The organism is Ensifer sp. R1-3 (genome assembly GCF_056739175.1).
On record NZ_CP096515.1, the window covers coordinates 3,138,990 to 3,190,000 of the forward strand.

Genomic DNA, 51,011 nt, shown 5'->3' on the forward strand with positions numbered 1-51,011 from the left:
TCGCCGCGCGAATAGATCGGCTTCGGCGAGCGGCCGGCAAAGACATTCTCCAGTTCGGCATAGCTGTCGAACAGAAAAAGGGATGACTGATAGATCGGCGGCACGGCTGCGGCATAGGGGTCCTGCCGCCTGAAGCCGATTTCCATGGGTATCTCACTATGAACATTATCGGGGTTTGGTCGTTCGTTCATGTTCGTTCCTGACTAACCGGGTTGTGTTGGGATCAGCGCAAGGGCAGGTTGCGGCAAATGGGAGAGTGCCGCCCATTCCCGCCGCAAGACGAAGAGCCCCAATAGAGCGGCTAGAGCCGTGGCGAGCGCCGGGGCTAACACCACGCCTGCGAAACCCAGCCAGAGAGGCATGAGAAGCACCGCGGGCATGAGCATGTATCCCTGGGGCGCGAGGCCGACGAAGGCAGAAAGCTTCGCCTTGCCCCGGGACTGAAGAAGCACCAGAACCACCGTCTGAAAGGCCGAGCAGGGGAAGACGGGCGCGAAGGCACGGAGGCACGCGCCGGCCTGACGCTGGACGGCCTCGTCGGCCGTGAACAGCTGCGCGATCGGTTCCGCCGCGATGAGCAGAAGTGCCGAGTAAACCGTCGCCGTGCCCATGGCTGCTGCAAGCATCACGCGGATCACGGACTGCACCCGCTGGTGATTGCTGGCGCCGCAGGCATGGCTGACGACGCTTTGCGCGCCGAGGCAGAACCCGATGATCGGGAGTTGTCCGAGCGCCGCCAGCCGCACGGCGATGCCCATGGCCGCCGCACCCTGATCTCCGCCTTCGACACTCGCCTGCCTGAGCAGCATCAGCAGACCGAGACTCGCGACCATGTTGGTTGCGGCAGCTGGAAGGGCGATCTTGACGACTGCCGGCATTTCCGGCCAGCGAATGAGCCGCAAGCCCAGGCGCACACGGCCCCACCGCCGGCGGAAATAGAAGACATAGGCGATGAGTGCTGCGATCGAGGAGACGATCGTCGCCAGGGCCGCGCCGGCTTCGCGCAGCCCGAACCCGAATATGAAAATCGGGTCGAGCAGGATGTTGAGCCCGAAACAGGCGATCAGCACCGTCATCGAGAAACGGCTGTTGCCCTCGGCGATAGCGACGAAATCGCAAAGCGCCTGCATCAGACCGAACGTGGTGCCGAATGCGAGAAGCCCGCCGTAGGAGAGGCTGGCAGCGCGTAGTTCCGCGCTTGCGCCGATCCTTTCGAGGAAAAGCGGCAAGGCGATATGGAGCACCACCGAAAGGGTAATGCCCAGCGGCAGCGCCAAGGCGAAAGTCGTGCTTACGGCGGACGACGCGGCAGACCTCCGTCCGGCGCCGAGATGGCGGGCAAGCAGGGTGGCAAGGCCCACTCCGAGTCCCTGTCCCACGGCGGCAACCGCGAGAAAGAGCGGCATGACGATGCTGACGCCCGCTATCGCCTCGGGCCCGAGAGAACCGACGAAGAGGCCGTTTATCGTGTGGTGGCCCGCACTTGCGGTCAGGCCGGCGACCGCGGGCAGGGCAATTCTCATGACGAGCCGCAAGAGCCGCGGATCGTTCATGTCGATTGCCTGCGGCATCAGGTCACTTCCCGTGGAAGCGAGCCTATGACCGCCGGCTCCGAGGCACCGGAAAGGTCGGGGAAGAGGAGCCGGTCGCCAAAGAAGCGTTCCCGCAGCAGCATTACCAGGAGGGCTCGCTTGTGCGAAAACTGCACATGCTTGATCTTGGCGAATCCGGAGCGATCCAGGTTGCGGATCTGCTGCTGATGATCATGCACCGGTTCGCCGACGATCCGCCGTGTGCGCGGATCGGCGAGAAACATGTAATGCATCAGCGACGGCAGCCAGGCACCCAAGAAACGCTTTCCCCGGAAGGCTTCCTCTCCGATCGCCACGTGCCAGCCGCGGTCATGGGTATCCGCATCGTAGTGGGGCCCGAGACGGTCCTCCTTTGCCCAATAGAGCTCGAAATAGCCGAAGGGCGTTCCGCCGAAACTGCCGATCAGCGGCAGGGTCCGGGGATCGGAAAGCCGCTCGGACAGAAATTTACGATGATAGTCAAGGTCACCCTGATCCTGCCAGATGGCCGACACGCGGGGATCGTTCATCCACTTGTGAAAGACGGGGAGGTCTCTTTCCGGATCGGCCACGTGGAGCGAAAGCGCAGTGGCGAGCCAGGGAATGGTCCGCTGATAGACAATACCGGAAGGCTTCGGCGGGCGCTGCGGATAGTGCACGCCGCTTTTGAAAGAGGCGATTTCAGGATAGGCCGGCGACATCTTTCCGAAAAAGGGGGCGGCGATCTGAAACAGGAGTTCAGGGCGCGAAATCAGCGCACTTGCCTGCCGCTCGACTGCACCATGGGCGAGAAGTTCGTCAAGCAGTTCTCCCTCTTGAAGAACGACGTCGAGATGGGGAAGAGAAGGATTGCAGGCGAAGAGGGCTTCGAGAACGGCCGCGACAACCAAGCCTCGCACCGGCCCATCCGCTTCGAAGGTGAACGAAAGCCGCTCCGCATGCAAGGCCCGGGCCACAGGCCGTCCTTCGCTCTCGACGGCGATGCCACCGCGGTCGCTCCGCACCATCAGCGGGCCGATACTCGAAAGTGCGTGACTGGCAAAACCTGCCTCAGGCAAGTGGAGGGCGTGTTTGGCGTCTACGGCCGGTACGACAAGGTTCATTTGCAAGCTCCATTGCGTCTCGCTCTTTCGAGCGCGCGTCTGGGGCTAGACGACTGTCAACGAAGAAATTCAGGCGTTCAGCATAAAAAATTTTTCCTGAATTTTTTTGAATAGTTGCCTTCCGGAATCGTCTTAACGGAGCAAACTCTCCGCGAAAACAGATGTTTAGCGGAGAATATCTTGATGTAGAGGCCACAATAGACTTCGAGCTATGCTACGCGTTGGCAGCGGCCAAGTGCGGATATGCCGGTGTTGTATTGTGAATGCATTGTAACGGAGCCGCCGTCCGATGATGATTCACGAGAAATTTGCACCCTCGGCTGAAGTCCATGGCGGTGGCCACGCCGCATGGCCTCTGTCGAGCAGTCAGGCGCGAATCTGGCGCCTGTCGGAAACGGGCAATGAGGATGTATACGGCCGACAGATCCTCGCCATTGGCTTTCATCCGGCATCGCTTTGCGTAGCGCGGGACGCGCTCGAGACGCTGCTCGCCCTTTATCCTGAACTTTCGCGGCGTTTCCAGGCCCAGCCCGGAGGGCTCGTTCACCAGAGCATCAGCCACCCTCCTTCAGTCGACAGGCTGGAGCTTAGCCTTGCGAACGACGACGCCGTAGACCATGTCGTGGCGACGGCAGCGGAAGAGGAGCGCCTGAGGCCGATCGATCCGGGCAGGGACAGTGCGGCTCGCTTCATTCTCTTCGTCCGGCAGGGCCAAGCGGTCGCCGCTCTTTTTTCTCTTCACCCGCTGATTGGCGACTTCGCTGCGCTCGATCGCGTCGCGAGCAATTTCGTTCTCGCCATTCACGCTCCGGACCAGTGGAACCGGGAAGCGGCCACGATGTCGGCGCCGGCGCCGGTCGAGCGTGTTTTCTCCGCCAAGCTCTTGGATGGTTGGTACGAACGGCTGTCGGCTCGGGAAAGCGTCGCGATGCTGCCGCAGGAGGCACAAACGGCCGTGCCGGACGGCGAGGCGCGTTGGACGGAGCATGCCGTCGAGATAGCCCACGAAGATGCCTTCACCATCGGCGATCCGGCGGATGGGGCGGCCGATATGGCTCCCAACCGGCTGCTGACCGCGCTCGCTATTACGCTTCGTCGCTATTCCGGCTACGGAACGCAACGGCTGGGGCTGGTCAGGCGTGGCCTGGAACGCGATACCGTCTCGCGCAGCGAGGACCTCCTCGTCATCCAGGCTGCCGTTGACGGCAACATGCCGCTTCGGATCGTGCAGGAGACATTCGCCCGCGAGACGAGCGTGGCCGAAGAGCAGTTCATGCCGTTCGAAATGCTCGCAGAAGCGATGCTGCGCCGGGATGAGCTCTTCGACACTACGAGTCTCGCCCGGACCGTTCTGGACGTCAGGCCAGCTTTCTTTGCAGCTCTCCCTCCCTATTGCCGCAGGGGTATTCGCGTGATCGCAACGCCGCAGGCGCGCCGTGACGCCGAGTTCGTCGTGACCGTTTCTCCCTCGGTCACCGGATCGTTCCACGTTCGATTCGGCTATGACGCAGCCAGGCACGCCCCGATGCTCGTGCAGCGCTTCGCGCGCGACTTCCAGACCGCGTTTCTCGACTGCGCCGAAGCACCCGAGCGGCTCGTCAAGGACATTCCGTTTATGTCCAGGGCCGAACTCGACCGGCTTTCCGAACCTTATCCCGACGAACCAGAAGCCGACGACGGAACGCCCGTCCATAAGGTCATTTCCGTGCAGGCGAGACGTCGGCCGACCGCCTTCGCGGTCGCCCAGGGCGCGCGCACGATCACCCATGGCGATCTGGAAGCCCGGGCCAACCGGCTCGCGCACCATCTGGTAAGGCTCGGTGTGAGGGCCGAGAAGCGGGTCGCCATCGCGCTCGACAAGTCCATCGAGGCGATCATCGCCATTCTAGCGGTAATGAAGGCAGGGGGCGCCTTTACGCCGGTGGAGCCGGACCATCCGGAGGCGCGCAACCGGCACATTCTGACGTCTTCCGGCCTTGCTCTCATCATCACCAGCAAACGTTTCATCGACAAGCTCCCGATGGACATAGGGTCGCCGCTCATCGAGCTCGACGCGCTCGACCTTTCACAGGAGAGCGCCACACCGCCCGAGGTCGCGATAGCACCGGATCAGCTGGCCTACGTCATCTACACGTCAGGTTCGACCGGCGTGCCGAAAGGCGTGGCCATCGAGCACGGGCCACTTGCGCATCATTGCAAGTCCACGCTGCGCATCTACGAAATGAGCGAAGCGTCCCGGGAATATCCGGTTCTGCCCTTCACCTCCGATGGCGGCCACGAGCGCTGGATGGTGCCCCTGATGGCGGGCGGCGGTGTCGTGCTCGCGGAAGACAAGCTGGCAACGCCGGAGGAGGCCTTCGCGCTCATGCGCCGGCATGGGGTGAACAATGCGAGCCTGCCGACGAGCTATGTCCGCAGCCTCGCCGAATATGCCGGCGAAAACCCGGCCGTGCCGCATCTGAGGCTCTATTCCTTCGGCGGTGAAGCGCTGCCGAAGGCCGTCTTCGACATGATCAACGACAATCTCCAGGCGCGCCTGTTGATCAACGGCTACGGTCCGACCGAGACTATCATGACGCCGATGATCTGGAAGATCCTGCCCGGAACCCGCTTCGAGGGGACGGTCGCGCCGATCGGCCGGGGCGTCGGCGACCGGCGCATCTATGTGCTCGATGCTGACGGCGCCCCCGTGCCGGTGGGCGTGATAGGCGAGATCTATATCGGCGGCAGCGGTCTGGCTCGCGGCTATCTCGATCGGCCCGACCTCACCGCCGAGCGGTTCGTTCCGGATCCGTTTTCCGACAAGGGTGGCCGCCTCTACAGGAGCGGCGATCTCGGCCGCTGGCGCGAGGACGGCATCGTCGAATTCGCCGGCCGCGTCGACCACCAGATCAAGCTGCGCGGGTATCGCATCGAACCGGGAGAAATCGAGGCCGTTCTGAGGGCGAATGCGGAGATCGCCGACGTCGTCGTCACTCTGCACGAGGATGGGGGCCGAAGTTTCCTAGTGGCTTATGTTGTGCCGAAGGCGGACGCGGGGGTCGATGCACCCGAACTGAAGCGGGCGGCGGCGCGCCTGCTGCCTGACTACATGGTGCCGCAGGCAATCATGGTTCTCGATGCGCTGCCGATGGGACCGAACAGCAAGCTCGACCGTGCCGCCCTGCCGGCGCCGCGCATGGAATGGCAGGCGGTCGAGCCGGGCAACGAGCGGGAGCGCGAGATCCTCGACGTCTGGCAGGACATTCTCGAGATCGGCGACATCGGCGTAACCGAGAACTTCTTCGAAATCGGCGGGCAGTCGCTTGCGGCCGTCCGGATCGTTTCGCGCCTGAAGACCCGCCATCCCGAATGGCCGCTGACGATCGCGGACATGTTCAATCATCCGACGGTTCGTGAGCTCGCTGCCGCCGTCGAGGAGCGCCGCGACGAGGGCAGTGTCGATGTCGTATATCTCCGGCGCAGCGGCGATCGCCCGGTTCTCTATTGCTTCCCGGGGCTCCTGGTCAGCACGCGGGAATATCTGCGCCTCGTCGACCATCTTGGCCCGCAGCAACCTGCAACCGGCTTCATCTGCTACTCGCTCACCGAAATGAAAACACTGAGCACGACCGTTCAGGATATCACCGCACGTTATGCCGAGGCGGTACGGAGAGAGGCGAAGGGCCGGCCTTGCGCCTTTCTCGGCTGGTCGTGGGGCGGGCTGCTCGCCTACGAGGCGGCACGGCAGCTCGGCAGCGATGTCGATCTCAAGATGATCGGCATGGTCGACGTCTGCGACATGGACGAGGAATTTACCATTGGCGTTCGCCCCCGCTTTGCGGCGGGTGTGCGCGAGCGCACGCAGCAGGCCGTGAGGCAATGGCTCGAAAGCACACCGATGCGAGAGGAATGGCGGACGCTCTTCGATGCGATGGACGACGAGGTCTACGAGCAGTTCCTCTATCATGTCGTTAAGCACAACGTCGCCCTCCCGACGGACGGGCCCGACATAGGCTCGGAAGAACATACATTCTGGGTTCTCGTCGACAATGCGATGATCTTCAGAAGCTACCGGCTGAAGGCGTCCGACTACCGCATCCATTCCTTCGTAGCCGAGGATTCGCTGACGCGGGCACTGAACATCATCGACTGGCGGCGCCACTCGCCGAATGCCACGGCATCGGAGATCGTCACCGGCACCAACCACCTGACGATCATAGGCAAGACACCTTTTCACCAGCGCTTCGCCAAGCGCCTGGAGGAAGCGTTTCGCACGTCCTGAACGCGGCAAGCCGCTCACCCACCCCGATCCTCCTGGAGCAAAAAATGACTGCTGATGCACTCGATCTCGCCGGCATCGGAATCGGCCCCTTCAACCTCAGCCTTGCCGCCCAGCTCGATTCGGCACCCGCCGTTTCAGCCCGGTTCTTCGACCGGAGAATGGAGTTCGCATGGCACCCTGGCATGATGCTTTTCGGCGTGGAAATGCAGACCTCCATTCTGAAGGACCTGGTGACGGCAACCAATCCGACGAGCCCATGGAGCTTTATCTCCTATCTGGTGGCGCATAGACGATTCTATCAGTTCCTGAACGCCGAATATGAGGCTGTGCCGCGACGGGAATTCGCAGATTATCTCGGATGGGTCGCGCGCGGCCTGCCTTCGCTGACCTTCGGGGCTGCCGTCGAGGAAGTCCGTGCCATGGACAGGGGCTTCAGCCTCAGGGTCGGCGAGGAGACGGTTCCGGCCCGCAATCTTTCGATCGGGGTCGGCAAGGTCCCGGGCCTGCCGGGCTGGGCGGAAGCACTGCCAGAGACCATGGCATTCCACAGCAGCGACGCCGTCCGCCGGCTTCGGGATCTCCGGTCGGGACGAGTCGCCGTGATCGGCGGTGGCCAAAGCGGCGCCGAGATCGTCGATGCCTTGCTGGACAGGCCGGATATGGCGGTCGAGTGGGTCAGCCGGCGGCCAAACTTCGAACCGCTCGATGCCACGCCCTTCACCAACGAAATTTTCACGCCGGCCTATGTCCGGGACTTCCATCGTTTGCCCGAAGGCCTGCGTATCGCGCACACACGGCGGCAATTGCTGGCGAGCGACGGGATTTCCGCAACGACGTTGAGGAAGCTATACCGGAGACTTTACGAGGAGAAGCTGTCGTCGCCGAGCCCGAACAGCCGCGAGGTCTCGCTCCGGCCTCACCGCAACGTCATCGCCGCAGAGAGGAACGGTTCGAGCATTCGGCTCACCATGCAAAACGGCTTCGACGGCGCCGTGGAACAGGTCGCGGTCGATGCGGTGATTCTTGCTACCGGCTACCGTTTCGTGCTGCCCTCCTTCGCGGACTCGCTCAAGCCGCGCATCGCCGTCAATTCGCTGGGCGAGCCGGTCCTCGCCGAAGATTTTTCTCTCGTCTGGGACGGTCCCGCCGACAACCGCATCTTCGTGCTCAATGCCGGGCGGCACAGCCACGGCATCGCGGAGCCGCAATTGAGCCTCGCTGCATGGCGGAGCGCCGTCATCGCGAATGCCTTGCTCGGGCGCGAGCAATTCAATGTCGGGCAGCCGCAGCCAATCGTGCGCTGGGCCTCGGGCAGGGCGGATCTCCCCAACGCCTCCTATCTCGGGGAAGCCGCCGAGTAGGCCTGGATGATAGTCGTGTCACTGGAGCATAGGCCGACCGGAGCAGAACGAGGGTTATGCAGCGGACATAGCACGTTGGAGCGCCGAACCGATTCACTTGGATCGGACCGCGCTGCAACAGAGTTGCGCGCCGCAACGGAGTTGATTGAAGTGCACCGCCTCCATCTCCGTCCGGGAGCAACGCTGCCGGAGGACGGTCTCAGTCGGGCCGAAAGGGACCGTGCTGCGCTGTTCAGGCGCGCTCAGGATCGGCGCCGATATGTCGCCGCCCGGCATTTCTGTCGCTGGATTCTTGCCCGTGCCGTCCGCGAGTCGGCGGATCGTCTCGTGATCGGCCTTGCCGGGAACGGTAAGCCCTGGCTGCCCGAACACCCCGGCACCGAATTCAGCCTTTCGCATAGCGAGGACTCGGTCATGCTCGCGATCAGCCGGGCAGGCCCGGTCGGGGCGGATATCGAAGAGCTCGGGCGTGCAAGGCTCGAAGGCGATCCGCATCTCGCTGCGCTCGTGCTTTCGGCGGAGGAGAGGGACTGGTTCGAGACGCTGCCGGCTGCGGAGCGGTCGCGGTCGCTCCTCGGTTACTGGGTCAAGAAGGAGGCGGTGCTGAAATGTCTCGGCACCGGACTTCTCACCTGCCCGAGCGAGGTAAGGGTGGCGCCGCCCACTTCGGAAGGGGAGACGGTTTGTCTCCCGTCCGGGGCGATTTTCCTTCGATCCGGTGCTTGTCCGGGCAACGAACGCGATTTTCTGTGGGCGGTTGCGACAGGAAGCAAGCTAGCTGGACTCTCCTGGCATGACTACGAAAGCCTGCAGCCGGAGAGTCGCAAATAACATAGTTGCGCATCTGTTTTTTGTTGACTCTGATACTCATGTTTTCTAGTTTGCACGCGGGAATGGGACGGTGGGTGGACAATCTTAGGTTTACATCGGGTCAGAACATGTTCAATGTTTCAGAAACCTTCCCGGACGAGGCCCTCGAGGCAGCTCTGGTCCTTCGGCCCAAGCTTCTGGCGATAGCACGGCGCATCACGAAGAACACGGTGGCGGCGGAAGACGTCGTTCAGGATGTGCTGTTGCAGCTGGTTTCCTCGCCGCTCAAATCGGATGTGATCGCGCCGGCGCACTACCTGTTACGCATGGTAAAAAACCAGGCGATGGACCATGTCCGACGGACGAAACGAGAGCAAGGGATTTTCGTGGAAGATAAAGCCGTGGGTTGCTCTTCGGGTTACGGGAACCCTGAAGAATGCATGCGGCAGTGCCAAGCCTATTCGGCCATTCAAAAGGCCATCGGCGCGATGTCCCCAAGAACCAGAATGTTCTATGAGCGACATTACTTCGACGAGGTTCCGCAGAAGGTGATCGCACGGGAGGCAGGCGTCTCTCCCGCTCTCGTCTGTGGCCTCCTGCGAGAGGCGCATACGAGCTGCCTCGATGCGGTTGGCGCCGAAGATCATCAGCTGCCCGCATGCGCGAGAGCCGCAGCGAAGCGGAACGAGGAGAAGTACCAGTGACGCGGGAGCCCGACGCACCCGCCTCCGGCCGCACGGTCGCCGAACACCTGGACGTCAGCCACGGCAAAGCAACGATTTGCCGCGAAATTATGACGGAATTGTCGGACTGGTTTACTGAGCCGGCCGTGATTGAAGCCTGTGCTGAGGCCGCTGAGGCCTTGCCGATGTTCGCCTGCATGGACGAAGGAAAGGTGGCCGGCTTCGTCGTGCTTAAGGAGCACCCGCCGGCTGCGACCGAAATCCTGGTCATCGCGTCGCGTCTGCAATATCACAGCAGGGGCGTCGGGAAGGTGCTGTTGGGGGCGGCCGAACGGTTCGCGCGCAGTCACGATTGCCGGCTTCTGACAGTCAAGACCTTGGCGCCGCGCGGGCGCGACGAGCCGCAATTCGAGGCGACGCGTGCATTTTACCTGCGCAACGGCTTCATACCGGCGGAGATTTTCCCCACACTCTGGCACGAAGAACACCCCTGCCTGTTCCTGGTCAAGCCACTCTGATTGGTCTGCTTTGAAGTGGTGCTGACTGCTCTGCCCTGGGGCATCTCACCCGCAAAAGAGTAGAATCCACGGGAGGCGGGCTACCCGCCTTCCCTCCTTCAAAGTCGAAACTTGAGACCGGCGGCGCCGCATGCGCATCCGATTGATCCATCTGATCAGCCCGGACATGAGCATGTCCTTGGTTCGGTCCGAATCAGAACGCAAACAATCATTGGGCTTCGGCCACGTACCATGTCCGGTACGTGGCCGTCGAAATTTCCTACCAGCGATATTTGAGTGAAGCCGTGACGTTGCGTCCCTGGCTCAGATAGCAATAGCCTTGGTTGCAGATGAGCGGCTTCTCATTGCCGATGTTGCGGAGGCTGACCTGAGCGGTTAGCCCGTCGAATTTCTTGTCCATCGCGCCGAAATCATAGCTTGCCGAGGCATCGAAATAGACGTTGTCCTTATTCTTCCCGGTATTGGCCGTGTCCTTGTAGGTCTCGCCGACATACCGCAGGCCGGCACCGAGCGACAGGCCGGCTGCAGCGGTGTCCTCGGCGAAGGTGTAGTTGGCCCAAAGGCTCGCCACATGCTCCGGAGTGACTGCCGGCGTGTTGCCGACATCGGCTGTCCCTCCGGTGATTTCGGCATGGTTGTAGTTGTAAGCGGCAACGAGGTCGAGTTGGTCGGTGACGGCCGCCCTCGCTTCCAGCTCCAGACCTCGGCTCGTCACCTCACCCAGAGAGCGGTAGGTTAACACCTGCGGATCCACGAGAACCGGCTTATTCGACTCGACGATCCGATAGGCCACTGCCGAGAGCAGGATGTCCGTGCCGGGCGGCTGGTACTTGACACCCAGCTCGACCTGCTCGCCTTTCATCGGATCGAGGATCGAGCCGCTTTCCGAGCGGCTGGTGACCGGTTGGAAAGAGGTGGCATAGCTGGCGAACGGCGCTATTCCGTTATCAAAGAGGTAAAGCGCTCCAGCCTGAACCGAGAAGGCGTCGTCCTTCTTCCGCTCGTAAGTGTCTGTACCGAATAGCACGAGCCGTCTGGCCCTGTCCTGCTCGGCCCACGTCTGGCGCGCGCCGACGGTGAAGCGCCACCGATCCAGTTCGATCTGGTCGAGCGCATAGACGCCGAGTTGGCGCAAGTCGGCCGTGTCGTCCCACCAGTTATAGGCGGGCGTCGGCCCCGAAACGCCATAGGTCGGATTTGCGATGTCGAAATCGTATGCCGGGTTCGCGGCGAAATCGAACCCATAGGCGAAGGCCGAGTTGATGTTCGTATAATCCAGGCCGAAGAGCATGGTGTGTTCGGCCGGTCCCGTATCGAACTTGGCTTCGAGCTGGTTGTCGACCTGGAAGACGTTCATCTCGTCGCGAACGGCGGTCGCGCTCCGGTGGGCTACCGTGCCGGTCCAGCCGGCGACACCGAGATAACGCGACCGCAGATCCAGATGCGAATAGCGGAGGTTCTGCCGGAAGGTGATGCCGCCGTCGAACTCGTGTTCGAACAAATAGCCGATCTGCTGCTGCCGGACCTTTTGGTAGTCGTAATCCGGGTCGCTGCCACGCAACTTGTGAACTTTACCGGAGAGGTCTGTGATTCCGACGGGACTGGCATCAGTCTCGTCGGCCTGGGCCAACCCGTAAATCGTGAAGGATGTGGTATCGGCCGGCTTCCAGGTCAGCGCCGGCTGAATGAGATACCGGTCGTCCCCCATGTCGAAATTGGTCTCGCCGTTACGCGCCAGGCCGACGAGGCGATAGAAGAACTGGTCGTTGCCTTCGCTGACAGGGCCGCCGAAATCGAACATCGCCTGCGCCCTGTCCTCGGTACCGTAGAGCGCCCCCACTTCACGGATCGGCTCTTCGGTCGGCATCTTCGAAATCTTATTGATGATGCCCGCCGGGGAGCCGGCGCCGTAGAGGACCGACATCGGTCCTTTGATCACCTCGACGCGCTCCAGCGTGTAAGGCTCGGTGCGGAATGTGCCGTAATTCATATAGGGCTGCCGAAGCCCATCCTTGTAGTCGCCGATGGTCGTGGTGTCGTAGCCGCGGATATAGATCTGGTCAAAGCGCGGATCGAAGCCGTAGGCGCCGGTCGTCACACCGGCCGAATAGCGGCCCGCCTCGATGATGTCCTGTGCACCGCGTTCGTCCAGTTCCTTGCGTGTGATCACTGAAATCGAACGCGGCGTTTCGATGAGTGGCGTCTTGATCTTGGTCGCACCGGCGCTGCTCTTGGCCGTTACGGTCTCGCTGTCCTTCTTCTCGTCCGTTCCCTGATCTCCCGAGATTGTCAGCCGATCCAGTACGGTCGGGTTGTTCTGATCCTGAGCATGTGCGCCCGACGCCATCGTGATGATGGTGACGAGCGCGGTAGCGCCTCGGGCCACGACTCTCTGGACAGGAGAACTCTTGTTGAAATCATGGAATAAACTGCGTGGCATGGGCCCTCTCTCCGGCGTGTAATTCGCGGTGCGCCGCAATCTATTCTGGTTATGGCCGGTGGGTCAATAATTTCTTGAGTCAAAGACTCATCTTTAAAGTTCGGCAACGTGATGCCGTTTGAATCGGCGAAGGGTGCCTTGTCACCAAGGCCCTGGAGTAGCAGTCCAGGGCCCGCAACCGGCAGCGCGATCAAAATCAGATTTCTCACAGTCCAATGACTTGGTCTGGCTGAACCCCTGTGACGAGCTCATGTGACGAAATCAAACAAGCGGCGGCGGGTATCCTGAATCTCAACAGGTCTAGAAGCGCGTGAAGCCCGCAAGTGGGTTCATGATCTGTCCGCGGCCGTCGCTGAGGAATTGGGACAGGCCGGCTGCGACCTCGTCGCTCGGATTGCCGTAAACCTCGAACTTCTCGACGCTGCAATGTTTCGATACCGCCCGGATGTGGGGGTCCGATATTTCCCAATGGCGCAGAACGTCTTCGCAATTCCGGTAGAGCTGAAAGCTGACCGCACGCATCTCCTGCTCGTCGATGAAAGTCCGGACCATGATTTGAGGTCCGTTTCGCTCGACGAATTCGATCGCCTGCCTCACCGCTTCGCGAAAGGGTTCCAAGCTGCCCTCGGTGATCTTCATCACGTTCCGGAAGAGTATCTGCTCGGTCATGTCGTACCTCCGTGTCCGTTACACGGAGTGATTTCTGCGACCTCAACCGTACTTGAGGTCAAGACTCCGGCTCAAAAATAACGGAACGGCCGAGACGATGAACCGCCCGCCGAGATCGGCGGGCGGGCGGCATCGTCAGGGATCAATATTCCCTCTCGAAGAAGATGCCTCCGGCGGCCGAACCGTCGCCGGCCGCTTCGCCCTTCAGCTTGACGCCGCGGCCGATGTCGAGGTTGATGACCGCCTTGCTGGAAGCGGAGTCCGAGCCCTGTTGCAGTTCGAGATAGGTGCGGTCGTTGAGATATTTGCCGGCGCGGACCTGGGCGCCGCCGCTCTCGTCGGTCGTGATGTCGAGATCGTCGACGCCGAGCTTGTTGCGCAGGCCGTCGAGGAGCGAGGTCGACCCGCCGCCGGCAAGCTGGCCCACGGCCGAGGCGAGCTGGGCGATCTGGAAGGCGGAAAGATTGTTCAGCGACCGGTTGAAGATGAGCTGCGCCAGGATCTCGTCCTGCGGCAGGGCCGGCGACGAGGAGAAGGTCACCGTCGGGTTGTTGGCCGGGCCGGCGACGTTGACGGTGATCGTCGTCGAACCGGCGCTCGAGGTCGCGTCGAGATCGAGCGTCGGAATGAGGTCGCCGCCGAAACCGATATGACCGTCGGTGAAGGTCAGCCGCTTGCCGAGGATCTCCAGGCGCCCGCGGCGCATGTCGAACCCACCGGAAACGATCGGCTGGACGGCGGTGCCGCGGATGGTCAGATCGCCGCCGAGTTCGGCATCGATTCCGCGTCCGCGCACGAAGAACTGGCCCGGTGAACTGACGGCGAGATCGAAGGCGATCGCGCCGCTTGCCTCGGTGCCGGCGGACGTATCCCGGCGCAGGTCCCTGGTCATCTGCCGCACCCGGGGTGGGGCGTTGCGGTGTTTGATGTCGATCTGCGAGAGCGAAGCCGGCAGCCTCTCCGGTATGGTGATCGCGGCCCTGCGGATCGTCAGCCTTCCGCCAAGCACGGGGGTCGAGACGAGGGGGCCGTTGAGCGTCAGGTCGCCTGCAAGGTTGGCGGTGAACAGCGTGCCGTCGACATAGGTCGCATTGTTGAGCCGGATTCTGAGATTCGCCGGGAAACCGGAGCCGGGGACGATGCCCACGGTTCCGCTCGCCTCGATCGATCCGCCGCTGGCGAGATTGGCCGAGAGGCGAGAGATCGTCGCCTGCCTGCCGTCGAGTGCGACATTGGCGGTGAGGTCGTTGAGGGCGAGATTGCGGCGAACGTCCACGAGCCGGGCTCCGGCGGTCGAGACCGTGCCGGCAATCTGCGGCGCCTTTGCCGGGCCGGAGAGCGAAAGGTCGACCTTGGCCGATCCGGTCAGGGTGAAGCCCTGTTGCGCCATGATATTTGCGAGCAGCGCGAAGGGTACGTCGCCGGCGAATTTCATCGAGATCGGCATGTTGCCGCCAAGCTCGACATTGCCGCCACCCCGGAAAGAAAGGTTTCCCGGCCCGGAGACCGTGGCATCGACGGTCACCCGGTTGTCGGCGAAGCGCCCCTTTGCAGCAATCTCCAGCGACGATACGCCGGCGCCGCGCGCTGCTGCGACCGAGGCGCCGCTCCATCTGAGGTCGTAGACGACCACCGGAGCCGCTGCCGTTCCGCCCACGTCCACCGTCCCGGCGATCGTGCCTTCCGCCCCGAGCGTCGGGGCGAAGGTGTTGATCAGTGCGGCAGGCAGCGCATTGAGTCTTGCCGTAATGTCGAGCGTCGGTCCGGCAGAGCCGGCGACCGTGATGGTGCCCTTGGAAGCCTCGATGGTCAGGGCATCGAGGAGCACCGTGCCGTTCTCGATCGCGACGACGGTCGGGCGTGCAAGCTTCAGCGGTATCCGCTTGGGCGTTGCCGCGAAAGAGGCGAGGCGGACTTCGGTGCGGCCGCCGCTTGCGACCATGTCGCCTTTTGCCGAAAGCGGACCGCCGTCATATCTGCCATCGACGGTAAAGCCGGTCCTGCCGCCCTGCTGATCGAAGGTGAGATTGAGGCCGGTGACACGGTTTTGACCCTGAGCGACGTTTTCCGCCCTGACGCTTCCCCTGACCGCGAGTGCCGCCACATCGGCGATGCTGATATCGGCGACCGGCTTTGCGATCGTCAGATCGCCGCGCTTGATGCCGCTGCCGTTCGCTTTCAGCGAAAGGGAGGTCACACCGTTCGCCGTTCTGATCGCTGCCGAACCGGAGAGGTCTCCCGAGACCTTCTCGCCGGCCATGGCGGCAAGAAGGCCGAGATCGGGGAGATTGAAGTCGATCGTGCCCTCGGGCTTGAAGTCTGCCGTCAGGTCGATCGCACCGGTCAATCTGTTGTCGCCGACCTTCGCCTCCAGGGTCGGGATCAAGGTGCGGCCGTCCTTCGAGACCACCTCGGCCTTCACGTCGATCGCCTGGCCGTCCAGAGCCCCCGTCGCCGTCAGCTTCGCCTGCGGACTGCCGGGTTTCGCCGTTGCATCGGCGGTGATCACGAAATCCGAAAGCGTGCGTCCCGCAAGGACCGCGCCGCTGGAGGTCACTTCCGCCTTGACGCCAAGCGCGTCGAGCGGCCCGGACAGGTCGGCGCTGAAGGCGGCCTTGCCTTCGGCTTCAGCGAGCAGCTTGCCGAGATCCGGCAATGCGCCCGCTATCTCGGCCGTCAACGCGCCCTCGGCAAGTGCGGCCGAACCGGTGGCGTTGACGGTACCGGATTTGACTTCGAGCGCGCTCAGTTCGACGGTGCCGCCGGCGCCTGTCTCGACCTTGCCGGAGACGGTGATCGGCGCATCGAATTTTGCGCCGATGCCGGGCGGCAGCACGGCGGGTTCGGCAACGAACTGGAAATTCGCCTCGGCCGTGTTGTCGGCGCGGTCGAGACTGGCCGTCACGTCCCCGCGAAAGCCCGCGCGTTCGATGGCCAAGGGGTCGAGGCGGATGCTGTCCTCAGCGACGGTCACGGTTCCCTTTGCCGACAGGTCCTCTGCCGTTATGCCGGCCGACCGCACGGAGGCGATCGAGGCGCCGCTCCAGGTGAGATCGTAGCGGACGACGGGTGCCGCACCATTCCCGGCAATGTCCACCTTGCCTGTAATCTTGCCCTCGGCCCCGAGCGTCGGCGCGACGGTATGGATCAAGGTGGCGGGCAGGTCGCTGATATCCGCCGAAATATCGAGGGTCTCGCCTGCCGTACCGGTGATGGCGACCGTGCCCGTCGATGCCTGGATCGTCAGCCCATCGATATGCACGACGCCGTTTTCGATGGCGATGACACTCGGCCGGGCAAGCTGCAGGGGGATGCGCCTGGCTGTCGCCGAGGCCGATGCAAGGCTTATCTCGGTCCGGCCGTCGCGGCTCGCGAGATCGCCGGTCGCCGCAAGCGGAGCGCCTTCAAATTCGGCACCGACCGAGAAACCCGTTCTTTCCGCCTCTTGCTCGAAGGCGATATCGATGTCCGTCAGGCGGTTTTCGCCTTGAACGACGCTTTCGGCCCGGACACCGCCCTTGATCGCCAGCCGGGCAAGATCGGCGACGGTAACGTCGACCACGGGCTTGGCAACGGTCAATGCGTCACGCCTGATGCTTTCGCCGCGGGCCGTCAGCGCGAGCGACGTGACGCCGTCGGCGGTCCGGATCGTCGCGGAGCCGGCAAGATCGCCGGATGCCTGCTGCCCGGCCATGGCGGCAAGGAGGCCGAGATCGGGCAGGTTGAAGTCGATCGTCCCGTTCGGCTTGAAGTCGGCTGTAAGCTCCATCGCACCGGTGAGGCGGTTGTCGCCGATCTTTGCCTCGAGGGTGGGGATCGAGGTGCGGCCGTCCCGGGTGACGACGTCGGCGCGGACGTCGATCGCCTGACCGTCGAGGGTGCCGGTTGCCGTCAGTTTCGCTTCGGGGCTCCCCGGCGTCACGGTGGCATCGGCATTGACGACGAGATCGTCCAATGTGCGACCGGCGAGCGTCGCTCCGCTTGAGGTTATCTCTGCTTCGATGCCGAGCTTGTTCAGTGGGCCGGAGGCGACCGCGTGGAAGGCGGCCGAGCCCTTCGCATCGGCGAGCAGCCGTCCGAGTTCGGGCAGCGTTCCCTGGATGTCCGCACTCAAAGTGCTTCCGGCAAGCGCAACCGAGCCGGAGGCGTCGACCGCACCGGACTCGATGTCGAGTTCGCTCAGCCGGACGCTGCCGTCCTGTTCCACGACTGCGTTGCCCGCAAGGGCGATGGTTCTGTCGAACTTGTCGGCGAGCCCCGGCGGGAGGACCTCTCGCACGGCAAAGACCTTGAATGCCGCCTCGAGCGTCGTTTCGATGCGATCGAAGCTGCCGGTGACCGTGCCGCCGATGCTTGCGCTTTCGATCTCCAGCGGGTCGAAACGGATGTCTTCCGGGGTGACGGCGATGGTGCCGTCGAGCTTAAGGGGCGCCTGCACCGCCCGATCGAGCTCGGCATTTGCAAAGCGGCTCTCGCCGACTTCGACGGTCGTCTTCAGGGGACCCGACCGGCTCTCCAGGTTGAACGCGTCGCTCCGTGCCGACAGCCGGATGCCGCCGAGCCGTCCCTGCGGCAGGTTCACGGACGGGACATTGGCGGCGATATCGAGGATTGCCGACTGCCCGTCGCCGATCAGCGACAGGTTTGCGGTGTCGACAAGCGCCTGCAACTCGCCGTCTTTCAGCGGCCAGCGGAAATCGAAAGGCCCGCTCGTACCGGCGAGCCTTGCCTGGAGGTTGTTCTCGCCGCGGCTGTCGACCGTGCCGGAGACATCGAGCGTCATGGCGCCGGTCGAAACCTTGCCTGCATCGATCCGGACCTTGCTCGTGCCGTCGAAGGCGGCCGTCAGGTCGATCCTGCTCTCCCCTTCGAAGAGAGGCCTGAAGGCCGGTGGCATCAGCGTGGCGAAAGCGCCGCCGCCGGATACGGTAAGCATGTGCATTCCCTCGGCCGCGAGCACGTGCTGCCCGTCGAGCCGAAGGATCTCGCTTCCGTCGAGCGTAACCGTACCCGAGCCCGCCCAGTCGGAAAGCGGTCCCTGTCCGGTCACGGTCATGTTGACGGCAGGTTCTCCCGGCAGGCGGAGCAGTCTCGCCAGAAGGCCGGCCTTCGGCTCCGCGAGCTCGGCTTCAAGCTTCAGCTGGTTGCCGGCCGGGTTGAAGACGAGATCGGCGGTCGCGCGCGCATCCGGGCGGTCCCGTTCGGCGGCATCGAGCACGAGAGCGATGCTGGAATTCGTCGCGTCGACCTTGCCTCTGGCAGTCAGGAAATGATCCTCGCCGGCAATCTGTTTGCCGAGCACGATTTCCTTGAGATCGAACGCATCGATCTTCACGTCAACCGGAAGGGCAAACGTCGAGCGCACTTCCCGGGTTTCGGTCGAGGGGACCGGCAGCCGCTCGACGCGGACCGAGCCGGCCGAAATCCTGCTCGAGTCGAAGCGAAGCGAGAATAGTTCGGCCGGCGACCAGTCGACCGAAAGGTCGCGGACCTCGGCATAAATGCCTTCGCCATCGAAGAGCGTAATCGTGCCGGCCGTGAAGTCGCCGGTCAGAAGCGCGCCCGGGTCGGCGATGCGTACGATCTGGTCGGGGGTCGCCGCATATTTCTCGATCGCCCAGGCGACAACGCGGGCGCCGGGCACCGTGAAGCCCAGAAAGCCGACGAGCAGGAGGAGCACGACCACGAGAGTGCCGAGAGCGGCGAAGAAGTACCGCAGCGCAGATCGAAGGAAAAGGGTGACCTGATTCATGTCCTATCCATAGTCCATGTTGCGCCGCTCTGGAATCGGTAGAGTGCCGGCACATTGCCCGGCAGGCGGGACTTCGCTTATCTTACCACGGTGTAGCGCGCATGCAGCAAATAGTCCGGGCATCAGAAGGACTGGCCGATACCGGCATAGATTCCGTAATCGGTGCCCCCCGGATACTTGTTGAGCGGCACGGCGAAGTCGAGCCGGATCGGCCCGAATGGCGTCGCATAGCGCAGACCGATGCCCGCGCCGGCCCGGATGTCGGAGAAATCGGGCGCTGTGCTATCCGAAACCGTACCGGCATCGATGAAGGGCACGACGCCGATCGTATCGGTGACGGCGATGCGGGCTTCGAGGGAGCCGCTCACATAGGAGCGGCCGCCGGTCAGTTCGTCATCGGCGTCGCGGGGGCTGATCTCCTGGTAGGAATAGCCGCGCACCGACCCGCCGCCGCCGAGGAAGAACCGCCGGGTCGCTGGAATATCGGAGAGTTCGTCGCCACCGACGAGCACGCCCGCGCCGAGCTTGCCGGCCAGCACGAAGCGCTTTTCGGTCCCAAACGCGTAATAGCCGGACGCGGAAGCTTCGAAGGAGCTGAAAAAGGTCTTTCCCTCGATCTCGTAGCTCGGCTTGGCATTGATCAGCGCCCTGTAGCCCTCCGTCGGGTTCAGCTTGTCATCGCGTGCGTCGCGGAGATATTCGAACGGGAGGGCGGCGGTGATATAGGAATTCGAGCCGAAAGCGTCGTCGACATCCGCCCAGCCCACTTCCGCGCCGACGGAGAACGTGTCTTCGGGCGAAAGCTCGAAGGCGGCGCCGGCCGCGGCGGTAACCGTTTTGGCACTATAGGCATCCGGATCGACGATCGCCGCCTTGACGCTTGCGGTAAAGGTCGAGGCCGGTCCGAAGGCGCCGGGTTTCGCGAAGAGAATGCCGGCCGAATAATCGAGGCCGGCGACATCGGTGGTCTCGCCGAGGCGATCGACCGAGCCTTCGATCCGAAGCGATTCGGCACGTCCGAAGAGATTGCGATGGCCCCAATAGCCCTGGAGGCCAAGGCCGTCCGTGGTCGAGACCTGTCCGCCGAAACCGAAATAGCGGTGCTTGCCTTCCGATACCTGGATGTTCATCGGGATCGTGCCGTCGGGCGCGAGCCCGTCGGCTTCGTTGATGGTGACGCTGGAAAAGACATTCAACTGCCGCAGCCGCTCGGCGGCCTTGCGAATATTCTCCGGCGAATATGGGCGACCGTGGTTCAGGCGGGAATAATCCTTGACGAAATCCGGATCGACCGTTCTGGCGCCGCTGACCGTCAGGTTGCCGACGGGCGCGACCGGGCCGCCATCGGCGCGGATCGTCACGTCGACCGTGGAAGTCGCGTGATCCGCAACGACGCTGCGCTCGGCGAGCTTGGCCAGGGGCCTGCTCTGTTCCTTGAGATCGTTCACGATCTGCTCGCCCGCTTTGATGATCAAGGTCGAGTCGGCGCGGGCGCCGCGCTTAAGGTCGTAGGCGGCGGGATCGAGCCGCGCCGCGTCTCCCTCGAGCCTGACCGTGCCCAGCGTGAATGCCGGCCCGGGAGCAACGCGAACCACGACCGGCACGGGCTGGCCGTCGGGGAAAGCCGGGTCCGGGGGTAGGCTGTCAATGTCCTGGCCGTTGACCAGGATGCTGACCGTGCCGCCGTAACGCGCCTTTTCGTAGAGGACGGCGAGGAGCCGATCGCGGTCGTCGCGCGCCTTGATCGCCAGGCCAAGATCGCCCGAGACCGGTTCTTCCTGATCCTGAACGAGCTGCGAGCCGTTTTCCAGCGCCTCCCGGAGCTCCTCGTCATCCGTTCCCGGCTCGAAAGTCAGCGTATAGCGAACCGGGTCTATGACCTGCACTTCTTCTTCCGCGCTTTCGAAGAAGCGCATTCCGAAGATCTTGAACGCGTGGGCCTGCTCGACGGAAACCGGGCCGAGCACGGCCGAGGCCACGATTGTGAGCGCGGTCGCTGTCTTCCAGTGCGCAATACTCGATCGTGGTGGAGACATTCCTCTCCGCATCCCGTTTCAGGCGACTCTGTACCAACTGCCTGCATACGCGGCGTCGGCCACCGTAGCAGGACATAGTTTTCCATCTGTTAACGATGACCGCCCGCCGCATCCACCCCGAAGCGGCGATTCGACGACGATTTTTTGGCAGAAAGGACTCGGCCTGTGGTGCTTCAGGCACAACGTATATGCGTTCACTTATACGGCGTAAGCGGCTTCTGCCACAAAGCGGGCCCGCATCGACGGTCAGCTCAAGTAGCGACCGCTGGAAGCGAGGGTCTCATTTCGCCGACGCGCGCGAGAGGAAATTTCGGCAGAGGGAGACGACCTCGGACAGGTTGGTCTCCAGCAACCAATGGCCTCCATCGATGAGATGCAGTTCGGCATCCGGCAGGTCGCGGAGATAGGCTCGGGCGGAGCCTTCGGGCATGTAGCCGTCCTGCGGACCCCAGACAATCAGCGCCGGCGGCCGATGTTCGCGCAGGTAACTCTGGTAGCGATCGAACCAGGCGAGATTCTCCCGCAGCCCCGCGATCACGTCTATGGCGATCTCACGCCGCTTGGCCGTTGTCAGCGACCAATGGAGCTTCCAGAGGTCGGGAGAAATCCGCTCGGCAAGCTCGGGCCGGACGTCATTGAGGAACTCGTCGCGGTATCCTTCCTCGCTTACGGCTTCGCCGAGTTTGGTCCGGCCCTCCGGCGTGGGATTGCGGAAATACTCCTGCAACGGCGCGTATTTAGGTCCGAGCTCATCCTCGTAGATGTCGCCATTTTGGATGATCAGTGCGGAAATCCGCTCCGGCCGGCGAATGGCCAGCCGAAGGCCGATCTGAGAGCCGAAGTCATGTAGATAAAGTGCGAAACGATCCAGGCCCAGGCGCCGGGCGAAGGCCTCCAGAAAATCTGCGAAGCCGTCGAAGCCATAGGCGAAGTCGTCCGGCGTGTCGCTGTATCCGGATCCAGGGAAATCCGGAGCGACAAGCCTCCACCGGTCGGCCAGCAGCGGCATGAAATTGCGAAACTCGTAGGACGAGCACGGGTAGCCGTGGGGAAGGAGCACGACCGGCGCGTCCGGCGGTCCGGCTTCCCGATAGAAGACCCGGATGCCGTCCAGATCGAGGAAGCGGTGTTTCACGGAATCTGGCGAATTGGTCATAGGAGCACCTCGCATGCGCTGACCGGTGCCGAACAATGAGCGCATGCGATGGTTCCATGCCTGTCGGCTGGCCGCTCGGCAGCTTCTTTTCAAGTTTATGCTAATTTAGATAGGCGATCACATCGGGGTGCGATAGAGTCGCCCTGGACCGCTTGAACCCGGGAGTCCGGAAGAAGGTGCTCCCGCCAAACGTTTGTTGGCAAACCGATGGAACAGAGACTAGCCGCAGTGCTGGCAGCCGATATGGCAGGCTATAGCCGCCTGATGGAGGCCGATGAAGCGGGCACGATCGCCCGCCTCAGGACTCACCGGATAGAACTGATCGATCCGGCCATAGCAAAGAACAAGGGCCACCTCATCAAGACCACGGGCGACGGCATGCTGGTCGAATTCCAGAGCGTGACCGACGCGGTAAAATGCGCCGTCGAAATCCAGAGCCGCATGAAGCGGCGCAATGCCGACGTGGCGCAGGACCGGCGGATCGAATTCAGGATCGGCATCAATCTCGGCGACATCATCTTCGAGGAGGACGACATCTTCGGCGACGGCGTGAATATCGCCGCCCGTATCGAGCAACTGGCCGATGTGGGCGGCATCTGCGTGACGGCTGCGGTGGCGACGCAAGTCGCCGACCGGATCGATGTCCCCATTGAGGATCTGGGCGAGAAGATGCTGAAGAATATCAGCCGCCCGATCCATCTCTTCCGAGTCGGGATCGAGGGGCCTGTCCTGCCGCCCTTCCCGGAGGCCACGGATGCGCCGCGCGCCATTTCCAAACCCTCGATAGTGGTGCTGCCGTTCGACAATATGAGCGGCGATCCCGACCAGGAGTTTTTCGCAGACGGCCTGACGGAGGACATCATCACCGAGCTGTCCCGCCGGCACGAGCTGTTCGTGATCTCGCGCAACTCCAGCTTCGTCTACAAGAACCAGCCGGTAAACGTGCGTGAGGTGGCCGAGAAGCTCGGAGCGCAATACCTGGTGGAGGGCAGCGTCCGCAAGATCGGCGACCGCGTGCGCGTGACGGTCCAGCTCATCGATGCGGTCAACGACGCTCATATCTGGGCCGACAAATACGACCGGAGACTGGACGACATCTTCGCCATCCAGGACGAGGTGACGGCGGCGATAGCGGCAACGCTCCCGGGGCGCGTCGAGGCCGCGCAGCGGGACCTGCTCGCCCGGACGAAGCCGGCGAATATGGCCGCATACGAATGCGCCCTTGCCGCCAAGGTGCTGCATCACCGGAGCACGGTCGCGGATAACGAGCAGGCCCAGGCCCTCATCGACAGGGCGGTCGCGCTCGATCCCGGCTATGCGCATGCCCATGCCTGGCGGGCCTGCATCCTCGGGCAAGCGTGGGTCCACGGCTGGTGCGAAGACAAGGATGCGGTCTGGGCCGAGATCGTTGCCGAGCTTGACCGGGCGCTGGCGCTCGACGACAACGACGCCGACGTCCATCGCATCCTCGCCGCGGTGAACGTAAACAACAATGCGCTGACGACGGCGCGCTACCACCAGGAGCGTGCCCTTTCCCTCAATCCCAATTACGACCTGGTGGTGGTCCAGCAGGGCGAATTGCTGACCTGGCTGGGGCGACCGGAAGAGGGGGTGGAGTGGATCCGCAAGGCCATGCAGCTCAACCCCCATCATCCGGAACGCTTCTGGAGCCATCTCGGCAAGGCTCACTTCGCCGCCCGGCAGTATGGAGAGGCGATCGAGGCCTTCATGCACCTCTCGGTGCTGGACCACGCCCAGCATGCATTCGTCGCGGCCTGCTACGGCTGGCTCGGGGATGACATTGCGGCTCATGCGCATATGGAGAAGGTCCGGACGCTCGCCTCGGATTTCGACCTCGACGCCTTTCTCGCCACGCAGCATTACGTCCAGGAATCGGACCTGCAACACCTCAGCGAAGGGCTTGTCAAAGCGGGAGCGAAGGGCGGATCGGCGGCGGCGAACGGAATTGCAGCGCAATAGCGGCCCTTCGGGACATTCTGACGGACATGAAGGCCCCGGATCGTTCCGGGGCCGTCGATCCGGCCGTTGCGGCAATCAGCAGCGGTCGATGTAGCGGCGGCCGTAGCGGTCGCGGTAGTAGCACTGGCCCGGCTGGTCGGTGACGTGGCCGATTACGGCGCCGGATACGCCGCCGATCGCCGCGCCGACTGCCGCGCCGCGGACGTCACCGGTGACCGCGCCCCCGATGATTGCCCCCGATACGGCGCCGATGCCGGCACCCTTTTCGGTTTGCGTGCAGCTCGCGACCGACAGGGCGACCAACACAAGCGCGATGGCTTTCTTCATGATGTCCTCTCCGATTTCGACGGATTCAGCGTGCCGCCTCGTCCGCCCCATAGTGATGGGAGGGTGCGAACCGCGGCCCTCCACTTGAACTTGCATTCGGAACATAACCCGCCGCCGAGGAAAATGCACGGATACGGCGAGATCGTTCTTATGCAACATAATGCGATCTTTCCTGAACGGAACATGAAGGCGCTGTTTCCGGCGTTACATACGCGCTCGCATTTTTTTGCCCCTTGTGGCGCGAAACGGTTGCGGCAGCCCGAAAAAAAGACAAATGTTACAACGTCGCCATGCGGGCTCGGGAGGAGCGGACCGCTGGCGGAAGGGCAATCGATATCGGTCGGCGCGTACTTCGAGTCGCGTGAACGCATCTCACCCGATTTGAAGCCGCGCTCGACTCTGGACCGACCCGGAGGAGCGAAATGGCGAAAATAACGATGACGGTCAACGGCCGCCAGGTAAGTAGTACCTGCGACGACCGAACGCTGCTGGTGCACTTTATCCGCGAAAATCTCGGCCTGACCGGGACGCATGTCGGCTGCGACACGACGCAGTGCGGCGCATGCGTCGTTCACATGGACGGGCAATCGGTGAAAAGCTGTTCCGTCCTTGCCGCCCAGGCGGCCGGCTCGGCGATCACGACGATCGAGGGCTTGGCGTCCAACGGCGAGCTTCACCCGGTCCAGGCGGCTTTCAAGACGTATCACGGACTGCAATGCGGCTTCTGCACGCCGGGAATGGTCATGACCGCCGTCGACATGATCCGGCGACATGGCGGCAATCTTGACGAGGCGACGGTACGGGCCGAGTTGGAAGGCAACATCTGTCGCTGCACCGGCTATCACAACATCGTCCAGGCGATCCTCGCCGCCGCGGCCGAGACGGGCGGCGCTCGCCAGGCGGCAGAATGAGGAAACCCAAAGGGAGCGCGATGCTGACGGAGCATCGCACTCGATTTTCGTCATTCCGCTCAAGCGGAAATTCGTTGCAGGACTTCGGGAGGAGATAAGCAATGGGCGTTGAAGGCATCGGCGCGCGGGTGGCGCGCAAGGAAGACAAGCGCTTCCTGACCGGCAAGGGGCGCTATACGGACGACATGGTCGTGCCCGGCATGAAATATGCGGTTTTCGTGCGCAGCCCGCATGCGCATGCGACCATCAGGAGCATCGACGCAACGTCGGCCAAGTCCATGCCCGGCGTGATCGACGTACTCGACGGCAAGCAGTTGCTGGCGGATGGGATCGGCAATCTCATCTGTGGCTGGATGATCCACTCGAAGGACGGCTCGCCGATGCGCATGGGCGCCTGGCGGCCGCTTGCCCACGAGACCGTGCGCTATGTCGGCGATGCGGTGGCGATCGTGGTCGCCGACAGTGTTGCGCAAGCGCGCGACGCGGCGGAGGCTGTGGTCGTGGATTACGAAACCCTGCCGGTCGTCACCGAAACGCTCCAGGCACTTGGCGAGGGCGAGCCGCAGATCCATCCGGAAGCGCCGGGCAATCTGATCTTCGATTGGGAGCTTGGCGACGCGGGCGCGGCCGATCAGGCGATCGCTGCGGCGGCGCACGTCACGGAACTGAAGATCATCAACAACCGCCTGTCGCCGAATGCGATGGAGCCGCGCGCGACGCTCGGAATCTATGATGCCGGCGACGACCATTTCACCTGCTACACCACCAGCCAGAACCCGCATCTTGCCCGGCTGGTGATGAGCGCCTTCTACAATGTCGCGCCGGAGAACAAGCTCCGGGTGATCGCTCCCGACGTCGGTGGCGGCTTCGGGTCCAAGATTTTCATCTATCCGGAAGAGATCGTCTGTCTGTGGGCCTCGAAGCGCACCGGCGTGCCGGTGAAATGGACCGCGGACCGCACCGAGGCCTTCCTGACGGACGCACACGGCCGCGACCATGTGTCGACGGTGAAGATGGCTTTCGACAGCAGCAACCGGATCACCGCGCTCAAGGTCGACACTATAGCCAATCTCGGCGCCTATATGTCTCTCTTCTCCTCCTGCGTGCCGACCTACCTCTATGCGACGCTCCTCTCCGGACAATATGCAATCCCGGCGATCCATGCCAATGTCCGCACCGTCTATACCAATACCGCGCCGGTCGACGCCTATCGCGGCGCCGGGCGGCCGGAGGCCACATACCTCCTGGAGCGCACTATCGAGACGGCCGCGCGCGAACTCGGCATTTCCCCCGCGGAACTCCGGCGCATCAACTTCATCCGCACCTTCCCCCACCAGACGCCGGTGATCATGAACTATGACGCGGGCGATTACGAAGCGTCGCTCAGGGGGGCGATGGAGGCGGCCGACTGGGACGGTTTCGCCGCGCGCAAGGCGGAAGCCGAGCGGCGGGGAATGAAGCGCGGCATCGGCATGAGCTGCTATATCGAAGCCTGCGGACTGGCGCCTTCCGCCGCCGTCGGTTCGCTCGGCGCCGGCGTCGGCCTGTGGGAATCGGCCGAGGTCAGGGTCAACGCGGTCGGCACCATCGAGGTGATGACCGGCTCGCACAGCCACGGCCAGGGGCACGAAACGACCTTCGCCCAGGTGGTTGCGGAGCGTTTCGGCGTGCCGATCGACAGCGTCAACATCGTCCATGGCGATACGGACAAGGTGCAGATGGGCATGGGAACCTATGGTTCCCGCTCCGGCGCCGTCGGCATGTCGGCCGTCTTCAAGGCGCTCGACAAGGTCGAGGCCAAGGCGAAAAGGATTGCGGCCCACATGATGGAGGCGGACGAGAGCGACATCGTCATCGAAGACGGCGCGCTCAAGGTGGCCGGTACCGACAGGTCAGTCCCCTGGTCGCAGGTGGCGCTTGCTTCCTATACGGCCCATAACCTGCCGCCCGGAATGGAGCCCGGCCTCAAGGAGGGCGCCTTCTACGATCCGAGCAACTTCACCTTCCCGGCGGGTTGCTACATCTGCGAAGTGGAGGTGGATCCGGAAACCGGCCGGACGAAGATCGTGCAGTTCGTCGCGGCGGACGATTTCGGCAATATCATCAACCCGCTGATCGTCGAGGGCCAGGTGCATGGCGGGCTGGCGCAGGGCATCGGCCAGGCGCTGCTCGAAGGGGTGCATTACGACCAGAGCGGTCAGCTGCTGACGGCGAGCTACATGGACTACGCGATGCCGCGCGCCGACGACCTGCCTTCGTTCACTGTGACAACCTCGAATACACCCTGCCCGAGCAACCCGCTCGGCGTCAAGGGCTGCGGCGAGGCGGGCGCGATCGGCTCGCCGCCGGCGCTGATCAACGCCATCACGGACGCGATCGGCACCAACGAGCTCACCATGCCGGCGACCCCGCAGAAGGTCTGGGTCGCGGTGCATAGCGCGCATTGATCGGGAGGACTTGAGATGTATGAGACCAACTATCATCGGGCCTCCTCGGTCGAAGAGGCAGCGAACCTGATGGGGACCGCCGCGGAGGGAAAATATCTCTCCGGCGGCATGACGCTCATCCCGACGATGAAGCAGCGGCTGGCCGCCCCGAGCGACCTTGTCGATCTCAGGCACATTGCCGAGATGAAGGGCATCACCGTCGACGGCCGGTCGGTCAGGATCGGCGCGGCGACGACGCATGAGGAGGTCGCGACCTCCGCCGCGCTCGCCGCGGCCTGTCCGGCAATTTGCGGGCTTGCCAGCCACATAGGCGATCCGCATGTCCGCCACATGGGTACGATCGGCGGCTCCATCGCCAACAACGATCCGGCTGCGGACTATCCGGCCGCGATGCTGGCGCTCGATGCGGTGATCGTCACCGACAGGCGCGAGGTCAAGGCCGAAGACTTCTTCACCGGTCTCTTCGAAACGGCGCTCGAAGATGGTGAGATCGTGACCGCAGTCCGCTTCGAAGCGCCGGCGAAAGCGGCCTATCAGAAGTTCCCCAATCCGGCCTCGCGCTATGCGATGACCGGCGTCTTCGTCGTCCGCCGTGACGATGGCGGCGTGCGCGTTGCCGTGACCGGAGCCGGGTCGGACGGCGTCTTCCGCCACCGGGACCTCGAGGCGGCGCTTGCCGCCAACTGGTCTCCCGGTGCGGTCGCCAATGTGCAGGTGGACGATTCGGACCTGCTTTCCGATATTCATGCAAGCGCCGCCTATCGCGCCAATCTCGTCAAGGTGATGACGAAACGCGCCGTGGCGGCCGCCTGACAGGCCAACTTTGGTATCGAAAAAGGGCGGCAGCGGCCGTCCTTTTTCCGCAATTGCTTGACTTCGATCGATGTTCGGGAGAATGAAGTTTTGCCAGCCATTTTGGAATGGTTCAAAACTGGGCACTCGGACTCGGTGTGATGCCGCGCCTGATTACGGCGGAAAGGTTTGAAAATGTGTCGTCATTTTCCATCGCCTTTCCTGCTTGCCAGGCACGACACGCGCCGCGCAGAATGACCGAGGTCTGGGGCCGAGAGGCCTTTTGCCGCAGCCCGCGCGTCGGAGCCTGTCCGGGGTTGACCACTGATCGCTTTGAAGGAAGAAAGGCGACAGGGCACTGGAGATGATGATGGATTTCGAGAGTTTCTTCAAAAACGAGCTGGATGGGCTGCATCAGGAAGGCCGTTACCGGGTTTTCGCCGATCTCGCCCGCCATCGCGGCAGCTTCCCCAAGGCCACGCGCTACACGGCCGATGGCGCCCAGGAAGTGACCGTTTGGTGCTCGAACGACTATCTCGGCATGGGCCAGTGTCCCATCGTCACCGAGGCGATGAAGAACGCGATCGACGAATGCGGCGCCGGCGCCGGCGGGACCCGCAACATCTCCGGCACCAACCATTATCATGTGCTGCTCGAGCGCGAACTCGCCGACCTGCACGGCAAGGAATCGGCTCTTCTGTTCACCTCCGGTTACGTTTCGAACTGGGCCGCACTCGGGACGCTCTGTTCCAAGATTCCCGGCGTCATCGTCTTTTCGGATGCCGGCAACCACGCTTCGATGATCGAGGGCATCCGCCACTCGAAATGCGAGCGGGTCATCTTCAAGCACAATTCGGTGGGGGACCTCGAGGCCAAGCTTGCGGCCGCCGATCCGCGCGCGCCAAAGATCATCGCCTTTGAATCCGTCTATTCGATGGATGGCGACATCGCGCCGATCAGGGAATTCTGCGACCTCGCCGACAAATACGGCGCAATGACCTATCTGGACGAAGTGCACGCGGTCGGCATGTACGGCCCGCGCGGCGGCGGCATCGCCGAGCGCGAGGGGCTGATGCACCGGCTGACGGTCATCGAAGGCACGCTCGGCAAGGCCTTCGGCGTCATGGGCGGCTACATCACCGGATCGGCGGCGCTCTGCGACTTCATCCGCTCCTTCGCTTCCGGCTTTATCTTCACGACGGCGCTGCCGCCGGCGCTCGCCGCCGGCGCGCTCGCCTCCATTCGCCACCTGAAGGAAAGCCAGGTCGAACGTTTCGCGCACCAGGAGCGCGTGCGCCGGCTTCGTTCGCTGCTCGACCAGCGCGGTATTCCGCATATGGTCAATCCGAGCCATATCGTACCGGTCATCGTCGGCGACGCCGCCAAGTGCAAGTGGATCTCCGACCTGCTGCTCGACAATTTCGGCATCTACGTCCAGCCGATCAACTATCCGACGGTGCCGAAGAAGACCGAACGACTGCGCATTACCCCGACGCCCATGCATTCGGATGCCGATATCGACCATCTGGTGGGCGCGCTGCATTCGCTCTGGTCGCGCTGCGCGCTGGCGAGGGCGGTCGCGTAAGCTCCGGCGAGCTCTGACGGGGAGAGGGACTTTCTCGCCCGAACCTCTGTTTCGTAGCAGCGCTCGTATGGTGCAAGGCGCTGCCACTTGTCCTTTCGCCCCGCCTGCGGGGGAGAAGGTGGCCGGCAGGCCGGATGAGGAGCGGATTCGCCCGAACAACTAACTCTTTACCGGATCATCTCGGCAGCCGCCCGCCGGGCTCTTTCATCCGCTGCAAAGACGTCGTCCATGCTCGTGGCGGCCGGCAGGCCGGCAAGCCCGTCCATCACCTTTTCGACGATTTCCGCCATGGCGAGGAAGCCGATGCGGCCCTTGATGAAGGCGTCGAGGGCGGTCTCCTTGGCGCCGTTCAGCACCGCGCCCTGCACGCCGCCTTCCTCCATTGCCCGGCGCGCGAGTTTGATCGCCGGGAAGCGGACCTCGTCCGGCGCCTCGAAATCAAGCCGGGCGAGCCTGGCGAAGTCGAGGCGCTCGACCGGCAGGTCGCAGCGTTTCGGGTAGGACAGGGCATAGCCGATTGCGGTGCGCATGTCGGGGCAGCCGAGCTGTGCGAGTACGGAGCCGTCCGTATAGCCGACCATGGAGTGAACCACCGATTGCGGGTGGACGATCACCTCGATCTGCTCCGGCCTGAGACGGAAGAGGTGGCGCGCCTCGATCATCTCGAGCGCCTTGTTGAACATCGAGGCGCTGTCGATCGATATCTTGAGGCCCATCGACCAGTTCGGATGGGCGCGGGCCACATCCGCGGTCACGTGGCGCATTTCGTCGAGCGTCTTGGTGCGGAAAGGGCCGCCGGAAGCGGTGAGGACAATGCGTTCCACGGCGTGGCGCTGATCGTTTTCCAGCACCTGGAAGATCGCATTGTGTTCGCTGTCGACGGGCAGCAACCGGCCGCCGCCCTCGGCCACGGCATCGATGAAAAGGCTGCCGGCGGAAACGAGACATTCCTTGTTGGCAAGCGCGATGTCTGCGCCGCGGCGGGCAGCCGCCAGGGTGGGGCCGAGGCCGGCATTGCCGACGATCGCCGCCATGACCCAGCCGGCATCCCGCTCGGCCGCTTCGGTGAGGCCGCTTCGTCCGGCGGCAACCTCGATGCCGCTGCCGCTCAGCGCATCCTTGAGCTCGCCATAGCGATCCTCGTCGGCGGTTACCGCGAGCTCGGCGCCGATGCGGCGCGCCTGCTCGGCCAGCAGCGGTATATTGCCGTTGCCGGTCAGGGCGGCGATCTCGAAACGATCGCGTCCGCCGAGGCGCTCGATCACGTCGAGCGTGCTGGTCCCGATCGATCCGGTGGAGCCCAATATCGTCAGACGGCGCTTCAAGTCATCGCCGGATGCCATTGCCAAATCCCGTATTCTTCTCGTTTTAACGATTTAACTAGGCTCTACAGCCGAAAGCTACCGGCAACAAGGGTGGAGTCATAGCCCTTCTCTAAGAGACGGTGCTCAGGTAAGAATCGATAGCACCGCCGAACGATGATTTGCATGAGGAGTTTTTCGGATGCTGCAAGCCCTGACCGCCGCATCCTGCGCCTGCGTGCTGATCGAGCTTGCCTCCATGCGGACGGTGGCTGTCGAAAAGGTGCCGGAGGCGCTCGTCGGTTCGTGGCTTGCCGAGGACCTAGGCGGCCGGGGCGTGATCGACGATCTTCAGACGACGCTCGAGATCCGCGGCGACGGCACCTATGGCGGCATGGCCGGCTGCAATCATTTCACCGGAACGTTCAGCCTCTCCGGCGCGGCGATCACCTTCGGGCCGGCTGCAGCTACCCGCAAGATGTGCGTACCGGCGGTCATGGACCAGGAGCGGAAGTTCTTCGAAGCTCTGAAGACGGAGCTTACCTGGCGAATAGAGGGATCCAAGCTCGTTCTCGGCGGGCGAAACGGGAAGAGCTTGCTGCAGCTAGCCTCTATGCAGTCGCGGAACGGCAACCGGGCAGAGCTGACGATCGAAACTCCCGACGCCGGCGCAGTCGACCGGCGGACGGTCCGCTATGCCTGCGGCGACAGGACGATCGAGGCCGAATACATCGACGCCGGGTCCGTGTCCCTCGCGACCTTCACCGTCGACGGCACATTCATCGTGGCATCGAACGTGATTTCCGGATCGGGCGCCAGATATGCCGGCGGCCGATATATCTGGTGGACGAAGGGCGGCGAGGCGATGCTTTTCGACACGACGAAAGGCGACGAGGATCCGGGGATAGCGTGCAAGGAAGTGGAATAGCGGGGCCGCCTCGACACAGGCCGGACGGGATTGTACTTCTGAACCATGCTTCACTGGCTCGATATCGATTACCGCACGCTATTTCGATTGGGAGATGGCGGCCGGATAGAACGGGAGAACGATCCGGAGGGGTCGCCCGGGCCAGGCTTTTGGCTGGCAGGATGCGCCGAGGGAAATATTTTCGGGGTGCGGACCGATGTGCCCGAAGACATAGCCGAAGAGCTCGAGAGGCTTGTCGCCGACGAACCGCCATTCACCCATCCGGGCATTCCAAAACACCTTGGTCGTTATCTGCCTTTGCTCGGCGGAAGCGGGCCCGTGAAGTACAATTTCGGCTTGATCTACGAGCTGCCGCACGCCTTAGCCTATGAGGGCCGTGCGCGCTTGATCGAAAGCGGCACCGGGGAAGGCCGGGAGCTGACGCGTACCTGGGCAGCAAACGGAGTCCCCCAAGGTCTGTTCGACCTCGGCTTTCACGACGTGACAGACCTCTGGGAGCCCTGGTGTGCTGCGGCTGCGGGCGACGAGATCGCCTCGATCGCCTTTGCAGCGCGGCTTTCGGATGCTGGAGCCGAACTCGGTCTGGTAACGGCGAAGGCCTTCAGGGGGCAGGGCCTCGGGGCAGCCGCTACCGCCGGCTGGTCCCGCTTGCCTGAGCTGCGCTCCCGCACCCTGTTCTACAGCACGGATCGCGAAAATCACGCATCGCAGCGGGTTGCCGCCCGCCTCGGCCTTCGGCTTCGGGGAGCAAGCTTGAGGGTAGGCTAAAGCATTTCCGCTTTTCTCCGAATCGCGGAACTCTCTAACCCTTTGTTTTTCCGCGATGCCGGCCGGAAAACCGCTGCGTACTTTTCGTGGAATTGCTCCAGGTGTGGAGAGTGGCCCGGCATGGGGCACCATGCGGGCTCACGCGCCGCTGTTTGTGTCGCTACCTTCGTCCAACTCATGCAATTCGATAAAGCCATATTGCTCCAGCCACTCACGAAGAATGAGGCGGATTATCTCGTCCCGGGTCATCTGGAGTTCTTCGCAGGCCAGAGCGAGGGCCAACTCAACGTCATCCTCGAAGATCATCGCCTCACCTGCACCGTACAACCACGAGATAGAAGGGTCTCACAGCACAGGTTGCAGTCAAGGATTACGGAGCGTGCTCGATGGGATAAGCCAAAATGGGCTAAGACTATCGGCCATTTAATATCGGACTTAAGTCTTAAAGAAAGCACCGCGCGTGGATACGCGCGGCGCTCGAACTTTCATCCACTTCGATCAGGCGAAGAGAAAATCGGCGCTGCTGAAGTGCGAGGCAGCGAGGGTATTCGTCGGGTCGTCGACATGTATCGACAGCGCATTGCCCGTCGAATCATAGCCTTTCAACATCACGTCTCCGCTGGCGTCATCATACGCAAAAATGGTACCAGCCGCGCCGGAGCTCGAATATTGCTTGATTCCCAGGTTCTCCAGGACAAGCAGATCGGTGCCGTCCTGAAAGTCCATGACGGAGTCCCGTCCGACGAGCGAACCCGCGCCCTTGAAGACGAAGCGGTCGGCATCGGCGCCACCCCACAGGATGTCGCTTCCCGCGTCGCCAAGAAGGGTATCTCTCCCCGCGTCACCGCGAAGCGTGTCGTTTCCTTCTGCGGCAATGACCAGGTCGTTGCCGAGACCGCCATTAAGGACGTCGTCGCCGGCTTCGCCCGACAGGATATCGTCGCCGGCATCCCCGAATGCCAGATCGTTGCCGGCGCCCGCGGCAATCCGATCGTTACCGTTACCGCCGCGGGCTTCGTCGATGCCGCCCTCGGAGTCGAGCACGTCATTCCCATCACCGCCATCGAGGTAGTTGTTCCCGTCGCCGCCATCGACGATGTCGTCGCCGATGCCGCCATAGACCCGGTCGTTTCCGGATTGGCCTTTCAGAGCGTCGTTGCCCTCTTCGCCGTAGATCGTATCGTTGCCGGCGCCACCACCGACCGCCTGCTGCGTCAGCTTGCCCGTTGCGGGATCAATGCGGTTGTTGAAGCCGTCATTTCCCGAGCCGGCATAGATGATGTCGTCTCCCGCTCCGCCGTCGATGTATTCCTCGCCGGCGCCCCCATAGATCTGGTCGTGGCCAGCGTCTCCCAGGATATGGTCATGGCCATCGCCGCCGTTGATGATGTCATTGCCGTCTTCGCCGGAGAAGATATCGTTGCCGAGCCCGCCGATCAGCGTGTCGGCGCCGGCGCCGCCGTCGAAGCTGTCATTGCCGTCGCCGCCCTCCGCATAGTCATCGCCCGCTCCGGCCTTGAAAAAGTCATTGCCGAGCCCACCATAGAGGAAGTCGTTGCCGAGCCCGCCATCGAGATAGTCATCACCGGCATTACCCCAAATGGAATCACTGCCATCATAGCCGCGGATCGTGTCCGCAAGATTCGTACCGATGAGCTTGTTGGCAACGTTGGTTCCATTGATGTTCATTCGTCTACTCCCTGCTGTTCTGACGGCGGGGGTGGTGAAGTTCGAATGAGGCATAACGGTGACACGCCTTACGCCGGACTTGCGCGCTTGGAAGCAAGCTGTTGTTTACGCAAAAGGAAAAAGGCGGCAGTTGTGTGGATAACGTTTTTCCCGTCTATCGTAAAGCTTTCAGCTACCTGCGATTGACATCGCTATGCTTGGGGTTGAAATCGCAATGAGGAGAAAGATTTGCGGCTGAAGGAGTTGTACTAGCGAAGTCGCTCCTCAGCGTGAGGACTGGCGATTGCCGCATGAGGGTGGAGACAGCCTGCCGTGGGCCGTACAGCGCGACGCATCTCGGGCAGATATCGTTCACCGTAGTGCTCGCCGGTGGCAGCCGCGGCGCCTCTTGGTGATCCCGGCGCGATTCGAACGCGCGACCCCCAGATTAGGAATCTGGTGCTCTATCCTGCTGAGCTACGGGACCACTTAGAATAGACCCATACAAAAGCGAGGCACTTTCGCCAAGTGTTTTTCGGCGATCGCAGCCGATTTGCAGGCGCTCCCGAGAGGGGGGCTAGCGTCCCCGGCGCCGTGGATGCTAAGCAGGGCCCGCGGCGCCGGAGGAGAGGCTGCCGCGTTCCTCGCCAACGATCCTTATCCCAAAGACCAGATACATGTTCATCGGAATTGACTGGGGCGGCACGAAAATGGAGGTCATCGCGCTCGATCGCGATGGCGAGACGCGTGCCCGCCATCGTGTCCCGACACCCACCAGCGGCTATGAGGATTGCATCCGTGCCGTCGTAGAGCTCGTCGCCTCGGCCGAAAGCACAGCCGGCGAGCGCGGCTCGATCGGCATCGGCATACCCGGCAGTCCCAATCCGCGCACCGGCATCGTGCGCAATTCCAATGCGGTGCTCATCAACGGCAAGCCGCTCGGGCGGGATCTTGCGGCGGCGCTCGGACGCGAGGTGCGGCTCGCCAACGACGCCAATTGCCTGGCGGTCTCCGAAGCCATCGACGGGGCGGGCAAGGACGCGGGCGTCGTCTTCGGCGTGATCGTGGGTACGGGCCACGGCGGGGGTCTGGCAATCGGCAAGAAGGTTCACGCCGGCTACCAGGGCGTTGCGGCCGAGATCGGGCATTATCCGCTGCCCTGGATGACGAAGGACGAATATCCGGGGCACAGGTGCTGGTGCGGCAAGCTCGGTTGCCTCGACATGTATGCCTGCGGCACCGGGCTGGAACTCGACTACCGTATGACGACGGGGACGGACCGGCGCGGGCGGGACATCATCGAGGCGAAGCGCGCCGGCGATCCGGTGGCAATCGGTGTCTACGAGCGTTTCGTCGACCGGCTGGCCCGCAGCCTTGCGCTTTTGACCAACATCGTCGATCCCGACGTCTTCGTGCTCGGCGGCGGCATGTCCAATGTCGACGAGATTTACGGCGAGTTGCCGGCATCGATCACCAGATATCTCTTCGGCGACAGTTTCGAGACGCCGATTCGCAAGGCGGTGCACGGCGACAGTTCCGGCGTGCGCGGCGCCGCATGGCTCTGGAAGGATTGACCGGCCAGGCGGGGAATTTTGCCGGATCGCGCATCGCACTCGTCCAGTTCGAACCACTGACCAAGCGGAGGCATCATGAACATAGACAATGATCTGCGCCGGATTGCGCTGCAGGAGCAGCAATTGCAGTTCGAGCGCTTCGATCTCGATACGGCCTGGAAGCTAGGCGCCACGCTTCGCCGGATGGCCGCGGAACGCAAGCTCGGCTGCGTCATCGACATCACGCTCTACTCCATGCAGGTCTTCTATGCGGCCCTCGATGGGGCGACGCCGGACAATCCGAACTGGGTGCGCCGCAAGCGCAACACGGTGTTCCGCCTGTTCAAGAGCAGCTACGCCACGGGGCTCAGCCTGCTCAAGCAGCAAACGAATTTGCAGGCGAAGCTCGGCCTGCCGGATGCTGAGTTTGCCGCCCACGGCGGCAGCTTCCCGATCGTCGTCAAGGGAACGGGCTGCATCGGCGCGGTCACGGTCTCCGGCCTGCCGCAGCGGGAGGACCACAATCTCGTGGTCGAGGCGCTCGCAGAACTTCTCGGCGCGGATCACGACGCGCTGAAGCTGGAAAGCTGACGGAAAGCGGGTGGGCATGGATATTCATCTCCAGGCAGGCGAACTCGCGGGCTGGCTGAACGATGCTGCCTTGCCGCTCTGGCGGCAGAAAGGCTTCGACGGGGAGGGTGGCGGCTTCGTCGAGACGATCGACATGAAAGGCGAACCGACGCGCGACGATCGCCGCTCCCGCGTGCAGCCCCGGCAGGTCTACTGCTTCGCCGCGGCGGGCCGGCGCGGCTGGGATGGAGACTGGCGCACCGCCGCCGAAGGCGGCCTTCTCTATTTCGATCGCGTCTACGGACAGCCGGGCGGCTTCTACGGGGCGCTGGCGAATGCCGACGGCAAGCTCATCGACGCTTCCTTCGACCTCTACAACCAGGCCTTCGCCTTGCTTGCCTTCGCCCATTTGGCGGAAGTCCTGCCGGAGCGCGGAGCCGAGATGGTGGGGCGCAGCGACAAACTCAGGCGGCAGCTCGAGGCCCGTTGCAAGCATCCGCTCGCCGGTTTCGAGGAGGACGACCCGCCGCGCCTGCCGCTCGGCTCCAATCCGCATATGCACCTTTTCGAGGCCTGTCTTGCGAGCGAGGAGGTGGAAGGCTTCGACCGCGTCGCCTGGGCCAATCTCGCCGACGAGATCGCGCATCTGGCCATGGACCGGTTCATCGACGCCGAGAGCGGGGCGCTGCGTGAGTTCTTCGATCACGACTGGGCGCCGTTCCCCGGCGAAAAGGGCCGTATCGTGGAGCCGGGGCACCTTTTCGAATGGGCGTGGCTCCTCCTGCGCTGGGCGGAACGGCGCGGCAATGCGCAGGCGATCGTCAAGGCGCGGCGGCTTTTCGAGATCGGCGAGAAAGACGGAACCTGCCCCGACCGGGACGTGGTCGTCATGACGCTCTTCGACGATTTCTCCGTTGCCGATCCGACAGCGCGGCTTTGGCCACAGACGGAGTGGCTGAAGGCGGCGATCCGCTTTGCGGCTCTGACGGAAGGTGCGGAGCGAGAGCGTTATCTGGCTTCGGCTGGGCGCGCCGCAGCGGCGCTGCAGCGCTTCCTGAACGTGCCTGTCCGCGGCCTCTGGCGCGACAAGCAGAAGGCGGATGGCAGCTTCGTCGAAGAGCCGGCGCCAGCAAGCACCTTCTATCATATTCTTTGCGCGATCTATGAACTGGAGGATTGCCTTAAGCGGATGTGACCGGCGTCGGCAGACCTTCCGTCCTCATCGAGAGAGCGCATTATTCGGCCCGCCGCATCCGCGGCGGGCTATTTTATTGCCAATCTGCAATTGTGACCGGTGCGTATGTTGACATAAAGATATCTTTATGTGAGTAAATCGATAATTCTTTGTCGTTTTCAGAACGGGAGATCTCCCATGTCCGCCGCCGACGCCCTCTTTGGAAACGTCTCGCCCAAGCCGGATGGTTCGGAAGTCTTTCGGCAGCTCGCCCAGGCGGCGGCTGAACGCATCCTCATCATGGATGGCGCCATGGGAACGGAGATCCAGCAGCTCGGTTTCGTGGAGGATCACTTCCGCGGCGAGCGCTTCGGTGGCTGCGCCTGCCATCAGCAGGGCAACAACGACCTCCTGACGCTCACTCAGCCGAAGGCGATCGAGGATATTCATTACCACTACGCCATCGCCGGCGCCGATATCCTCGAAACCAACACCTTCTCCTCGACGCGGATCGCCCAGGCCGATTACGGCATGGAGGACATGGTCTACGATCTCAATCGCGACGGCGCGCGGCTGGCGCGGCGAGCCGCGAAGCGGGCCGAGGCGGAGGATGGCCGGCGGCGCTTCGTGGCAGGTGCGCTCGGCCCCACCAACCGCACCGCTTCGATTTCGCCGGACGTCAACAACCCCGGCTATCGAGCCGTCAGCTTCGACGATCTGAGGCTCGCCTATGCCGAGCAGGTGCGGGGCCTCATCGACGGCGGTGCCGACATCATCCTGATCGAGACGATCTTCGACACGCTGAATGCCAAGGCGGCGATCTTCGCGACGCAGGAAGTCTTTGCCGAAAAGGGCGTCCGCCTTCCGGTGATGATCTCCGGAACGATCACCGATCTCTCCGGCCGTACCCTCTCCGGCCAGACGCCTACGGCCTTCTGGTATTCGGTGCGCCATGCGGATCCGTTTACGATCGGGCTCAACTGCGCGCTCGGCGCAAATGCGATGCGCGCCCATATAGACGAGCTTTCGGCGGTCGCCGACACGCTCGTCTGCGCCTATCCGAATGCCGGCCTGCCGAACGAGTTCGGCCGCTATGACGAAAGCCCCGAGCAGATGGCGGCGCAGGTCGAGGGCTTCGCCCGGGACGGTCTCGTCAACATCGTCGGCGGCTGCTGCGGTTCCACGCCGGCCCATATCCGCGCCATTGCCGAAGCGGTTGCCAAATATCCGCCGCGCCGGGTGCCCGAGATCGATCGCCGCATGCGGCTTTCCGGCCTCGAACCCTTCACGCTTACCGACGAGATTCCCTTCGTCAACGTCGGCGAACGCACCAACGTCACCGGCTCGGCGAAGTTCCGCAAGCTGATCACCGCCGGGGACTACGCCGCCGCACTCGATGTGGCGCGTGATCAGGTGGCGAATGGCGCCCAGATCATCGACGTCAACATGGACGAAGGCCTGATCGATTCGAAGCAGGTGATGGTCGAGTTCCTGAACCTCGTCGCCTCCGAGCCGGATATCGCCCGTGTACCGGTGATGATCGATTCGTCGAAATGGGAGGTGATCGAAGCCGGGCTCAAATGCGTCCAGGGCAAGGCGCTGGTGAACTCCATCTCGCTCAAGGAAGGCGAGGCGGCTTTCCTGCACCATGCGCGCCTCGTGCGCGCCTATGGCGCCGCCGTCGTGGTGATGGCGTTCGACGAGAAGGGCCAGGCCGACACGAAAACCCGCAAGGTGGAAATCTGCCGGCGGGCCTATCGGCTGCTGACGGAAGAGGTTGGCTTCCCCCCGGAGGACATCATCTTCGACCCGAATATCTTCGCGGTCGCGACCGGCATCGAGGAGCACAACAATTACGGCGTCGACTTCATCGAGGCGACGCACGAGATCATCGCGGCACTCCCGCATGTCCACGTCTCCGGCGGCGTGTCGAACCTCTCCTTTTCCTTCCGCGGCAACGAGCCGGTGCGCGAGGCGATGCACGCCATCTTCCTTTATCACGCGATCCAGGCCGGCATGGACATGGGCATCGTCAATGCCGGACAGCTCGCCGTCTATGATGCGATCGACCCGGAACTGCGCGAAACCTGCGAGGACGTGGTGCTCAACCGCCGGGCCGATTCGACCGAGCGCCTCCTGGAGATCGCCGAGCGCTATCGCGGGAAGGGCGGGAGCCAGGGCAAGGAGAAGGACCTTGCCTGGCGCGAATGGCCGGTGGAGAAGCGGCTCGAACATGCGCTCGTCAATGGAATTACCGAATTTATCGAAGCCGATACGGAAGAGGCCCGGCTTGCCGCCGAGCGGCCGCTGCATGTCATCGAAGGCCCGCTGATGGCCGGGATGAACGTCGTGGGCGATCTCTTCGGTTCCGGCAAGATGTTCCTGCCGCAGGTGGTCAAGTCCGCCCGGGTGATGAAGCAGGCCGTTGCGGTGCTGCTCCCCCATATGGAGGAGGAGAAGCGCGCCAATGGCGGCGGCGAGGCGCGCGAGAGTGCCGGCAAGATCCTGATGGCGACCGTCAAGGGCGACGTGCACGACATCGGCAAGAACATCGTCGGCGTCGTGCTCGCCTGCAACAATTACGAGATCATCGACCTCGGCGTCATGGTGCCCTCGGCTAAGATCCTCGAAGTGGCGCGCGAACAGAAGGTCGACATCGTCGGTCTTTCCGGCCTCATCACGCCGTCGCTGGACGAGATGGCGCATGTCGCTTCCGAGCTCGAACGGGAGGGCTTCGATGTCCCGCTGCTGATCGGCGGGGCGACGACCAGCCGCGTGCACACGGCCGTGAAGATCAATCCGCGTTACAGCCTCGGCCAGACGGTCTATGTCACCGACGCCAGCCGCGCGGTCGGCGTCGTATCGAGCCTGCTCTCGCCGGAAGTCCGCGACTCCTACAAGAAAACGGTCCGCGCGGAGTATCTGAAGGTTGCCGACGCACATGCCCGCAACGAAGCCGAGAAGCGCCGTCTGCCGCTTTCCCAGGCGCGGGCGAATGCCTTTCGGATAGATTGGGACGCCCACCAGCCGAAGGTTCCGTCCTTCCTCGGCACGCGTGTTTTCGAGGGATGGGACCTCGCCGAACTCGCCCGCTATATCGACTGGACGCCGTTCTTCCAGACCTGGGAGCTGAAGGGGGTATTCCCGAAAATCCTCGATGACGAACGCCAGGGGGCTGCCGCTCGCCAGCTCTTCGAGGACGCGCAGGCGATGGTCGAAAAGATCGTGGCCGAGGCATGGTTCGCTCCGAAGGCCGTGATCGGCTTCTGGCCGGCCGCCAGCATGGGCGACGACGTCCGCCTGTTTGCCGACGAGGTGCGCGAAGCCGAGCTTGCCACCTTCTTCACGCTCCGCCAGCAGATGGTGAAGCGCGACGGCCGGCCGAACGTCGCCCTTGCCGACTTCGTCGCCCCGGCGGCGAGCGGCAAGCGGGACTATGTCGGCGGTTTCGTGGTGACGGCCGGCATCGAGGAAGTGGCGATCGCCGAACGCTTCGAACGGGCGAACGACGATTATTCCTCGATCATGGTCAAGGCGCTTGCGGACCGCTTCGCAGAGGCCTTTGCCGAGCGCATGCATGAATATGTCCGCAAGGAGCTCTGGGGCTATGCTCCGGACGAAGCGTTCACGCCGCAGGAATTGATAGCCGAGCCCTATGCCGGCATCCGCCCTGCGCCCGGCTACCCGGCGCAGCCCGACCACACGGAAAAGGAGACGCTTTTCCGGCTCCTGGATGCGGAAGCCGCTATCGGCGTCCGGCTCACCGAGAGCTATGCGATGTGGCCGGGCTCTTCGGTATCGGGCCTCTATGTCGGCCACCCCGATTCCTATTACTTCGGCGTCGCAAAGATCGAGCGCGATCAGGTGGAGGACTATGCCGATCGCAAGCGCATGAGCGTCCGCGAGGTCGAGCGCTGGCTTTCGCCGATCCTCAATTACGTGCCGATGCCGGAGACGGAAGCGGCGGAGTAGGGTGGACGAATATGGGGTTTGCCGCCGCTTGGCCCCTCACATGAGGAATTCGCTGTCAATCCCTGCCGTGTAAGAGGACTTTCCTCGTTGTTCGACGGGTGCGGTCTTCCTCTCGTCCCGACCTTGTGCGTTTTTCTGGGATCGGGGGTGGATCGGGGCAAGGGTCGGCCATCGGCCGGCCGCGCAGCGGCTTGCCCTTGCGGCGATCCACCCCCGATCCCACGATGGCGTGTCGGTCGGGGGTCCGTGGTTGCATGCCCGTGTGTCGAGGCATTGCCGCGTTGCCTGCGATCGTTTTCGCGAGAAGCCGGGGAGCCCTTGTCACCATGCGCGTCGGACGGGCCGTTCGGCGCATAACCTCACATACGGTCGCCGCCGGCCGGCGGCTGCACCAATCTTCCGCTTGCAGCGGGAGGGCTCGGGAGAACGGGACCAGTCTCATCCACGGCGTTGTCTGCCAAGGGGCAGTCGGTTCGTTCACCCGGATTCTCCGAAGCCGATCAGGCTGCGGAGAAAGCGTGCAGCGGCATCAGGCGGTGGTCATCGCCATGCCCTCGATGTCGACGCCTTGGGTGACGTATTTCCACACCGCCACGAGAAGCTTGCGCGCCAGCGCTGTGATCATCACCTTTTTGAAGCGGCCGCCGTTCTGCCTGACCCGGTCGTGGAACCAGCGGCTGAGTGCGGTCTGCGGCTGATGGCGCAGCCACAGCCAGGCCAGCTGGATCAGCGTCGCGCGCAGCCGCGGATTGCCCGCCTTGGAGACGCCCTGCTCGTAATCGATCGTGCCGCTTCGCCAGGGCGTCGGCGCCAGTCCGGCATAGGCGGCTACTTGCCGGCGGTTGGCGAACGGCCGGAACAGGCCTTCGGTGAAGAGGACGCTGGCAAAGCCCAGGCCGATGCCCTTGATCTCGAGTAGCCGCGCCATGACGGCGGCGTCCGTCCCACTGGCGGCCGCCTGCGCCTCGGCCGCCAGTGCCTTGAGCGCCGCCAGCAGCGCCTTCAACTGCTCAAGAAGCAATTCCAGCCGCTCGAGCAGCCGCGCGAGTTGCGCCTGCAGATGCGGCCCGAGCGCACGTCCGTCGCCGCCGCGCAGCTCCGCCAGGCGCTGCCGGCGGTCGCGGCGCAGCGGCCGGTAGTCGCGGATCCCCTGGGCGAACAGCAGGCCCTTGATGCGGTTGACCGCGCGGACGCGCTCGGCGGTCAATTCCTGGCGCTCCCGCACCAGCCGGCGGCGATCCTCATGCTCCGGCGTCGGCGCCTTGACCATCGCGCAGACGCGCGGCTCGCCGCGCTTGAAGGCCAGCAGCGTGCGCACCAGCATCTCGCCATCGATCCGGTCCGTCTTCGTCCGCCGGCGCCGCCGCGGCATGGCGATCGAGGCAGGATCGACGACATGGCTCTCGATCCCCTCGGCCTCCAGAGCCCGGTGGATCCAGAAGCCGTCGAGACCGGCCTCCTGGACGACGATCACCGGAAAGCGGCGACCGGTGCGCGCCTCGGCCTTGCGCCTGAGCGTCGCGAAGCGTTCGAGAAGCCCGGCCAGATCGCCGCCATCCACCTGGTGCCGCGACATCTTCTCGCCCCCGCCCGGCGACAGCGACGTCACCAGCCATGTCGACCGCGACAGTTCCAATGAAACGAAAATTGCGCCAAGATCAGTGCGGATAGTGCCCGTGCAATCGGGGCTTCGTGTAATCACAGCCATGAGACCCTCCAAGGTGCTGGGTTGGTAACACCACCACTTTGGCAAAAGCCGCGGCGCTATCCACCCCCTCATGGAATCTCATCCGCCTGCCGGCACCTTCTCCCCGCAGGCGGGGAGAAGGGACAAGCGGCGCCGACTGAACCCCGCATTCACTGTTCGCCCGAGGGAGCGAGCGGGCGCGGCATATCCCTTCTCCCCGCCTGCGGGGAGAAGGTGGCGGCAGCCGGTTGAGGGGCAACCCCGACCGAGCGGGTTGAGGCGGTTGGGTTCCCGAGGGATCCCCTTCATGAGCAGTATCCGCCGCACCGGCGCGCAAGAGATATGTGCATGCCGTAGCATTTCGATGGGGAGAAGGAACGAGCGGCGCGCTCCCCGGAATGTTAGTGCACTGTTTTTGCAGAACAATCCCAGCGCTTATCGGCCTGCAGCCAGGATCATCTCAGCCGCCTTTTCCGCGATCATGATCGTCGGGGAATTGGTGTTGCCGGAGGTGATCGTCGGCATGATCGAGGCATCGGCGATGCGCAGGCCGGCGATGCCGCGCAGCCGCAACTCGGGATCTACGACGCTATCCGGGTCGCTGCCCATCCGGCAGGTGCCGACGGGATGGAAGATCGTCGTGCCGATGTCGCCCGCCGCGCGTTTCAGCTCCTCATCCGTCTGGTAGTCCGGACCGGGCTTGAACTCGACCGGCTTGTAACGGGCGAAGGCGGGCTGCGCGACGATGCGGCGGGTGAGCCGGATCGACTTCACGGCCACATCCCGGTCGGCCTCGGCCGTCAGGTAGCGCGGACGGATGTCCGGTGCCGCTGCGAAATCCGGGCCCTTCAGATGTACCGAACCGCGGCTTTCCGGCCGCAGATTGCAGACGCTCGCGGTGACGGCGGGGAAGGGGTGTACCGGTTCGCCGAACTTTTCGAGCGTCACCGGTTGGACATGATACTGCAGATCCGGCGTTTCCTTCTCCGGGCCCGAGCGCGTGAAGATGCCGAGCTGGCTTGGCGCCATGGCCATCGGGCCGGAGCGGCGGACGAGATATTCGAGGCCGATCGCCGCCTTGCCGAAAAGTGAAGTCGCCTTTTCATTGAGCGTCGGGACGCCGGTCACCTTGTAGGCGAGGCGCAATTGTAGGTGGTCCTGCAGGTTTTCGCCGACTGACGGCAGTTCGTGGCGCACTTCGATGCCGTTTTCATGAAGCACGTCGGGCCGGCCGATTCCGGAGAGTTCGAGGATATGCGGCGAGCCGATCGCTCCGGCCGAAAGCACCGTTTCGCGGCGCGCACGGGCGCTTTTCACGGTGCCGTCATGCTGGAACTCGACGCCGGCGACGCGGCCTTCCTCGAGAATGAGCCGGCGGACATGGGCCTTCGTCAGGATCGTAAGGTTCCGCCGATTCCGGGCTGGCTTCAGAAAGGCCTTGGCCGTATTCCAGCGGATGCCGGACCGCTGATTGACATCGAAATAACCGGAGCCCTCGTTGTTTCCGCGGTTGAAGTCGTCGGTCTCCGGAATGCCCGCCTCGGTCGCGGCCTTCTGGAAGGCATCGAGCACCGCCCATCGGACGCGTGCCTTTTCGACCCGCCATTCGCCGCTTGCTCCGTGCATGTCGTCGGCGCCGCGGTAATGATTCTCGGATTTCCTGAAGAACGGCAGCACGTCGTTCCAGCTCCAGCCGGGGCAGCCGAGCTGGCGCCAGAGGTCGTAGTCTCGCGCCTGCCCGCGCATGTAGATCATGCCGTTGATCGAGGAGCAGCCGCCGAGCACCTTGCCGCGCGGGTAGCCGAGAGACCGGCCGTTGAGGCCTTCCTCCGCCGCGGTGGTGAAGCACCAGTCGGTGCGTGGATTGTTGATGCAATAGAGATAGCCGACCGGAATGTGGATCCAGTGATAGTTGTCGCTGCCGCCGGCCTCGAGCAGCAGCACGCGGCGGTCCGGGTCTTCCGACAGGCGGTTGGCGAGCACGCAGCCGGCGCTACCCGCTCCGACGATGATGTAGTCGAACGTGTCCATTGGTTTTCTCTATGTCGGGGCCCGACGTGGTTCGGACCGATGCATGGTCAATGCTTGTGTCGATGCTCGAAGCCGAGCCTGCGGCCGAGCCGGGAGTTGTAGAACTCGCCGACGATGCCGCGGCGGAACAGAAGCACGCAGACCATGAAGACGATGCCGGTTATGATCGTGACCGGAAATTCCGAGGTCGCCAGATAGTTCTGCAGCGTCACGACGAGACCCGCGCCGAAGAGCGGCCCGATCAGCGTTCCGATGCCGCCGAGAAGCGTCATCAGGATGACTTCGCCGGACATCTGCCAGCTGACGTCGGTCAGCGTCGCGAACTGGAAGACGAGTGCCTTCAGACCGCCGGCAAGCCCGGTCAGCGCCGCCGACATCACGAAGGCTGCGAGTTTGTAGTTCCTGACCGAGTAGCCGAGCGAGATCGCGCGCGTCTCGTTCTCGCGGATCGACTTCAGGATCATTCCGAAGGGCGAATTGATGATCCGCCAGATCATGGCGATGCCGATGACGAAGACGGCGAGCACGAAATAATACATGTTCGTCGGCTGCGAGAGATCGATGAAACCGAGGAGATGGCCGCGGGGCACCGATTGGATACCGTCCTCGCCGCGGGTGAACCCGGCCTGGAGGCAGAAGAAATAGAACATCTGGGCCAACGCCAGCGTGATCATGGCGAAATAAATGCCCTGCCGGCGGATCGCGAAGAAGCCGACGACCGCGCCGAGAAGGGCAGCGCCGACGACGCCGAGGAGGATGCCGAGTTCGGGCGGCACGCCCCATTCCTTGACCGCATGCGCGGTGAAATAGGCCGCGCCGCCGAAGAAGGCGGCATGGCCGAAGGAGAGCAGCCCCGTATAGCCGAGCAGCAGATTGAAGGCGCAGGCAAAGAGCGCGAAGCATAAGATCTTCATGAGGAAGACGGGGTAGAAGAACAGGGGCGCGAGCAGCAGGCAGGCAAGGCCGACGCCGAGAAACACCGTCTGAACGATGGCCGGCGAGCGTTCCTTCCGCTTCGCGAGTTCAAGTGTCAGCGTCATATCAAGCATCCCGACCGAAGAGACCCGCGGGCCTCAGCAGGAGAACGATGGCCATGATCACGAAGATCACGATGTTGGAGGCCTCCGGATAGAAGACCTTGGTCAGTCCTTCGGCGATGCCCAGCAGATAACCGGTGACGATCGCGCCCATGATCGAGCCCATGCCGCCGACGACGACCACTGCGAAGACGACGATGATGATGTTAGATCCCATCAGCGGCGAGACCTGGTAGATCGGCGCCGCGAGAACTCCGGCAATTGCGGCGAGCGCCGCGCCGAGCCCGTAGGTCAGCGTCAGCAGAAAGGGCACGTTGATCCCGAAGGATTGCACCAGGACCGGATTCTCCGTAGCGGCGCGTAGATAGGAGCCGAGCTTGGTCTTCTCGATCATGAGCCAGGTGCCGAGGCAGATCACCAGCGAAAAGACGATGACCCAGCCGCGATAGATAGGCAGGAACATGAAGCCGAGATTGGCCCCGCCCATAAGCAGCGCCGGCGTCGCATAGGGCTGGCCGGACGCGCCGTAGAGATAGCGGAAGGTGCCTTCGATGGTAAGCGCCAGGCCGAAGGTGAAGAGGAGGCCGTAGAGCGGATCGAGCGTATAGAGCCGTCTCAGCATCGTGCGTTCGATAACGGCGCCGATGAGGCCGACGAGAAGGGGCGCGAGAATGAGCGCCGGCCAATAGCCGATGCCCAAATAGGAGAGCAGCAGCCAGGCCATGAAGGCGCCGAGCATATACTGCGCACCGTGGGCGAAGTTGATGACGCGCAGGAGCCCGAAGATGATGGCGAGGCCGAGGCTCAGGAGCGCATAGAAGGAGCCGTTGATGAGCCCGATCAGCAGCTGCCCGAGAAAGGCCTGGAGGGGAATTCCGAAAATCATCGTCATGGCCTACACCCCGAGCACATCATGCAGCATATCCATGCGCCCGGAAAGTTCCGAAACCGGAAACTCGCCGGCCACACGCCCATGATCCATCAGGTAGAAGCGGTCCGCGACCTTGCTCGCGAAACGGAAGTTCTGTTCCACCAGGAGAACGGTCATGCCGCGTTCCTTCAGCTTCTTCAGCACCTCGCCGATGCGCTGGACGATCACCGGGGCAAGTCCCTCGGTCGGCTCGTCGAGCAGCATCATCCGCACTCCGGTCCGCAGGATGCGCGCGATCGCCAGCATCTGCTGCTCGCCACCCGAGAGCTTGGTTCCGGCGCTGTTGCGGCGCTCGTGGAGATTGGGAAACAGCTCGAATATCTCGTCGATCGTCATGCCGCCCTTCGCGACGGCCGGCGGCAGCAAGAGGTTTTCGTAGACGGTAAGCGTCGAGAAGATGCCGCGCTCCTCGGGGACGAATCCCAGGCCGCGATGGGCGACGCGGTGGAGGGGCACGCGCATCAGGTCCTCGCCGGCGAAGCTGATTTCACCTCTGCGCTCGCGCACGATCCCCATGATCGCGCGCAGCGTCGTCGTCTTGCCGACGCCGTTGCGGCCGAGCAGCGTGACCATTTCGCCCTCGCCGACGGTCATATCGACGCCGTGCAGGACGTGGCTTTCGCCGTACCAGGCGTTAAGGCCGGCCACCTTGAGAAGCGGTTTCATCTGGAGGCCTCCTCCGTGCCCATATAGGCTGTGCGGACGCGCGGATCCTCCGAGACTGTCGCATAGTCTCCTTCCGCGAGGATCTCCCCGCGCTGCAGGACCGTGACGTGGTGGCAGAGCGTCGCGACGACCGAGAGATTGTGCTCGACCATCAGCACTGCCCGCTCGCGCGCTACTTCGCGGATGATCTCGGCGACCATGCCGACGTCCTCATGCCCCATGCCGGCCATAGGCTCGTCGAGGAGCAGCACCTTCGGCTCGAGCGCCAGCGTCGTGGCGATTTCGAGCACGCGCTTGCGGCCGTAGGAAAGGTCCGCGGCGACGGCGTTCGCCTCCTTGTCGAGACCGACGGAACGGATCAGCTGCTCGGCCTTGCCGTTGAGAGTGTCGAGCGACGACAAGGATTTCCAGAACTGCGTCGCCAGACGGTTCGGCCGCTGCAGCGCGACGCGGACGTTGTCGAGCACGGTCAGGTGCGGGAACACCGCCGAGATCTGGAACGAGCGTACGAGGCCCATGCGGGCGACCTTGTCGGGCGCGGTCCTGGTGATGTCCTCGCCGAGCAGGGTGATCGTGCCATGGGTCGGCTGCAGGAACTTCGTGAGGAGATTGAAGACGGTGGTCTTGCCGGCCCCGTTCGGGCCGATCAGCGCATGCACGCGGGCATGGTGGACATCGAGGTCGACGTCCTTGACGGCGGTGAAGCCGCCGAAGTCGCGGCGGAGCCCGCGGGCGGACAGAACCACCCGCGGCGCTCCATTCTCCAAAGGCATGGCGACGGTCATCGTCTTGCCGGTCAGGACTTCACGAGCTCGCAGCCGCTCTGGGCCGGGTCGATGAAGGCTTCCTTACCGGGAATGGTCGCGAGAACCTTGAAGTAGTCCCAGGGCTCCTTGCTCTCGTCCGGCTTCTTGACCTCGAGCAGATACATGTCGTGGATCATCCGCCCGTTCGGCGCGACTGTCCCGTTCTTTGCAAAGACGTCGTCGACCGGAAGAGCGTGCAGCTCTTTGGCGACAGCTTCCGTCTCGTCGGTTCCGGCCTTCTCGATCGCTTTCAGATATTGCAGTACGGCCGAGTAGGTGCCGGCATGAACCATGTTCGGCATCTTGCCGGTGCGCTCCATGAAGCGCTTGCCGAACTTGGCGCTCTCCTCGTCGCGGTTCCAGTAGAAGCCTTCGGTGAGCGTCAGCCCCTGCGCCGCATCGAGACCGAGACCGTGGACTTCGGCCAGCGTGAAGAGCAGGGCCGCCAGGCGTTGCCCGCCCTGGACGATGCCGAACTCGGCGGCCTGCTTGATGGCGTTCGAGGTGTCGAGACCGGCATTGGCAAGACCGATCACCTTGGCTCCCGAGGACTGGGCCTGCAACAGGAAGGAGGAAAAGTCGGTGGTTGCAAGCGGATGACGGACGGCGCCGACGACGGTGCCGCCGTTCTCCTTGACATAGTTGCCGGTGTTCTCTTCCAGCGAATAGCCGAAGGCATAGTCGGCGGTCAGGAAGAACCAGCTGTCGCCGCCCTGCTTGACCAGCGCGCCGCCGGTGCCGACCGCGAGCGAATGCGTGTCATACGCCCAATGGAAGCCGTAGGGGCTGCACTGCTTGCCGGTGAGCTCCGTCGTTGCGGCCCCGGTGACGATGTCGATCTTCTTCTTTTCTTTCGAGATCGCCTGCACGGCAAGCGCAACGGAGGAGGTGGTCAGCTCCATGATGCTGTCGACCTGCTCGGTGTCGTACCATTGCCGCGCAATGTTGGAGGCGATATCGGGCTTGTTCTGATGGTCGGCCGTCACCACCTCGACCGGGACGCCGAGCACCTTGCCGCCGAAGTCTTCTACGGCCATCAGCGCCGCCTCGTAGGAGGATTTGCCGCCGAAATCGGCATAGACGCCGGATTGGTCGTTGAGAATGCCGATCTTGACCTTGCCGTCGGATGCGTCGGCAAGGGCGGCGGTGCTGCCGGCGAGCACCATCGCGAGCGTGGCGATCAGTTTCTTGTGCATTTGTCCTCCTCCCAAAGGTTCTATGTTCTAAAGGGCGATGCGAAGCCCTCGTGCGGAAACACATAGGGCTCGGCCGTGTCCTTTCGAGGCCTCGGCCGTCTCCCCACATCGCTCTGTTCAAATTTGACCAGACATGCTCCTCAAATGTCGGCCGGATGTTTACCATCCAGAAAATTCTGCTTGGAAGCAAGTCGGTCGACCCGTAAATTGCAAACAGCATCTGTTCATTTTTGAATAGAAGGGGAGGGACATGAATCCGAATTTTACCTGGGACGATCTGCAGTTCTTCCTCGCGGTCGCGCGAACGGGCCAGCTCTC

At 63.4% G+C, this 51,011-nt stretch carries 36 protein-coding genes and 1 tRNA gene (2 of these 37 cut by a window edge); 17 read left to right on the forward strand and 20 right to left on the reverse strand.

What is annotated here, in order from left to right; translation table 11 throughout:
• The 3 genes in view from M1D43_RS14980 to M1D43_RS14990 are tightly spaced (at most 12 nt apart) and all read right to left on the reverse strand, a layout consistent with a single transcriptional unit that may run on beyond the window.
• Positions 1–191, reverse strand: the beginning of a protein-coding gene (locus M1D43_RS14980) for a PLP-dependent transferase (protein WP_498814006.1). It extends 1,063 nt beyond the left edge of the window; 191 of the gene's 1,254 nt are visible here — the first part of the coding sequence; the start codon lies at positions 189–191; its stop codon lies beyond the left edge, outside the window.
• A gap of 12 nt (positions 192–203) precedes the next feature.
• Positions 204–1,571 carry an MATE family efflux transporter gene (locus tag M1D43_RS14985; RefSeq protein WP_234833871.1) on the reverse strand — a complete coding sequence of 456 codons (1,368 nt, stop codon included), beginning with the start codon at positions 1,569–1,571 and terminating at the stop codon, positions 204–206.
• Complete coding sequence (locus M1D43_RS14990; protein WP_153313083.1) at positions 1,571–2,674, reverse strand: GNAT family N-acetyltransferase; 1,104 nt, start codon at positions 2,672–2,674, stop codon at positions 1,571–1,573. The genes M1D43_RS14985 and M1D43_RS14990 overlap by 1 nt, the downstream gene beginning before the upstream one ends.
• Positions 2,675–2,963: 289 nt before the next feature.
• On the opposite strand from M1D43_RS14990, the gene M1D43_RS14995 reads away from it, so the two are divergent.
• From M1D43_RS14995 to M1D43_RS15015, 5 genes are all read left to right on the forward strand, one after another.
• Complete coding sequence (locus M1D43_RS14995; RefSeq protein WP_153320815.1) at positions 2,964–6,938, forward strand: non-ribosomal peptide synthetase; 3,975 nt, start codon at positions 2,964–2,966, stop codon at positions 6,936–6,938.
• Positions 6,939–6,982: 44 nt separating this feature from the next.
• Complete coding sequence (locus M1D43_RS15000) at positions 6,983–8,299, forward strand: lysine N(6)-hydroxylase/L-ornithine N(5)-oxygenase family protein (RefSeq protein WP_107608480.1); 1,317 nt, start codon at positions 6,983–6,985, stop codon at positions 8,297–8,299.
• A 150-nt stretch (positions 8,300–8,449) separates the two neighbouring features.
• Complete coding sequence (locus tag M1D43_RS15005) at positions 8,450–9,130, forward strand: 4'-phosphopantetheinyl transferase superfamily protein (protein ID WP_192923387.1); 681 nt, start codon at positions 8,450–8,452, stop codon at positions 9,128–9,130.
• 209 nt (positions 9,131–9,339) lie between these two features.
• Positions 9,340–9,813: a sigma-70 family RNA polymerase sigma factor gene (locus M1D43_RS15010; RefSeq protein WP_234705359.1), complete on the forward strand. Its 474-nt coding sequence runs from the start codon at positions 9,340–9,342 to the stop codon at positions 9,811–9,813.
• 89 nt (positions 9,814–9,902) lie between these two features.
• Positions 9,903–10,310, forward strand: a complete 408-nt coding sequence (locus tag M1D43_RS15015; RefSeq protein WP_340086637.1) for a GNAT family N-acetyltransferase — start codon at positions 9,903–9,905, stop codon at positions 10,308–10,310.
• A 259-nt stretch (positions 10,311–10,569) separates the two neighbouring features.
• Here the strand turns inward: M1D43_RS15015 and M1D43_RS15020 are convergent, their stop codons facing one another.
• The 5 genes from M1D43_RS15020 to M1D43_RS15040 form a co-directional block, all read right to left on the reverse strand.
• The gene (locus M1D43_RS15020; RefSeq protein WP_153313079.1) at positions 10,570–12,750 is read right to left on the reverse strand and encodes a TonB-dependent siderophore receptor; all 2,181 of its coding nucleotides are present in this window, start codon (positions 12,748–12,750) and stop codon (positions 10,570–10,572) included.
• Between the two features lie 300 nt (positions 12,751–13,050).
• Entirely contained in the window at positions 13,051–13,419 is a 369-nt protein-coding gene (locus tag M1D43_RS15025; protein ID WP_003528566.1) for a hypothetical protein, read from the reverse strand.
• Positions 13,420–13,561: 142 nt separating this feature from the next.
• Positions 13,562–19,171, reverse strand: a complete 5,610-nt coding sequence (locus M1D43_RS15030; RefSeq protein ID WP_153313078.1) for a translocation/assembly module TamB domain-containing protein — start codon at positions 19,169–19,171, stop codon at positions 13,562–13,564.
• Positions 19,172–19,293: 122 nt separating this feature from the next.
• Positions 19,294–21,207, reverse strand: coding sequence for an autotransporter assembly complex protein TamA (locus M1D43_RS15035; protein ID WP_153313077.1), 1,914 nt, complete (start codon positions 21,205–21,207; stop codon positions 19,294–19,296).
• Positions 21,208–21,487: 280 nt separating this feature from the next.
• Positions 21,488–22,363: an alpha/beta fold hydrolase gene (locus M1D43_RS15040; protein WP_027992395.1), complete on the reverse strand. Its 876-nt coding sequence runs from the start codon at positions 22,361–22,363 to the stop codon at positions 21,488–21,490.
• 207 nt (positions 22,364–22,570) lie between these two features.
• Between M1D43_RS15040 and M1D43_RS15045 the strand changes: the two genes are divergently transcribed.
• Positions 22,571–24,343 (forward strand): adenylate/guanylate cyclase domain-containing protein, encoded by a 1,773-nt coding sequence (locus M1D43_RS15045; protein WP_153313076.1) that lies wholly within the window; start codon positions 22,571–22,573, stop codon positions 24,341–24,343.
• A 75-nt stretch (positions 24,344–24,418) separates the two neighbouring features.
• On the opposite strand, the gene M1D43_RS15050 is transcribed toward M1D43_RS15045, so the two are convergent.
• The gene (locus tag M1D43_RS15050) at positions 24,419–24,670 is read right to left on the reverse strand and encodes a YMGG-like glycine zipper-containing protein (protein WP_003528572.1); all 252 of its coding nucleotides are present in this window, start codon (positions 24,668–24,670) and stop codon (positions 24,419–24,421) included.
• Between the two features lie 422 nt (positions 24,671–25,092).
• On the opposite strand from M1D43_RS15050, the gene M1D43_RS15055 reads away from it, so the two are divergent.
• From M1D43_RS15055 to hemA, 4 genes are all read left to right on the forward strand, one after another.
• The gene (locus M1D43_RS15055; protein ID WP_153313075.1) at positions 25,093–25,581 is read left to right on the forward strand and encodes a (2Fe-2S)-binding protein; all 489 of its coding nucleotides are present in this window, start codon (positions 25,093–25,095) and stop codon (positions 25,579–25,581) included.
• 101 nt (positions 25,582–25,682) lie between these two features.
• Positions 25,683–28,028: a xanthine dehydrogenase family protein molybdopterin-binding subunit gene (locus M1D43_RS15060; protein WP_010970339.1), complete on the forward strand. Its 2,346-nt coding sequence runs from the start codon at positions 25,683–25,685 to the stop codon at positions 28,026–28,028.
• A 15-nt stretch (positions 28,029–28,043) separates the two neighbouring features.
• Complete coding sequence (locus tag M1D43_RS15065) at positions 28,044–28,841, forward strand: FAD binding domain-containing protein (protein ID WP_010970338.1); 798 nt, start codon at positions 28,044–28,046, stop codon at positions 28,839–28,841.
• A 349-nt stretch (positions 28,842–29,190) separates the two neighbouring features.
• A complete protein-coding gene (hemA, locus tag M1D43_RS15070) occupies positions 29,191–30,405 on the forward strand; it encodes a 5-aminolevulinate synthase (RefSeq protein ID WP_498814010.1) in 1,215 nt (404 codons plus the stop codon).
• A 167-nt stretch (positions 30,406–30,572) separates the two neighbouring features.
• Here the strand turns inward: hemA and dxr are convergent, their stop codons facing one another.
• Positions 30,573–31,748 carry a 1-deoxy-D-xylulose-5-phosphate reductoisomerase gene (gene dxr, locus M1D43_RS15075; protein ID WP_004435056.1) on the reverse strand — a complete coding sequence of 392 codons (1,176 nt, stop codon included), beginning with the start codon at positions 31,746–31,748 and terminating at the stop codon, positions 30,573–30,575.
• Positions 31,749–31,908: 160 nt separating this feature from the next.
• Between dxr and M1D43_RS15080 the strand changes: the two genes are divergently transcribed.
• Entirely contained in the window at positions 31,909–32,634 is a 726-nt protein-coding gene (locus M1D43_RS15080; protein ID WP_107608470.1) for an META domain-containing protein, read from the forward strand.
• A 45-nt stretch (positions 32,635–32,679) separates the two neighbouring features.
• Positions 32,680–33,402 carry a GNAT family N-acetyltransferase gene (locus M1D43_RS15085; protein WP_004435060.1) on the forward strand — a complete coding sequence of 241 codons (723 nt, stop codon included), beginning with the start codon at positions 32,680–32,682 and terminating at the stop codon, positions 33,400–33,402.
• A 138-nt stretch (positions 33,403–33,540) separates the two neighbouring features.
• On the opposite strand, the gene M1D43_RS15090 is transcribed toward M1D43_RS15085, so the two are convergent.
• The 3 genes from M1D43_RS15090 to M1D43_RS15100 all read right to left on the reverse strand — a co-directional run bounded on the left by M1D43_RS15090 (position 33,541) and on the right by M1D43_RS15100 (position 35,557).
• Positions 33,541–33,708: a hypothetical protein gene (locus tag M1D43_RS15090; protein ID WP_088217608.1), complete on the reverse strand. Its 168-nt coding sequence runs from the start codon at positions 33,706–33,708 to the stop codon at positions 33,541–33,543.
• 192 nt (positions 33,709–33,900) lie between these two features.
• Positions 33,901–35,091: a calcium-binding protein gene (locus M1D43_RS15095; protein ID WP_107608469.1), complete on the reverse strand. Its 1,191-nt coding sequence runs from the start codon at positions 35,089–35,091 to the stop codon at positions 33,901–33,903.
• A 389-nt stretch (positions 35,092–35,480) separates the two neighbouring features.
• Positions 35,481–35,557: transfer RNA gene (locus tag M1D43_RS15100), tRNA-Arg, on the reverse strand.
• Between the two features lie 190 nt (positions 35,558–35,747).
• On the opposite strand from M1D43_RS15100, the gene M1D43_RS15105 reads away from it, so the two are divergent.
• The 4 genes from M1D43_RS15105 (at position 35,748) to metH (ending at position 42,339) form a co-directional block, all read left to right on the forward strand.
• Positions 35,748–36,644, forward strand: coding sequence for an ROK family protein (locus tag M1D43_RS15105; RefSeq protein ID WP_028011060.1), 897 nt, complete (start codon positions 35,748–35,750; stop codon positions 36,642–36,644).
• A 75-nt stretch (positions 36,645–36,719) separates the two neighbouring features.
• Complete coding sequence (locus M1D43_RS15110; RefSeq protein ID WP_028011059.1) at positions 36,720–37,214, forward strand: heme-degrading domain-containing protein; 495 nt, start codon at positions 36,720–36,722, stop codon at positions 37,212–37,214.
• Between the two features lie 10 nt (positions 37,215–37,224).
• Positions 37,225–38,388, forward strand: coding sequence for a mannose-6-phosphate isomerase Pmi (gene pmi / locus M1D43_RS15115; RefSeq protein ID WP_010970332.1), 1,164 nt, complete (start codon positions 37,225–37,227; stop codon positions 38,386–38,388).
• A 177-nt stretch (positions 38,389–38,565) separates the two neighbouring features.
• Positions 38,566–42,339 (forward strand): methionine synthase, encoded by a 3,774-nt coding sequence (gene metH / locus M1D43_RS15120; protein WP_010970331.1) that lies wholly within the window; start codon positions 38,566–38,568, stop codon positions 42,337–42,339.
• A 529-nt stretch (positions 42,340–42,868) separates the two neighbouring features.
• On the opposite strand, the gene M1D43_RS15125 is transcribed toward metH, so the two are convergent.
• From M1D43_RS15125 to M1D43_RS15155, 7 genes are all read right to left on the reverse strand, one after another.
• The gene (locus M1D43_RS15125) at positions 42,869–44,047 is read right to left on the reverse strand and encodes an IS110 family RNA-guided transposase (RefSeq protein ID WP_192923391.1); all 1,179 of its coding nucleotides are present in this window, start codon (positions 44,045–44,047) and stop codon (positions 42,869–42,871) included.
• Between the two features lie 414 nt (positions 44,048–44,461).
• A complete protein-coding gene (locus M1D43_RS15130) occupies positions 44,462–46,057 on the reverse strand; it encodes a GMC family oxidoreductase (protein ID WP_088217609.1) in 1,596 nt (531 codons plus the stop codon).
• A 47-nt stretch (positions 46,058–46,104) separates the two neighbouring features.
• Positions 46,105–47,097, reverse strand: coding sequence for a branched-chain amino acid ABC transporter permease (locus tag M1D43_RS15135; protein WP_013844886.1), 993 nt, complete (start codon positions 47,095–47,097; stop codon positions 46,105–46,107).
• Between the two features lies 1 nt (position 47,098).
• Entirely contained in the window at positions 47,099–47,986 is an 888-nt protein-coding gene (locus M1D43_RS15140) for a branched-chain amino acid ABC transporter permease (RefSeq protein ID WP_004435248.1), read from the reverse strand.
• Between the two features lie 3 nt (positions 47,987–47,989).
• The gene (locus M1D43_RS15145; RefSeq protein WP_010970327.1) at positions 47,990–48,691 is read right to left on the reverse strand and encodes an ABC transporter ATP-binding protein; all 702 of its coding nucleotides are present in this window, start codon (positions 48,689–48,691) and stop codon (positions 47,990–47,992) included.
• The gene (locus tag M1D43_RS15150; RefSeq protein ID WP_004435255.1) at positions 48,688–49,476 is read right to left on the reverse strand and encodes an ABC transporter ATP-binding protein; all 789 of its coding nucleotides are present in this window, start codon (positions 49,474–49,476) and stop codon (positions 48,688–48,690) included. Before M1D43_RS15150 ends, M1D43_RS15145 begins: the two co-directional genes overlap by 4 nt.
• Before the next feature lie 11 nt (positions 49,477–49,487).
• Positions 49,488–50,693, reverse strand: a complete 1,206-nt coding sequence (locus M1D43_RS15155) for a beta-hydroxybutyrate-binding protein (protein WP_004435262.1) — start codon at positions 50,691–50,693, stop codon at positions 49,488–49,490.
• A gap of 250 nt (positions 50,694–50,943) precedes the next feature.
• Between M1D43_RS15155 and M1D43_RS15160 the strand changes: the two genes are divergently transcribed.
• On the forward strand, positions 50,944–51,011 hold the 5' end (the start) of the coding sequence (locus tag M1D43_RS15160) for a LysR family transcriptional regulator (protein ID WP_153313136.1). Its footprint extends 880 nt past the window's final position; 68 of the gene's 948 nt are visible here — the first part of the coding sequence; the start codon lies at positions 50,944–50,946; the stop codon falls past the right edge of the window.

Excerpts from the sequence above, each read along its gene's own strand:
- M1D43_RS14985 (WP_234833871.1), bottom strand. The coding sequence starts at position 1,571 with ATGCCGCAGGCAATCGACATGAACGATCCGCGGCTCTTGCGGCTCGTC.
- M1D43_RS15145 (WP_010970327.1), bottom strand. The coding sequence starts at position 48,691 with ATGAAACCGCTTCTCAAGGTGGCCGGCCTTAACGCCTGGTACGGCGAA.
- M1D43_RS15140 (WP_004435248.1), bottom strand. The coding sequence starts at position 47,986 with ATGACGATGATTTTCGGAATTCCCCTCCAGGCCTTTCTCGGGCAGCTG.
- M1D43_RS15035 (WP_153313077.1), bottom strand. The coding sequence starts at position 21,207 with ATGTCTCCACCACGATCGAGTATTGCGCACTGGAAGACAGCGACCGCG.
- M1D43_RS15030 (WP_153313078.1), bottom strand. The coding sequence starts at position 19,171 with ATGAATCAGGTCACCCTTTTCCTTCGATCTGCGCTGCGGTACTTCTTC.
- M1D43_RS15095 (WP_107608469.1), bottom strand. The coding sequence starts at position 35,091 with ATGAACATCAATGGAACCAACGTTGCCAACAAGCTCATCGGTACGAAT.
- M1D43_RS15130 (WP_088217609.1), bottom strand. The coding sequence starts at position 46,057 with ATGGACACGTTCGACTACATCATCGTCGGAGCGGGTAGCGCCGGCTGC.
- M1D43_RS15105 (WP_028011060.1), top strand. The coding sequence starts at position 35,748 with ATGTTCATCGGAATTGACTGGGGCGGCACGAAAATGGAGGTCATCGCG.
- dxr (WP_004435056.1), bottom strand. The coding sequence starts at position 31,748 with ATGGCATCCGGCGATGACTTGAAGCGCCGTCTGACGATATTGGGCTCC.
- M1D43_RS14995 (WP_153320815.1), top strand. The coding sequence starts at position 2,964 with ATGATGATTCACGAGAAATTTGCACCCTCGGCTGAAGTCCATGGCGGT.
- M1D43_RS15110 (WP_028011059.1), top strand. The coding sequence starts at position 36,720 with ATGAACATAGACAATGATCTGCGCCGGATTGCGCTGCAGGAGCAGCAA.
- M1D43_RS15125 (WP_192923391.1), bottom strand. The coding sequence starts at position 44,047 with ATGGCTGTGATTACACGAAGCCCCGATTGCACGGGCACTATCCGCACT.
- M1D43_RS15050 (WP_003528572.1), bottom strand. The coding sequence starts at position 24,670 with ATGAAGAAAGCCATCGCGCTTGTGTTGGTCGCCCTGTCGGTCGCGAGC.
- M1D43_RS14990 (WP_153313083.1), bottom strand. The coding sequence starts at position 2,674 with ATGAACCTTGTCGTACCGGCCGTAGACGCCAAACACGCCCTCCACTTG.
- M1D43_RS15065 (WP_010970338.1), top strand. The coding sequence starts at position 28,044 with ATGTATGAGACCAACTATCATCGGGCCTCCTCGGTCGAAGAGGCAGCG.
- M1D43_RS15025 (WP_003528566.1), bottom strand. The coding sequence starts at position 13,419 with ATGACCGAGCAGATACTCTTCCGGAACGTGATGAAGATCACCGAGGGC.
- hemA (WP_498814010.1), top strand. The coding sequence starts at position 29,191 with ATGGATTTCGAGAGTTTCTTCAAAAACGAGCTGGATGGGCTGCATCAG.
- M1D43_RS15060 (WP_010970339.1), top strand. The coding sequence starts at position 25,683 with ATGGGCGTTGAAGGCATCGGCGCGCGGGTGGCGCGCAAGGAAGACAAG.
- M1D43_RS15080 (WP_107608470.1), top strand. The coding sequence starts at position 31,909 with ATGCTGCAAGCCCTGACCGCCGCATCCTGCGCCTGCGTGCTGATCGAG.
- M1D43_RS15015 (WP_340086637.1), top strand. The coding sequence starts at position 9,903 with ATGACGGAATTGTCGGACTGGTTTACTGAGCCGGCCGTGATTGAAGCC.
- M1D43_RS15155 (WP_004435262.1), bottom strand. The coding sequence starts at position 50,693 with ATGCACAAGAAACTGATCGCCACGCTCGCGATGGTGCTCGCCGGCAGC.
- M1D43_RS15000 (WP_107608480.1), top strand. The coding sequence starts at position 6,983 with ATGACTGCTGATGCACTCGATCTCGCCGGCATCGGAATCGGCCCCTTC.
- M1D43_RS15045 (WP_153313076.1), top strand. The coding sequence starts at position 22,571 with ATGGAACAGAGACTAGCCGCAGTGCTGGCAGCCGATATGGCAGGCTAT.
- M1D43_RS15055 (WP_153313075.1), top strand. The coding sequence starts at position 25,093 with ATGGCGAAAATAACGATGACGGTCAACGGCCGCCAGGTAAGTAGTACC.
- M1D43_RS15150 (WP_004435255.1), bottom strand. The coding sequence starts at position 49,476 with ATGACCGTCGCCATGCCTTTGGAGAATGGAGCGCCGCGGGTGGTTCTG.
- M1D43_RS15040 (WP_027992395.1), bottom strand. The coding sequence starts at position 22,363 with ATGACCAATTCGCCAGATTCCGTGAAACACCGCTTCCTCGATCTGGAC.
- metH (WP_010970331.1), top strand. The coding sequence starts at position 38,566 with ATGTCCGCCGCCGACGCCCTCTTTGGAAACGTCTCGCCCAAGCCGGAT.
- M1D43_RS15090 (WP_088217608.1), bottom strand. The coding sequence starts at position 33,708 with ATGATCTTCGAGGATGACGTTGAGTTGGCCCTCGCTCTGGCCTGCGAA.
- M1D43_RS15135 (WP_013844886.1), bottom strand. The coding sequence starts at position 47,097 with ATGACGCTGACACTTGAACTCGCGAAGCGGAAGGAACGCTCGCCGGCC.
- M1D43_RS15085 (WP_004435060.1), top strand. The coding sequence starts at position 32,680 with ATGCTTCACTGGCTCGATATCGATTACCGCACGCTATTTCGATTGGGA.
- M1D43_RS15020 (WP_153313079.1), bottom strand. The coding sequence starts at position 12,750 with ATGCCACGCAGTTTATTCCATGATTTCAACAAGAGTTCTCCTGTCCAG.